Annotated in this window: 57 protein-coding genes (2 of these 57 only partly in view); 26 read left to right on the top strand and 31 right to left on the bottom strand. The window is 44.3% G+C overall.

Translation table 11 applies throughout. From position 1 onward, the window contains the following. Both G6047_RS11060 and leuS read right to left on the bottom strand, forming a co-directional pair. On the bottom strand, positions 1-265 hold the 5' portion of the coding sequence (locus tag G6047_RS11060) for a PH domain-containing protein (protein WP_169527682.1). It extends 251 nt beyond the left edge of the window; only the first 265 of its 516 coding nucleotides appear in the window; it begins with the start codon at positions 263-265; its stop codon lies off the left edge, out of view. Continuing rightward, entirely contained in the window at positions 265-3108 is a 2844-nt protein-coding gene (gene leuS / locus G6047_RS11055; RefSeq protein ID WP_169527681.1) for a leucine--tRNA ligase, read from the bottom strand. The genes G6047_RS11060 and leuS overlap by 1 nt, the downstream gene beginning before the upstream one ends. A gap of 499 nt (positions 3109-3607) precedes the next feature. Here leuS and G6047_RS11050 point away from each other — a divergent pair, with 499 nt between their 5' ends. From G6047_RS11050 to G6047_RS11030, 5 genes are all read left to right on the top strand, one after another. After that, positions 3608-4483 carry a cell division protein FtsX gene (locus G6047_RS11050; RefSeq protein ID WP_169527680.1) on the top strand — a complete coding sequence of 292 codons (876 nt, stop codon included), beginning with the start codon at positions 3608-3610 and terminating at the stop codon, positions 4481-4483. A gap of 99 nt (positions 4484-4582) precedes the next feature. Beyond that, the gene (locus G6047_RS11045; RefSeq protein ID WP_169527679.1) at positions 4583-4810 is read left to right on the top strand and encodes a DUF3098 domain-containing protein; all 228 of its coding nucleotides are present in this window, start codon (positions 4583-4585) and stop codon (positions 4808-4810) included. Positions 4811-4958: 148 nt separating this feature from the next. Beyond that, positions 4959-5768, top strand: a complete 810-nt coding sequence (locus tag G6047_RS11040; RefSeq protein WP_169527678.1) for an undecaprenyl-diphosphate phosphatase — start codon at positions 4959-4961, stop codon at positions 5766-5768. After that, entirely contained in the window at positions 5768-6463 is a 696-nt protein-coding gene (truB, locus tag G6047_RS11035; RefSeq protein ID WP_394352503.1) for a tRNA pseudouridine(55) synthase TruB, read from the top strand. The genes G6047_RS11040 and truB overlap by 1 nt, the downstream gene beginning before the upstream one ends. After that, on the top strand, positions 6438-6995 hold the full coding sequence (locus G6047_RS11030; RefSeq protein WP_169527677.1) for a hypothetical protein: 558 nt from the start codon (positions 6438-6440) through the stop codon (positions 6993-6995). The genes truB and G6047_RS11030 overlap by 26 nt, the downstream gene beginning before the upstream one ends. Here G6047_RS11030 and G6047_RS11025 read toward each other — a convergent pair. Then, positions 6985-7608 carry a thioredoxin family protein gene (locus tag G6047_RS11025; protein ID WP_169527676.1) on the bottom strand — a complete coding sequence of 208 codons (624 nt, stop codon included), beginning with the start codon at positions 7606-7608 and terminating at the stop codon, positions 6985-6987. The genes G6047_RS11030 and G6047_RS11025 overlap by 11 nt on opposite strands. Before the next feature lie 142 nt (positions 7609-7750). Between G6047_RS11025 and pyrH the strand changes: the two genes are divergently transcribed. From pyrH to G6047_RS11005, 4 genes are all read left to right on the top strand, one after another. Next, a complete protein-coding gene (pyrH, locus tag G6047_RS11020) occupies positions 7751-8458 on the top strand; it encodes a UMP kinase (RefSeq protein ID WP_169527675.1) in 708 nt (235 codons plus the stop codon). A 139-nt stretch (positions 8459-8597) separates the two neighbouring features. Next, on the top strand, positions 8598-9161 hold the full coding sequence (gene frr / locus G6047_RS11015) for a ribosome recycling factor (RefSeq protein WP_169527674.1): 564 nt from the start codon (positions 8598-8600) through the stop codon (positions 9159-9161). Between the two features lie 3 nt (positions 9162-9164). Next, positions 9165-9359 carry a hypothetical protein gene (locus tag G6047_RS11010; RefSeq protein ID WP_169527673.1) on the top strand — a complete coding sequence of 65 codons (195 nt, stop codon included), beginning with the start codon at positions 9165-9167 and terminating at the stop codon, positions 9357-9359. 66 nt (positions 9360-9425) lie between these two features. Further along, positions 9426-11915, top strand: a complete 2490-nt coding sequence (locus G6047_RS11005) for a DUF5686 family protein (RefSeq protein WP_169527672.1) — start codon at positions 9426-9428, stop codon at positions 11913-11915. A gap of 204 nt (positions 11916-12119) precedes the next feature. On the opposite strand, the gene G6047_RS11000 is transcribed toward G6047_RS11005, so the two are convergent. Further along, a complete protein-coding gene (locus G6047_RS11000) occupies positions 12120-13490 on the bottom strand; it encodes a saccharopine dehydrogenase family protein (protein WP_169527671.1) in 1371 nt (456 codons plus the stop codon). 102 nt (positions 13491-13592) lie between these two features. Between G6047_RS11000 and G6047_RS10995 the strand changes: the two genes are divergently transcribed. Together G6047_RS10995 and pckA are read left to right on the top strand one after the other, a co-directional pair. Then, positions 13593-13976, top strand: a complete 384-nt coding sequence (locus G6047_RS10995) for a DUF423 domain-containing protein (RefSeq protein ID WP_169527670.1) — start codon at positions 13593-13595, stop codon at positions 13974-13976. A gap of 73 nt (positions 13977-14049) precedes the next feature. After that, complete coding sequence (gene pckA / locus G6047_RS10990) at positions 14050-15678, top strand: phosphoenolpyruvate carboxykinase (ATP) (protein WP_169527669.1); 1629 nt, start codon at positions 14050-14052, stop codon at positions 15676-15678. 120 nt (positions 15679-15798) lie between these two features. Here the strand turns inward: pckA and G6047_RS10985 are convergent, their stop codons facing one another. From G6047_RS10985 to G6047_RS10970, 4 genes are all read right to left on the bottom strand, one after another. Beyond that, positions 15799-16371, bottom strand: a complete 573-nt coding sequence (locus G6047_RS10985; protein WP_169527668.1) for a Crp/Fnr family transcriptional regulator — start codon at positions 16369-16371, stop codon at positions 15799-15801. 30 nt (positions 16372-16401) lie between these two features. Further along, positions 16402-16782, bottom strand: coding sequence for a nuclear transport factor 2 family protein (locus tag G6047_RS10980; RefSeq protein WP_169527667.1), 381 nt, complete (start codon positions 16780-16782; stop codon positions 16402-16404). Between the two features lie 288 nt (positions 16783-17070). Continuing rightward, positions 17071-17826, bottom strand: a complete 756-nt coding sequence (locus G6047_RS10975; protein ID WP_169527666.1) for a uroporphyrinogen-III synthase — start codon at positions 17824-17826, stop codon at positions 17071-17073. A 3-nt stretch (positions 17827-17829) separates the two neighbouring features. Further along, a complete protein-coding gene (locus G6047_RS10970) occupies positions 17830-18495 on the bottom strand; it encodes a DUF4271 domain-containing protein (protein ID WP_169527665.1) in 666 nt (221 codons plus the stop codon). Positions 18496-18594: 99 nt separating this feature from the next. Here G6047_RS10970 and G6047_RS10965 point away from each other — a divergent pair, with 99 nt between their 5' ends. From G6047_RS10965 to G6047_RS10955, 3 genes are read left to right on the top strand one after another with little or no spacing between them, the layout of a single operon-like run. Further along, positions 18595-19320, top strand: coding sequence for a polyprenol monophosphomannose synthase (locus G6047_RS10965; protein WP_169527664.1), 726 nt, complete (start codon positions 18595-18597; stop codon positions 19318-19320). 1 nt (position 19321) lies between these two features. After that, entirely contained in the window at positions 19322-20662 is a 1341-nt protein-coding gene (locus tag G6047_RS10960; protein ID WP_169527663.1) for a dihydroorotase, read from the top strand. Next, positions 20659-21039, top strand: a complete 381-nt coding sequence (locus G6047_RS10955) for a DUF4296 domain-containing protein (RefSeq protein ID WP_169527662.1) — start codon at positions 20659-20661, stop codon at positions 21037-21039. The genes G6047_RS10960 and G6047_RS10955 overlap by 4 nt, the downstream gene beginning before the upstream one ends. Here G6047_RS10955 and G6047_RS10950 read toward each other — a convergent pair. Then, positions 21029-22051 (bottom strand): NAD-dependent epimerase/dehydratase family protein, encoded by a 1023-nt coding sequence (locus tag G6047_RS10950; RefSeq protein WP_169527661.1) that lies wholly within the window; start codon positions 22049-22051, stop codon positions 21029-21031. The two genes, G6047_RS10955 and G6047_RS10950, sit on opposite strands and share 11 nt — an antisense overlap. A gap of 323 nt (positions 22052-22374) precedes the next feature. Here G6047_RS10950 and tyrS point away from each other — a divergent pair, with 323 nt between their 5' ends. Beyond that, positions 22375-23673 carry a tyrosine--tRNA ligase gene (gene tyrS / locus G6047_RS10945; protein ID WP_169527660.1) on the top strand — a complete coding sequence of 433 codons (1299 nt, stop codon included), beginning with the start codon at positions 22375-22377 and terminating at the stop codon, positions 23671-23673. A 77-nt stretch (positions 23674-23750) separates the two neighbouring features. On the opposite strand, the gene G6047_RS10940 is transcribed toward tyrS, so the two are convergent. The 6 genes from G6047_RS10940 to G6047_RS10915 all read right to left on the bottom strand — a co-directional run bounded on the left by G6047_RS10940 (position 23751) and on the right by G6047_RS10915 (position 31093). After that, positions 23751-24428: a hypothetical protein gene (locus tag G6047_RS10940; protein ID WP_169527659.1), complete on the bottom strand. Its 678-nt coding sequence runs from the start codon at positions 24426-24428 to the stop codon at positions 23751-23753. Between the two features lie 53 nt (positions 24429-24481). Continuing rightward, entirely contained in the window at positions 24482-25462 is a 981-nt protein-coding gene (locus G6047_RS10935; RefSeq protein ID WP_169527658.1) for a LuxE/PaaK family acyltransferase, read from the bottom strand. Positions 25463-25528: 66 nt separating this feature from the next. Further along, positions 25529-26329, bottom strand: a complete 801-nt coding sequence (locus G6047_RS16775) for a T9SS type A sorting domain-containing protein (protein ID WP_235946534.1) — start codon at positions 26327-26329, stop codon at positions 25529-25531. Positions 26330-26430: 101 nt separating this feature from the next. Further along, positions 26431-26727 (bottom strand): T9SS type A sorting domain-containing protein, encoded by a 297-nt coding sequence (locus G6047_RS10925; RefSeq protein WP_169527657.1) that lies wholly within the window; start codon positions 26725-26727, stop codon positions 26431-26433. A 197-nt stretch (positions 26728-26924) separates the two neighbouring features. After that, the gene (locus G6047_RS10920) at positions 26925-28265 is read right to left on the bottom strand and encodes a hypothetical protein (protein WP_169527656.1); all 1341 of its coding nucleotides are present in this window, start codon (positions 28263-28265) and stop codon (positions 26925-26927) included. Between the two features lie 47 nt (positions 28266-28312). After that, positions 28313-31093, bottom strand: coding sequence for a TonB-dependent receptor (locus tag G6047_RS10915; protein WP_169527655.1), 2781 nt, complete (start codon positions 31091-31093; stop codon positions 28313-28315). A 187-nt stretch (positions 31094-31280) separates the two neighbouring features. Here G6047_RS10915 and G6047_RS10910 point away from each other — a divergent pair, with 187 nt between their 5' ends. Both G6047_RS10910 and G6047_RS10905 read left to right on the top strand, forming a co-directional pair. Continuing rightward, positions 31281-31964, top strand: a complete 684-nt coding sequence (locus G6047_RS10910; protein WP_169527654.1) for a response regulator transcription factor — start codon at positions 31281-31283, stop codon at positions 31962-31964. After that, positions 31965-33008, top strand: a complete 1044-nt coding sequence (locus G6047_RS10905; RefSeq protein ID WP_169527653.1) for a sensor histidine kinase — start codon at positions 31965-31967, stop codon at positions 33006-33008. Here the strand turns inward: G6047_RS10905 and G6047_RS10900 are convergent. Further along, the gene (locus G6047_RS10900; protein ID WP_169527652.1) at positions 32982-34052 is read right to left on the bottom strand and encodes a glycosyltransferase; all 1071 of its coding nucleotides are present in this window, start codon (positions 34050-34052) and stop codon (positions 32982-32984) included. The two genes, G6047_RS10905 and G6047_RS10900, sit on opposite strands and share 27 nt — an antisense overlap. Positions 34053-34382: 330 nt before the next feature. Between G6047_RS10900 and trmB the strand changes: the two genes are divergently transcribed. From trmB to G6047_RS10880, 4 genes are read left to right on the top strand one after another with little or no spacing between them, the layout of a single operon-like run. Beyond that, the gene (gene trmB / locus G6047_RS10895; protein WP_169527651.1) at positions 34383-35057 is read left to right on the top strand and encodes a tRNA (guanosine(46)-N7)-methyltransferase TrmB; all 675 of its coding nucleotides are present in this window, start codon (positions 34383-34385) and stop codon (positions 35055-35057) included. A 6-nt stretch (positions 35058-35063) separates the two neighbouring features. Then, on the top strand, positions 35064-35699 hold the full coding sequence (locus G6047_RS10890) for a LysE family transporter (RefSeq protein WP_169527650.1): 636 nt from the start codon (positions 35064-35066) through the stop codon (positions 35697-35699). Continuing rightward, positions 35692-36021, top strand: coding sequence for an MGMT family protein (locus G6047_RS10885; RefSeq protein WP_169527649.1), 330 nt, complete (start codon positions 35692-35694; stop codon positions 36019-36021). The genes G6047_RS10890 and G6047_RS10885 overlap by 8 nt, the downstream gene beginning before the upstream one ends. After that, the gene (locus tag G6047_RS10880) at positions 36018-36926 is read left to right on the top strand and encodes an alpha/beta fold hydrolase (protein WP_169527648.1); all 909 of its coding nucleotides are present in this window, start codon (positions 36018-36020) and stop codon (positions 36924-36926) included. Before G6047_RS10885 ends, G6047_RS10880 begins: the two co-directional genes overlap by 4 nt. 155 nt (positions 36927-37081) lie before the next feature. Here the strand turns inward: G6047_RS10880 and G6047_RS10875 are convergent, their stop codons facing one another. After that, positions 37082-37729, bottom strand: a complete 648-nt coding sequence (locus tag G6047_RS10875; protein ID WP_169527647.1) for a porin family protein — start codon at positions 37727-37729, stop codon at positions 37082-37084. 223 nt (positions 37730-37952) lie between these two features. On the opposite strand from G6047_RS10875, the gene G6047_RS10870 reads away from it, so the two are divergent. The 3 genes from G6047_RS10870 (at position 37953) to G6047_RS10860 (ending at position 40734) form a co-directional block, all read left to right on the top strand. After that, a complete protein-coding gene (locus G6047_RS10870; protein WP_169527646.1) occupies positions 37953-39089 on the top strand; it encodes an Mrp/NBP35 family ATP-binding protein in 1137 nt (378 codons plus the stop codon). Positions 39090-39236: 147 nt separating this feature from the next. Beyond that, positions 39237-39476: a NifU family protein gene (locus G6047_RS10865; RefSeq protein WP_169527645.1), complete on the top strand. Its 240-nt coding sequence runs from the start codon at positions 39237-39239 to the stop codon at positions 39474-39476. 205 nt (positions 39477-39681) lie between these two features. Then, positions 39682-40734, top strand: a complete 1053-nt coding sequence (locus tag G6047_RS10860; protein ID WP_169527644.1) for an NAD(P)/FAD-dependent oxidoreductase — start codon at positions 39682-39684, stop codon at positions 40732-40734. A gap of 125 nt (positions 40735-40859) precedes the next feature. Here G6047_RS10860 and G6047_RS10855 read toward each other — a convergent pair whose 3' ends face one another. The 5 genes from G6047_RS10855 to G6047_RS10835 form a co-directional block, all read right to left on the bottom strand. Then, entirely contained in the window at positions 40860-41756 is an 897-nt protein-coding gene (locus G6047_RS10855; protein ID WP_169527643.1) for a helix-turn-helix domain-containing protein, read from the bottom strand. A 55-nt stretch (positions 41757-41811) separates the two neighbouring features. Continuing rightward, on the bottom strand, positions 41812-42633 hold the full coding sequence (locus G6047_RS10850; protein WP_169527642.1) for an SDR family NAD(P)-dependent oxidoreductase: 822 nt from the start codon (positions 42631-42633) through the stop codon (positions 41812-41814). Positions 42634-42802: 169 nt separating this feature from the next. After that, positions 42803-43450 carry an SCO family protein gene (locus G6047_RS10845; protein ID WP_169527641.1) on the bottom strand — a complete coding sequence of 216 codons (648 nt, stop codon included), beginning with the start codon at positions 43448-43450 and terminating at the stop codon, positions 42803-42805. Next, on the bottom strand, positions 43422-43988 hold the full coding sequence (locus G6047_RS10840) for a toxin-antitoxin system YwqK family antitoxin (RefSeq protein ID WP_169527640.1): 567 nt from the start codon (positions 43986-43988) through the stop codon (positions 43422-43424). The genes G6047_RS10845 and G6047_RS10840 overlap by 29 nt, the downstream gene beginning before the upstream one ends. Continuing rightward, entirely contained in the window at positions 43960-44697 is a 738-nt protein-coding gene (locus G6047_RS10835) for a YHYH protein (RefSeq protein WP_169527639.1), read from the bottom strand. The genes G6047_RS10840 and G6047_RS10835 overlap by 29 nt, the downstream gene beginning before the upstream one ends. Before the next feature lie 107 nt (positions 44698-44804). Between G6047_RS10835 and G6047_RS10830 the strand changes: the two genes are divergently transcribed. Next, on the top strand, positions 44805-45134 hold the full coding sequence (locus G6047_RS10830) for a 2Fe-2S iron-sulfur cluster-binding family protein (protein ID WP_169527638.1): 330 nt from the start codon (positions 44805-44807) through the stop codon (positions 45132-45134). A gap of 88 nt (positions 45135-45222) precedes the next feature. Here the strand turns inward: G6047_RS10830 and G6047_RS10825 are convergent, their stop codons facing one another. The 6 genes from G6047_RS10825 to G6047_RS10800 form a co-directional block, all read right to left on the bottom strand. After that, positions 45223-45939: a dioxygenase family protein gene (locus G6047_RS10825; RefSeq protein WP_169527637.1), complete on the bottom strand. Its 717-nt coding sequence runs from the start codon at positions 45937-45939 to the stop codon at positions 45223-45225. A gap of 96 nt (positions 45940-46035) precedes the next feature. Continuing rightward, the gene (locus tag G6047_RS10820; protein ID WP_169527636.1) at positions 46036-46797 is read right to left on the bottom strand and encodes an SGNH/GDSL hydrolase family protein; all 762 of its coding nucleotides are present in this window, start codon (positions 46795-46797) and stop codon (positions 46036-46038) included. A gap of 68 nt (positions 46798-46865) precedes the next feature. Then, complete coding sequence (locus G6047_RS10815) at positions 46866-47648, bottom strand: DUF3050 domain-containing protein (protein ID WP_169527635.1); 783 nt, start codon at positions 47646-47648, stop codon at positions 46866-46868. Between the two features lie 81 nt (positions 47649-47729). Next, positions 47730-48746, bottom strand: a complete 1017-nt coding sequence (locus G6047_RS10810; RefSeq protein ID WP_169527634.1) for a YncE family protein — start codon at positions 48744-48746, stop codon at positions 47730-47732. A gap of 584 nt (positions 48747-49330) precedes the next feature. Beyond that, the gene (locus G6047_RS10805; protein WP_169527633.1) at positions 49331-50509 is read right to left on the bottom strand and encodes an acyl-CoA dehydrogenase family protein; all 1179 of its coding nucleotides are present in this window, start codon (positions 50507-50509) and stop codon (positions 49331-49333) included. A gap of 181 nt (positions 50510-50690) precedes the next feature. Further along, on the bottom strand, positions 50691-53042 hold the full coding sequence (locus tag G6047_RS10800; RefSeq protein WP_169527632.1) for a T9SS type A sorting domain-containing protein: 2352 nt from the start codon (positions 53040-53042) through the stop codon (positions 50691-50693). 263 nt (positions 53043-53305) lie between these two features. On the opposite strand from G6047_RS10800, the gene G6047_RS10795 reads away from it, so the two are divergent. Continuing rightward, entirely contained in the window at positions 53306-54790 is a 1485-nt protein-coding gene (locus G6047_RS10795; protein ID WP_169527631.1) for a carboxypeptidase-like regulatory domain-containing protein, read from the top strand. A 159-nt stretch (positions 54791-54949) separates the two neighbouring features. On the opposite strand, the gene G6047_RS10790 is transcribed toward G6047_RS10795, so the two are convergent. The 3 genes in view from G6047_RS10790 to G6047_RS10780 are tightly spaced (at most 18 nt apart) and all read right to left on the bottom strand, a layout consistent with a single transcriptional unit that may run on beyond the window. Next, positions 54950-55657, bottom strand: coding sequence for a tRNA1(Val) (adenine(37)-N6)-methyltransferase (locus G6047_RS10790; RefSeq protein WP_169527630.1), 708 nt, complete (start codon positions 55655-55657; stop codon positions 54950-54952). An 18-nt stretch (positions 55658-55675) separates the two neighbouring features. Further along, positions 55676-56200: a ribosome maturation factor RimM gene (rimM, locus tag G6047_RS10785; RefSeq protein ID WP_169527629.1), complete on the bottom strand. Its 525-nt coding sequence runs from the start codon at positions 56198-56200 to the stop codon at positions 55676-55678. A 12-nt stretch (positions 56201-56212) separates the two neighbouring features. Beyond that, positions 56213-56530, bottom strand: the 3' portion of a protein-coding gene (locus G6047_RS10780; protein WP_169527628.1) for a 30S ribosomal protein S16. It continues 276 nt past the right edge of the window; only the last 318 of its 594 coding nucleotides appear in the window; its start codon lies beyond the right edge, outside the window; the stop codon is at positions 56213-56215.

Genomic DNA, 56530 nt, shown 5'->3' with positions numbered 1-56530 from the left:
TGTCAGATAACCTAAACTCCGCATCATTCCAGGCCGGGCGTTTTACCAGAAGTTTGTCTGCCGAAATCACGTAAGCAGACGGCTTCAGGCCATAGGCAATCCCAAATATCACGACCAACATAATCGTCGGATAGAGCCGAACCGCATTTTTAGCTTCATCAGGCGCCAACCAGATGGTTCCCAGAATCGACAAAAACAGAATGCCGATCCCAAAACTGATGATTCGGGACATTTTGTCAAGCGGAGCCACATCGAACCGTTTCATCAGGCCACGATGTTGATGATGCGTCCCGGAACGACGATTACTTTTTTAGGCGCATTTCCACCCAGTTGTGTTTTCGTACGCTCGTCGTCCATAATGATTTTTTCGATTTCCGAGGCAGACAGATCAAGCGGCAGTTCGATGGTGAACTTGGTCTTTCCGTTGAACGACACCGGATATTCCTTGCTGCTTTCGATGAGATAATCCGGATTGAAATCCGGGAACGGCGCGGTTGAAATACTGGTTTGATGACCCAAACGATGCCATAATTCCTCGGCGATATGAGGTGCATAAGGCGAAACCAAAATGGCAAGCGGTTCCAATACGACACGCTCGTGGCAATTCATCGCCGTGAGTTCGTTGACGGCAATCATGAACTGGCTAACAGAAGTATTGAACGAGAAACCTTCGATGTCGTCCTGCACTTTCTTAATCGTTTTATGAAGCGTTTTTAAAGCCTCTTTGCTCGCCGGATTCGCCGTGACAATCAATCCGTTGTCATCGAAATACAAACGCCACAGTTTTTTAAGGAACCCGAAGACTCCTGTAATTCCGGCGGTATTCCACGGTTTGGCCTGTTCAAGCGGACCGAGGAACATTTCGTAAAGACGCAGCGTATCGGCTCCGTATTCGTTGCAGATGTCGTCTGGGTTTACGACGTTGTATTTGGATTTGGACATTTTTTCGACTTCGCGGGAGACAATGAACTTACCGTTGTCTTCGGTGACGAATTCGGCGTTCGCGAAATCGGGGCGCCATTTTTTGAAGCCTTCGATGTCGAGTTCTTCCGATGCATTGACAAGGTAAACATCTGCGTGAATCTGTTGAACCTTTTGATTCCCGATTTTGTTCTTTGAAACGAATGTATTGGTTCCTTCAAGACGGTGCACAAACGCACTCGTCCCCAAAATCATCCCCTGATTGATCAGCTTATTAAAAGGTTCCTCCTTCGAAATAAAACCACGGTCGAACAAAAACTTATTCCAGAAACGGCTGTACAGCAAATGCCCGGTCGCGTGTTCCGAACCGCCTATGTATAAGTCCACATTCTGCCAGTATTGCTCCGCTTCTTTGGAAACGAAAGCATCCTTGTCATGCGGATCCATATACCGCAGCCAATACCATGAACTTCCGGCCCAACCCGGCATGGTGTTGAGCTCGAGCGGGAAAACGGTTTTATTGTCGACGTGGTCGTTTGGAACCACTTCGTTTTTGGAAATATCCCAAGCCCATGTTGTAGCGTTTCCAAGAGGTGGGGAACCGTCTTCTGTCGGCAGGTATTTTTCGACTTCCGGCAAACGGATCGGTAAATGGGCGGCATCGATCATCTGTGGCAATCCGTTCACGTAATAAACGGGAAATGGTTCGCCCCAATAGCGTTGTCGGGAGAACACGGCATCACGCAATCGGTAATTGGTTTTTCCTTTGCCAGATTGGACTTTTTCGAGTTCTTCAATCACTTTTGCCGTCGCCGATTTATAATCGAGGCCGTTCAAAAAGCCTGAATTCTGATAACTCACATTGTTCTTATCGGTAAACGCCTGTTCCGAAATATCGACACCATCGAAAATATTCTCGATTGGAATTTCAAAGTGTTTGGCAAACGCATAATCTCTTTCATCTCCGGCAGGAACGGCCATAACGGCTCCGGTTCCGTAACCTGCAAGCACATAATCGCCGACCCAGATTGGGATAGGGCGGCTCGATAACGGATGCGTGGCATAAGCGCCTGTGAACACACCGGAAATGGTTTTGACATCGGCCATGCGTTCGCGTTCGGAACGTTTTGCGGTAGCTTCGATATAAGATTCGACGGCTTCTTTTTGGTCGTCGGAAACGATTTTGGAAACCAGGTGGTGCTCGGGTGCAAGTGTCAGGAACGTCACCCCGAAAATCGTATCGGGGCGTGTCGTGAATACTTCGATCTGCGGGATTTCGTTTTCAGGAAAAGATTCGGCGGCCGAACCTGTAAGTTTAAATTTGACCGATGCCCCGACCGATTTCCCGATCCAGTTACTCTGTGCGTCTATAAGCGATTGTGTCCAGTCGATGTCGTTCAAACCTTGCAGCAACCGTTCGGCATACGCAGAAATCCGCATGCTCCATTGGGTCATTTTTTTGCGGATGACCGGAAAGCCGCCGCGTTCCGAAACCCCATTGACGATTTCGTCGTTGGCCAGTACAGTTCCAAGCCCCGGACACCAGTTGACTTCGGTTTCGGCGAGATAGGTGAGGCGGTAACCTAAAAGAATCTGTTGTTGTTTTTCGGTTGGCCAGCCGTTCCAATCTGCAGCGGAAAAAGATTCAATGTTGTCATCTGAAACCGCATCGACAGTGGCATTCCCGTTTTTTTCGAATTCGGAAACCAACGTGCAGATGCTTTCGGCTTTGTCTGTGGTTTTATTGTACCACGAATTGAAAAGCTGAATAAAAATCCATTGCGTCCATTTATAATAGGAAGGGTCAGATGTACGGACTTCGCGTTCCCAATCGAACGAAAACCCGATTTTATCAAGCTGTTCGCGGTAACGTGCAATGTTCTCCTTTGTGGTTTTCTCCGGATGCTGGCCGGTCTGTATGGCATATTGTTCAGCCGGAAGACCAAAACTGTCGTAACCCTGCGGATGCAATACGTTGAAACCCTGATGGCGTTTGAAGCGTGCATAGATGTCGCTCGCTATGTAACCCAGTGGATGGCCTACGTGCAAGCCTGCTCCTGACGGATAAGGGAACATGTCAAGCACATAATATTTCGGTTTGTCGGAATGGTTCGAGGCGGCGAAAGTTTGTTCTTCTGCCCAGAATTTTTGCCAGCGGGCTTCTATTTCGTTCGGGTTGTACTTCATAAGTCGAATGTCGAATGCCGAAAGTCAAATGGACTGTGACAATCTGATACAGTAAGGTTATTTCAGGCGTTTGCGTGAGGGATCGAGGCATTTGTCTAAGCTCCTGTCCAGCCGTTCTTAAGGCGGACAGAGCGAGTGCTGAGTGCCCGACCCTTGTGGTCACGCCCAAAACTTTAAATTAAAACTGCTGCAAATTTACGTTTATCCCGCAAACCGTAAAAGATTTAACCGGTTATATCCGATTAGAAAATTATAACCGATTATATCCGGTTAGATTCGGATATAATTTTTATTACCGAAGTTGTTTTGAACTTGCCTAACCCTTTTCTTATCCTGGTGAAAAATCCAGATTTTTTGTTCCTTTAAATTATTTTTAGAGTTGCATAGCAGCGCTAGGGAATGAGAAAAATAATTTAAAGGGGCGAAAAAGATGATTTTTTTAACCGATAAGAAAAGGGTTTGGTAAGTTCTTGTTACTTTTACCCCACATTTCAAGCCTATGATCTCCAAGTTCGACCGGTTCCAGAAGCGCCGTCTGATTTCCTCTTATTTCTCGGTTGTGTTGAGTATTTTCCTGATGCTGTTCCTGTTGGGCGTGCTCGGGCTTTTTGTGATCAACTCGAAGAATTTGTCCGATGATTTCAAGGAAGATATCACGATGACGGTATTCTTCAAGAATGAGGCGACGACCGATTCGCTCCAGCTTTTCGAGGCGCAACTCAAGTCGGCCAAATGGGTCAAGGATTTTAAATATGTGCCCAAAGAGGTCGCGGCGAAGGAACACCAGGCTGTCATTGGTGAGGATTTCATGGAATTTTTGGGGATGAACCCGTTGCAGAATTCGTTCGATATCCATTTGAAGGCGAATTACGTAGTCAACGACAGCATTGAAAAGATTCAGAGCAAGTTGCGCGAAAACCAGATGATTTCCGATGCTTCCTACGACAAGCAATTGGTGACGCTCGTAAACAATAATATCGAGAAGGTTTCGATGTGGATCCTGATTGTCAGCGGCGTGATGGCTTTGATTGCGGTGCTGTTGATCAACAGTGCATTGCGCCTGTCGATTCATTCCAATCGATTTATCATTAAAACGATGCAGATGGTAGGTGCGACAAAATCATTTATCCGTCGTCCTTTCATCTGGAAAGGTATTTTGCTTGGGATTATCGGTGCCGTTTTCGCGGTAGTTGCGCTCATGGGCTTATTGTATTATCTCGATACGACGTTCCCGAGCCTTGGTATTTTGCGTGACCAAATTATGACGGGAGCTGTGCTTTTAGGTGTTTTGGTGACGGGAATAATCGTGACGGCCATCTCGACATTCATCGCCACCACTAGGTTCCTGAATTTAAGAACCGACGATTTATATTAACGAATAAGCGAAGCGCCGCCTTGTGCCTTCAGAAAAAATAATATCGAATTCCTTTGTGTCTTGGTGCCTTAGTGTCTTCGTTTCAAAAAAGATTAAGCAATGGAAAACAAACCAACCTTCCTTTTTGAAAAAGCCAATTACAAACTATTGTTGATCGGCCTTGGTGTAATTGCTCTCGGATTTATCCTGATGACAGGCGGCGGAAGCGATGATCCTAACGTTTTCAACGAATCTGTTTTTGATTTCCGACGCATCCGATTGGCACCGACTGTGGTTTTGATTGGGTTTGGCATTGCGATCTGGTCGATTTTCAAAAAAGCTAAATAATTTGAAAATTGTGTAATTTGAAAATTTGCAAGTGAGTGCTTTTGAGCATTCACATCAAGTTTTAAAAGTATCCAGGACATTTCCAAATTATCATATTTTCACCCGAGGGCAAAGGCCGAACTTAACGAAGTTAAATTTCCAAATTCACATGACCACTTTACAAGCTATCCTGATTGCCATTGTTGAAGGTCTGACCGAATATCTTCCGGTTTCTTCCACGGCCCACATGATTTTTACGAGTTCGTATTTTGGGATTCAGGATCAGGATTTCGTCAAATTATTCCAGGTGGCGATTCAATTCGGGGCTATTCTGGCCGTCGTGGTTTTATACTGGAAGAAATTCTTCGACTTCAAAAAAATCAATTTCTACATCAAACTTGCTGCAGCCGTTATTCCTGCTTTGGTTTTAGGGAAAATCTTCGATGACATGATTGATGAAGTGCTGGGAAAACCGATCCCAATTGCCTGCATGCTCATCGTCGGCGGAATTGTTTTGTTGTTCATTGACAGATATTTCAAAAATCCAATTGTACATTCCGAAGAAGAAATTTCGGTTAAAAAAGCTGTAGTCATTGGTTTCTGGCAATGTCTGGCAATGATGCCGGGAACGTCACGATCTGCCGCTTCCATCATAGGCGGTATGCAGCAAAAACTGACGCGTGAAGCTGCGGCTGAATTTTCGTTCTTTCTTGCCGTTCCGACGATGTTGGCCGTTACGGTATATTCCGTGTTTCTCAAAACCTTCGAACATTCGGGTTTGAAAGGATACGAACTTTTAAAGCAACAACCGGAAAACCTAGGTTTGTTCTTACTGGGGAATGCCATCGCTTTTGTAGTTGCTATCATCGCCATTAAATTCTTTATCGGCGTCATCAAGAAATACGGTTTCAAACCGTGGGGCTATTACCGGATTTTTGCGGGCATCATTTTACTGGTTTACTTCACTTACAATAGTTGATGCTGTCTGAAGAAAACATCCTCGAAGGACAAATCCTTTTAGTAGACAAGCCGCTTACCTGGAGTTCGTTCCAGGCGGTGAACAAGCTCAAATATTTACTCAAGAATGCATTCGGGCTCAAAAAGTTCAAGATAGGGCATGCCGGAACGCTTGATCCGTTGGCGACAGGTTTGCTTATTGTCTGCACCGGAAAATCGACTAAGAAAATCTCTGAAATACAGGCACAGCCAAAAGAATACACCGGAACTTTTTTTATTGGGGCGACAACACCTTCTTATGATTTGGAGACAGAGGTGGATCAGATATTTCCAATCGACCATATTTCAGAAGAACTTATTCGCGAAACTACTGCCAAATTCCTTGGTGAAATCGATCAAAAGCCACCGGTATTTTCTGCAATCAAAAAAGATGGCGTCCGATTATACGAACATGCCCGTGCCGGAGTAGATGTTGAAATCGCATCCCGAAAAACCACGATATACGAATTTGAAATCACCCGGATCGAGTTGCCGGAAATCGACTTTCGCGTCGCCTGCAGTAAAGGGACGTATATCAGGTCGTTGGCTTTCGATTTTGGAAAAGCATTGAAGTCTGGAGCGCATTTAACGGCTTTGAGGCGAACCAAAATAGGTGACTATTCCGTAACTTTAGCTAAAACGCCCGAGGTATTTGAGAACGAGTTGCGACAGGTTTAAGCTTTCACTTTTGGCGATTTTGTTCGCTGTTTCGGCTCGTGCCCAATATTTCCAGGAATATATTCCAAAGGAAAAAAAGAAACCGACCTATTTGTCTTTTGGGTTTTCGCTGCCTTTGCGCACGCATCTCGATCACGACGCACGCATCAACGACAATCGTTGGTTGCCGGACGGGATTTTTACAAAGTTTGGAGCCGGACTCAATGTCAATCGTTGGTTTACCTCAGGTCTTCATACCGGAACCGATTACCGGATTTCTGAAAAACTCGTTACGATACCGGTTTACCTGAACCTTAGATTCGCTCCCAAAATAAACGAAATGACCCGTATTTCCCTTCAATCGGGTTACGGATACGCATTTGCTGTAGGGCATGGTGATTTGATGGGTGATTATAAAAAGCTGAGTCTGGGATTGGAAGATGATCAGTCTGCCTTATCGGTATTTATCGAATATTCCGAATACGGATTTTCAAGGGATAATACCGGGCATATCCGTTCAATCAGTCTTGGGTTCGGGCTTTTTATCTTTTAGTGTAGAATGCATGTTCCACGTCTTCCATCAATTGGATCAGTTCTTCCTGGGCAGTCACGCCCTTGTCGCGTGAATACCACAAATGCAATTCCTTTCGGGCCGTTTCATCTATTACGCCATATTGTGCCTTGTAACTTGAAATGATGTGGGCTGCTGGTTTTGGTCGCGGGCCCCAATTGGCACGGACTTCTAGGGTTTTCTTATCAAGCACGATCAGTTTTGGAATCGATCGTGAGCCGTTGGTCAGGAATAAATTCATCAGCGCTTCATTCTCATCGCGGAACGCAATCTTCAAATCGATATTCGGTGAAAGTATCGCCAGTTTATTGAAGATTGGAATCAACTGAGCCGCATCGCCACACCATCCTTCCGATAAAACAAGCCAGATATACTTTTCTTTGATAGCCAGTAATTTTGTGATGTTTTCCTCTGGAACCACGATTTTTTTATCGAGCCGGTCCATTCGGGCTTCGTTGAGCTGGCTGTAAGCAAGAAGGTCCTCTGACTGTTTTGGGCCGGAGGATTTCCCCTGGGACAACAATACATGCAGGATGTCGCGGTATTTGGTGTACGAATAACTGTTTGCAAGCCCTTCGGCAATGGCCATCTTCATAAGCTGACAGATTTAAAAGAGACATAAATGTACCACTTAAAAAGACTGCTTAAAACACCTTTTTAACCCTGTTAACATTTTTACAATCGGCTTCAAAGTCAATTCGGATAATCTCTATATTTGCACAACTCAACCCAAAAACATGAAATACAAAAGAATCCTCCTCAAGCTAAGCGGTGAAGCGCTCATGGGCGACAGGGCTTACGGAATCGACCCCGCCCGCCTTGCCGAATATGCCGAAGATATCAAACTGATTCATGACCAAGGTGTTGAAATTGCAATCGTAATTGGTGGAGGAAACATATTTCGCGGAGTAGCCGGAGCCAGCAACGGAATGGACAGGGTACAAGGCGATTACATGGGAATGCTCGCCACCGTAATCAATGGAATGGCTTTACAAGGTGCTCTCGAAGACAAGGGAATGCTGACCCGTTTACAAACGGCGTTAAAGATCGAGGCCATCGCGGAACCATACATCAAACGCCGAGCAGTACGTCATTTAGAGAAAAACCGCATCGTGATTTTTGGAGCCGGAACCGGAAACCCGTATTTCACGACAGATACAGCAGCCGTTTTAAGAGGTGTCGAAATACACGCTGACGTCATTTTAAAAGGCACCCGAGTAGATGGAATTTACACCGCCGATCCGGAGAAAGATCCGTCGGCCACCAAATATGAAACCCTGACTTTCTCTGAAGTCATCTCCAAAAACCTGAACGTCATGGATTCCACGGCTTTCACGTTGAGCCAGGAAAACGCTTTGCCAATCGTCGTGTTCGACATGAACAAAAAAGGCAATCTGCTTAAAATCTGCCAGGGAGAAAATATCGGGACTACGGTTCAGGGATAATTTTTGGAGCCGGGAACCTGCTGCCCGTTGCAATCTTTTGCGCTTTAGAACGCTGCAAAAGGATTTCCACTCGCATCAGGGCTAGGCTGCAGAATCTGAAACAACCAATAGCAATATAATACCATTTCGATCTAAAGCCATGACCGAAGAAATTGATTTTATCTTAGAAAGCACCGAGGAATCCATGTCGGGTTCCATCGCACACCTTGAAAAGGAATTCCTGAACATCCGCGCCGGAAAAGCTTCTCCGGCTATGCTTGGAGGCGTGTTCGTAGATTATTACGGATCTCAGACACCACTTTCTCAAGTAGCCAACATCAACGTGCCGGATGCCCGTACCCTAACAATCCAGCCTTGGGAAAAAAGTATGTTGCAACCCATAGAGAAAGCTATCATGGTTGCTAACATCGGTTTCAACCCCATGAACAATGGTGAGAATATCATCATCTCTGTTCCGCCGCTGACAGAAGAACGCCGTCGCGATTTGGTAAAACAAGCCAAGACAGAAGCCGAAGATGCCAAAATTGGTATCCGGAACGCGCGTCAGGAAGCCAACAAAGAAATCAAGAAACTTGAAAAAGACGGAACTTCCGAAGACATCTGCAAAAGCGCCGAAGATGAAGTCCAGACGCTGACCAACAACCACATCCGCAAAATCGACGAGCTGTTGTCTGTCAAAGAAGCGGAAATCATGAAAGTCTGATACATGGAAATCGTCGCCAACGGAAGCCGTAAAAATTACCGCAGACTTCGCGAAAGCCTGGTTGAACGTAAAAAAGCAATCCGTGAGGCTTACGAAAATGAAAAGTTGCTTGAATGGAAGGTCATTTCGTGGTTCAGGATGCAGTATCGATTGGTATTAGTGGGTTTTGAAATCCATGGTAACGATAAAAATTACTAAAGTCCGCAACCGCGGATTTTTTTATGCAACGGCAATGACGTACTTTAATTCGCGTTAGGTCTAAGAATGAAAAAACTCACGTGGCTGCTATTGTTGCTTGTCGTTTCGTTGGGAGCGCAAACACGGCATGGCGTGGTGTTCGAAGCCGAACACGGAAATCCAATCGCTTTTGCATCAGTACGATGTGGTGATCAATTGGTTTTTACCGACATCGACGGCAGTTTCCTCTTACAGGATTCGCGTGGGCCAATACGGGTTTCCGTTACCGGATATAAAGACAAGACGGTCTATGCTTCCCAGTCCGGTTCGACCCAAATCCGGGTGTATTTAAGAGCTTTGGATGTTGGGAAATCTCAAAACAAAGCCAATTTGCTTATTGCCAGAGCTATATCTTCGAGAAAATCCAATGACCCGCAACAGGCGCTTTCATCCTATAAGTTCGATTCCTACAATAAATTGCTTGTGACCGCGAATCCGGATTCTATCAGTGGCAGTATCGATTCAGTTTTCTATTTCAAATACAGGGACAAAAAGATTTTCAGGAAACTCGATTCGTCCGATTATCACTTCAAGAAATATATATCACGCCAGCATTTATTCCTGTCGGAAAAAGTATCCCGATTCGAATTTGACGGAGAAGTACTCAAGGAGAATATAAAAGGCGCACGAATGGGTGGTTTCCAACAGCCGGTTTACGAATTGATGGCGCTCAAATTACAGTCGTTTTCCGTCTACGGTGAACAATTTGAAATGGCCCGTGTCACGTATAACGGACCGTTGGCTTCAGATGCATTTCATGATTACGAGTATCGCCTCCAGGATTCGTTGCGGATTTCGGGTAGGAAAGTATATGCCATTGCTTTTTTTCCGAAAAAGAAACGCGGTATTTCCGGCTTGTTGTACCTCGATGAGAAAACGTCCGGAGTCGCCCAGGCCACGATCCGTTTTCGCGGAGTCATTGATATCACGGCAAACTACCGGTTCGATTATCTGTTTGCCCAAAATGTCTGGTTTCCACAGATTACAGAAATTATTGTGGCTAAAGGCCGATACGACAGACCGATTTCAATCCTCGGTACAACGCTCGATTTTGAACCGGAATCAAACACGGCCAATCAATTTGCCGGGCGTTCGCTTACCAAAAAAAGGCAAAAATTCGCATCCGATTTTATCTATGCCAGGTCGGCGACGTGGTTTTCTGCCCCAGAAGTCGATGTGCCTGTGGAAATACGGCATCCGTGGGTCAGGGCCGAGATAGAAGACCAGGCTGTCAAACGGGATGAAGCCTATTGGAAATCTGTCCCGAAACACGACTCGGATCCACGTGATGAACAGTCTTACAGAAGCCTTGATAGTATTTCGGGGTCGTTCGGGTTGCAATGGAAGCTGCGGTTGGCCCGTCGTTTTTTGTACGGATACATTCCGCTTGGCTCAATTGATTTACGGTTTACAGATATTATCGCCTATAATGAATACGAAGGTTTACGTCTCGGGCTTGGCGGAATAACGAATGAAAAATTCTCAAAAATGGTTCGTATAGACGGATACGGTGCCTATGGTTTTCGCGACACCCGGATCAAATATAGTTTGGGAACCGCGTTGCGTTTGGGGAAGTTTTCAAATAGTTGGATCGGCGTATCGTACACCGATGATATCCGTGAAATCGCGAGTACACAATTCATCACAGATCCAAAAAAAATCCGGATTTATGACGGGCGTCCGTTCAACATCACCACTTTTTATTCCTATAAGAGTTGGCGCGGCTATGTGGAATCACGTCTGATTCCGAAAACCGAAAGTATCTGGCAACTCGAATATTCCCACATCGATCCGTTATTCGACTACACGTTTACAAAAGATGGGCAAGAACTGCAGGAATATGATCTGGCAACAGCCGAAGTCAGCCTGCAATGGAATCCGTTCAGCGAATATATGCAAACACCCATGGGGCGTATTGAAACAGATAGGGGGTTTCCCAAATTTGCTTTCCAATATACGCAGGCCGTTGCCGGAATTTTTGATTCAGATTTGAGTTTTGGTAAACTCGACCTTCGCGTGGAATATGAAAAAGATTTTTTGGGTGGACAGAAAACCACAGCACTTTTGCTCGGGGGTTATGCCTATGGCGATGTTCCGGTGACCCAGTTGTACAACTCGACTCCGAACAATCCGAGAAGTGGAAATGTGTTGGAACGCATTCGTCCCGGAAGTACGAACGGTTTTGAAACCATGTTGTTCAATGAGTTCTTTTCGAGCCGGTATTTTTCGTTACAACTTCGGCAGACCTCTCAGCGTTTCGAGATTTCAAGGTCGGTCAAGCCGTCATTTGGTATTGTAACACGAATGGCTTACGGAGATTTGAGGCATCCGGAACAACATCTTGGGTTCGATTATAAAACCCTTGATAAAGGTTATTTTGAGAGTGGTATCGAAATCAATATGATTTACAGCGGTTTGGGTCTTGGCTGTTATTACAGATACGGCGCGAACAGCCTGCCACAACCATCGGATAACTTTTCGATCAAAGTTAATTTTAAGCTGGATTTGGGGATGTGAGCCAGTCAGGTCAGATGGACAGTTAGCAATGGAAAGGTGCAAATTTGATGCATCTTTAGTATGCCGACTTCAGACCTTCCAGGTTTTTAAAACCTGGAAGGTCTATGGTAAGCAAAAACGAACACATCCGGATACACTTTTTCTGTATATTTTCCCAAAATTACAAGAAGCGAATAGTGCTGTTCAGAAGGTCTATCATAAAAATCAAACCAACAACTTATCCGGATTGTATCCAATGTAAGGCATTTCGGTTTCCCTGAAAATCACTCCAAAAGTTTCGAGTTCCCTCAAAATCGGATCATAGACTTCCTTGCTCAACGGAAGTTGGACACCCGGAGTCGTAATGTCACCATTCAAAATCTTTATGGCCGCAATGGCAACCGGAAGCCCTACTGTTTTAGCCATGGCGGTAAATGTCTGGTCGTCTCCTATGCAGACCATTTTGGAATCGATTTGGTGTTCTTCGCCATTGAGTTCGTAACCGAATTTATGATACATCACGATCATATCCTTATCGTCAGGGGCAAGCGTCCATTTGTCCGATAGGATTTTTTCGAGTATCTGTGCCGGAGTGGCATCTGTCAATCCGACAATTTTATTCGGATTGAACAAATCTAGTTCGAGGAATTTGTCCCAGATGATGTCGTCCTGTTCGATTCCAAGTTGAAGACGCAATTTTATTTCTACCGAATCGGTCGGGTGATACGGCAAAAACAAATTGACGAATTCGCGATAACTGATCGTATCTGAATTATCGATGATGTAACTGTCATCGGTCATTCCCAATTGCACGAACATATTCCACGCACGCGAAAACCCAACGCGGCGAATCGTTCCGCGATACAATGTCAGGATGTCGTCAAGCCCGTAAACACTGCGGTATTTGAGCGAATCACGGTTGGCATAACCTTCGAATTTTCCGTAACCTTCAACCTCCAGAAATTCCGTCCGGCGAAACAATTTATGATACGGGATATACTTGTATTTGCCTTCCTGTATGAATTTCGCGGCACCACCTTGTCCGGCCAACACGACATTTCTCGGTGCCCATGTGAACTTGTAATTCCATAAGTTATCATCGGATTCCGGAGCCACCAATCCGCCGCAGAACGATTCGAAAAGCAGCATTTTTCCGCCTTTCTCCCGAATCTCATCAATGACTTTCATGGCACTCATATGATCTATTCCCGGATCTAGGCCAATTTCATTCATAAAGACCAATCCGTTCTTTTTGGCTTCCTCATCCAAAGCCTGCATCGCGTCGCTGATGTAAGATGCCGTGACCAGATGTTTTTTGAGAACGATACAGTCTTTCGCCACTTCAATATGCATGTGTGCCGGAAGCATGGATATGACCAGATCTGCGTTTTCAATAGCCGACATCCGTTGCTGTTTATCGCGAATGTCCAGTACGATTGGAGTCGCATTCGAATGTCCGCCGGCTTTTTTCTGTGCCAGTTCAAGCGACAGGTCGCCAATGGTCAGGTGGAGGTTTTCAACGTCCGATTTTTCAAGCAGGTAGCGAATAAGCGAAGAAGCGGAACGGCCGGCGCCAATGATCAGGATATGTCTCATGGTATTTTTGATTGCGTCAAAGGTATACGGACCAATGTAAAAAACAAAATAGAGTTTTGCCCTGACCTGTCGCTGGCGTATCTTTGGGCAAACAGATATTTCATGGACAAAAATATAATGGCCGTTGGAGCATTCTTTGGGATGACGGCAATAATTTTAGGTGCTTTTGGCGCACATGCGTTAAAGGAAATTTTGTCGCCTGAACAACTTCAGGTGTTTGAAACGGGTGTAAAATATCAAATGTACCACGCGTTATTTTTGTTATTTATATCGTTGGTTCCGAGTGTTTCAGACAAATCCAAAAAAACAATTTCATGGCTTGTTTCCATAGGCGTTTTGCTTTTCAGCGGATCGATTTACATATTGTCGATGGGAGTGGCAGAAAACGTTAAAAAAGTGATCGGGCCGTTGACTCCAATCGGCGGAAGCCTTATGATTACTGGCTGGATCGTGTTGTTGATAACAATTTTGAAGAAAAAATCTTAAAATTACGAAATCGTTATAGTTGATTCAAATTAATTTATAATTTTGTCCCATCAACTACAAACCAACCCGATTTATGGAAAATGACATCATGACAGCGAAATCGATTTCGTTGACGTCGTATGGAATCCACAAACCAATCCAGATTATCCACAATCCGTCTTTTGAGTCGTTGTATTTCGACGAATTGAATCCATCGCTTTCCGGATTCGAAAAAGGACAGGAAACAAAACTCGGGGCCGTAAATGTAATGACCGGATCTTTCACCGGACGTTCCCCAAAAGACAAATACATAGTCAAAGATTCGCTTACGGAAAATACCATTTGGTGGAACAGCGAAAAAGCCCCGAACGACAATAAACCCATCGGACAGCAAACCTGGGAAGCGCTAAAAAAGAACACCACCGAACAGCTCAGCAATAAAGTACTTTACGTTATCGATGCCTTTTGCGGCGCGAATCCAGATACACGTCTCAAAGTGCGTTTCATCATGGAAGTCGCCTGGCAGGCACATTTCGTAAAGAATATGTTCATCCGTCCGACAGAGGAAGAACTCGACCATTTCGGCGAACCGGATTTTGTCGTAATGAACGCTTCCAAAACCACTTTTCCGGATTATCAGTCGCATAACCTCAATTCGGAAAATTACATCGCCTTTAACCTGACCGAAAAGATGCAGCTCATTGGCGGTACCTGGTACGGAGGCGAAATGAAAAAAGGCCTGTTTGCCATCATGAATTATTATTTGCCGCAACGTGGAATCGCTTCCATGCATTGTTCCGCGAATAAAGGCAAAGACGGCGATGTGGCTATTTTCTTCGGATTGTCCGGAACAGGGAAAACTACACTTTCGACAGATCCAAAACGTGAACTGATCGGGGACGATGAACACGGTTGGGACAAGGACGGCGTCTTTAATTTCGAAGGCGGATGTTATGCGAAGACCATCAACCTGAACAAAGAAGCCGAACCTGAGATTTTCCAGGCGATCCGTCGCGATGCCTTGCTTGAAAATGTAACGGTCGATGCGAATGGGAATATTGATTTTACAGATGATTCGGTCACCCAGAATACCAGGGTTTCGTATCCGATCTATCATATCGACAATATCGTGACTCCGGTTTCAAAAGCCGGACACGCGTCTAAAGTGATTTTCCTTACGGCCGATGCTTTTGGTGTGATGCCGCCTGTTTCGATCCTGACACCGGAACAGATACAATACTATTTCCTCTCCGGATTTACGGCTAAATTAGCTGGTACGGAACTCGGGATTACCGAACCGCAGCCTACGTTTTCAGCTTGTTTCGGGAAAGCATTCCTTACGCTTCATCCGGGACAATACGCCGAGACTCTGATCGATCAGATGAACGCTCACGGAACAACGGCATACATGGTCAACACCGGTTGGAACGGAAGCGGAAAACGTATTTCGATACACGATACCCGGGCAATCATCGACAGGATTCTTGATGGTTCGATCTCAACATCTGAAACAACCCAAATTCCGGTATTCAATTTAACGGTTCCGACAGAACTGGAAAATGTAAATCCTGATATTCTAGACCCAAGGAAAACCTATCGCGAATCGTCGGAATGGACAGAGAAAGCCACCAGGCTCGCTCACTTATTCATAGCTAATTTCAAACAATATACAGATACACCTGAAACCGAAAACCTGGTGAAAGCCGGGCCGCAATTGTCTTAATTTTTTTTTATTTTAGAGGTTACGATTAAGCGCTGTCACACGTTTTGCCAGCGCTTTTTCAATTTTAGTAAGGTCGGGAAATAAATGACCACGCTGATGTTTGATTGGCTTTCAGCTTATTTAAAGCTTTTTCTTTCGGAGCATGCTCAGGAAAACAGGCGTGATTCCCAAATAGGAAGCAATGTGCTTTTGTGCGATACGCGCTTCGAGTGTCGGATATTGTGTTTTGAAAAGCTTGTAACGCGTTTCCGCCGAAGTCGAAAGCAAAAGTGCCAGCCGACGTTGGTATAGTGCAAATGCATTCTGGAACAGGATCCGGAAAAAGCGCTCGAGTTTTGGGATGCGGCCGTACAAATAATCCATATCTGTAGCAGTGAAATAACATACTTCCGTGCTTTCGAGGCAGTCGATTCCAAATGTTGCAGGTTTGCCATCTGAAAAACTCAAAATATCGCAAGCCCACCAATTTTCCGGACAAAACAGAACGTTTATTTCCTGCCCGTCTTCTTGCGGTTGGAATACACGCAAACAGCCGCTTTTTACAAAATACAACTGGTTTGAATGGTTTCCCGGCTCAAGGATAATTTGATTTTTATCAAAAGTAGCCGATAGGATTTTGGACTTCAGCAGCGTTTGTTCGTCTTGCGTCAGGCTGATATGTTTGGTAATATTTTGAAAAAGTAAGTCGTGCACTTTTGATTGTTTGTCTAAAGTTACAATTCCTTATTGCAATTTTTCAATCGGATAATCATCGGGCAATTTGAAAAAGCTCACGAGTTTCGTTATCCTGAAGTTTTCGTCGAATTCGAAGTAATCGTAGCCTGTATTCTGTCCGTCGGGCAACGCTACTTTCCAAGCGTATCTTCCGTAATGGTTGTGGAATTCCGGTTCTTCGAGTATGCTGAAAACACGTTCGGGAACAATCTCACCGGACTTTGAAGCGAAATTTACTATCGCATCGAGGCCGTCGTATGTTCCGTAAGGATCTGCATATTGGCCGTTTTTTGCCCAGCATTTGCTAAACCCGGCGGCATAATTTCCTAACGATTTTTGGTTCCAGGCCAAGATATATTGGTCGATCATTCCTTTTACTGAAGTACTCATGATAATTGTATTTTTTGTTGTCTGATACAAACTTACAGCAGCATTTCAAGGGAAAAATTAAAGTAGTTTAAGAAATAGCCTTTTGTAATTCGCATTTTCAGTCCTTGCCATTGGCTTTTGCAGTTGAGGATTTTTGTGGCATTTCGTATTGTGGATTTTTAAAAGTCCACAAGTTGAATCTCCACACAAATAGAATAGTGTCGGGTTGGTTGTCAACATATTTCCCGACTGATGAAAATAAAAAAGGCCGCCTTTTCAGACAGCCTTTCGATAGTATTTTTTCTCCGGTTACTTCTCTTTATTGACCTTGGAAATGTATTTTTCAATTGCCATTGTCATTGACGGAGCTTCAGGCGTAGGAGCCATGATGTCAACGCGTAGGCCATGTGCTTCGGCTTCTTTCTGGACAGATACGCCAAATACGGCTATGCGTGTCTCATTTTGCTGGAAGTCGGGGAAATTCTTGAACAACGATTTGATTCCCGTCGGGCTGAAAAAAGCCAGTACATCATAATATACATCAGCCAGGTCAGACAAGTCGCTCATTACCGTTTTGTAGAACGTTCCAACGGTCCAGTCTACTTTAAGGTTGTTCAGGGTTTGAGGTGCATCTGCGTTCAATTGGTCTGAAGCCGGCAACAGGAATTTCTCGTCCTTATACTTCTTGATGAGCGGAGACATATCGACAAAATCCTTCTGTCCCACATAAATCTTGCGCTTGCGGTACACCACATATTTTTGCAGATAGAACGCAATGGCTTCACTCTGGCAAAAATACTTCAGGCCTTCAGGAATTTTGTATCGCATTTCTTCGGCAACCCGGAAAAAATGGTCGACAGCATTTTTACTTGTAAGTATGATCGCAGTGTAATTTGCCAGGTCGATTTTCTGCTGACGGATGTCCTTGGCGCTAACCCCTTCCACGTGGATAAAAGGTCGAAAATCGATCTTAACCTTATGCTTTTGCTGCAACTCAAAGTAAGGTGAATTTTCCACCTTTGGTTCCGGCTGTGATACCAGAATAGTTTTCACTTTGTTGGGCATTGTCTAACTTTTTGTGAACCAGTAATACATGAAATAATAGGGCGCGATTTCAAGTGCGCAAAGATATAAAATAAAATAGAACAACCGACCTATCAAAACGTTTTGATAACTTCGGATGGAAAGCACATAGGTCAAGATGTTAACGCCCAGTATTATAGCAATCATGCCCGATAAGATCCATTGTGGAAAATTGTTCGAGTAGAACAGGATAATGTCTATCGGAAGCAGGAATAACCCCAGATACGTCCGGTAACTTACTTTGACAAGATTGAATTGCTCGACGAATTCCTCTCCGTTAAAACAAACCCCTATTATTTTTTCAACCAGGAATTTAGACAGGATAAAGGCTCCGAGAAATGTAAAGACACGTACAAAAAGCACCCAATCTGTTTTTTCACCATAACCGTAATGGCTCAGGATCAATTGGATAAAAAAAGCAAACGATACCAGGTGCATGAGGAATAAAGCTACATTGAACCAGCTCATGAGGTTGCTGTTGTCCCGGTAGACTTTAATGTATTTGTCCGAAATGACCAGGCGTGAGAATTCGGCGAAACGCATTTCAAATGCCGATCGCGTCACGGCAATCAAAGCAAAACACATCAGGAAGACAGCAGTCGCCCAGTCGGTATTCGTAAACGCTCTCAAATGCAGGAAACTCTCGTTCATTGGGGCAAAAATATAAAATTTAGGCCCTTCATTTATTATTATTTTCTTAGGATGTCAATGTGTTAAAAAACGTATTTTTGCGCAGTAGTTAATCCCTGTATGAGCGACCGTCTGGTTATAATCCCTACATATAACGAAATTGAGAATGTCGAAGCGATAATCCGCGCGGTTTTGTCGTTGCATCCGGAATTCGATTTATTGATTGTGGACGATAATTCACCGGATGGAACTTCGTCCCGCGTGCAACTGCTGCAACAGGAATTTCCACAAAGACTGCATCTCGAAATCCGTCAGAAAAAGTCCGGATTGGGAACCGCTTATGTCCACGGATTCAAATGGGCTTTGGCTCGTCCGTATCAGTATATTTTTGAAATGGACGCCGATTTCTCCCATAATCCGAACGACCTTGTCAAGTTATACGAAGCCTGTCATTTAGGTGATGCCGATTTAGCCATTGGGTCGCGATATGTCACCGGAGTCAACGTAGTCAACTGGCCGTTAAGCCGCGTATTGATGTCGTATTATGCCTCCCGATATGTGGAACTTGTAACCGGAATGGGAATCAAAGATGCCACAGCCGGATTCATGTGCTTCAAAAGAACTGTTTTGGAAACCATCAACCCCGACCGGATAAAATTCGTAGGTTATGCGTTCCAGATCGAAATGAAATACAGGACTTTCGCACGCAAATTCAGGCTCGTGGAAGTGCCGATAATCTTCACTGACAGGACCAAAGGCGAATCCAAGATGAGTTCCGCCATTTTCAAGGAAGCCTTTTTAGGTGTATTGCGTCTTCGGTGGAAAAAAATGAGAAATACCTTATAGCATGAACAGAGTTTTGATCAAGAATGCCCGAATCGTCAACGAAGGAAGTATCCGCGAGGGCGATGTATTGATCGAAGGCGAATATATTGTTGAAATTGCCGACAGCATTTCGGCCAAACATCCGGATACACGTGTCATCGACGCCGAAGGAAATTATCTGATTCCGGGTGCGATTGACGACCAGGTGCATTTCCGCGAACCCGGACTGACGCAAAAAGGTGACATCGGTTCCGAATCGGCAGCTGCCGTTGCGGGTGGTGTGACTACATTTATAGATCAGCCGAACACCGTCCCGAATGCATTGACGCAGGAATTGCTCGAGCAGAAATATGAAATCGCGGCCTCAAAATCACATGCGAATTATTCGTTTATGATGGGCGCCTCGAATGACAATCTTGATGAGGTTTTAAAGACGAATCCACGCAATGTAGCCGGCGTCAAGATTTTCCTCGGATCTTCTACCGGAAATATGCTCGTCGATAACGAAGCTGTCCTTGAAAAGATATTTTCATCGACCCCGATGCTTATCGCAGTCCATTGTGAAGACGAAGCGACAATCAAGGCAAATCTAGAGAAAGCCAAAGCGGAATTCGGCGACGACATTCCGGTTAGCCAGCATCCGGTCATCAGAAGTGCCGAAGCGTGTTACCTGTCATCTTCAAAAGCGATTGCGCTTGCAAAGAAAACAGGTGCGCGATTGCATGTGTTCCATCTGTCAACAGCTATCGAAACGGAATTGTTCAAAAACGATGTTCCACTCAAAGACAAAAAAATCACGGCTGAAGTCTGTGTACATCATTTGTGGTTTTCTGATGCCGATTATGCTGCGAAAGGCAATTTCATCAAATGGAACCCGGCCGTAAAATCTGCCGCCGACAGAGATAAATTGTGGGAAGCTTTGCTCGACGGACGCATCGACGTAATTGCGACAGATCATGCACCCCATACGCTTGAAGAAAAAAAGCAACCGTATGTAAAAGCACCTTCGGGCGGGCCGTTGGTCCAGCATTCGGTGGTGGCTATGTTCGAGAAGCATCTGCAGGGGAAAATATCCGTAGAAAAAATCGTGGAGAAAATGGCGCACAATCCGGCTACGTTGTTCCGTATCGAAAAACGCGGATTCATCCGTGAAGGCTATTATGCAGATCTGGCTATCGTAAATCCATCTTCACCTTGGTCGGTCAAAAAAGAAAACCTGCTCTACAAATGTGGTTGGTCACCTTTCGAAGGATACAACTTCAAGTCGCGCATTATGCATACCTTCGTGAACGGCCAATTGGTGTATACCGCTTCTAAAGTAAAGGACATCAAGGCCGGCCAACGCTTATTGTTCGAATCATGAAAAATATCTGGATTGCTTTAGTCGTGTTTTTTGCTTCGTGCGGGAATTCCGTAGTCGAGAAACCGTCGAACCTGATCCCGGAAGACCAGATGGTCGATATTTTGTACGATTTGTCGCTTCTCGATGCCATGAAATCCCAAAGTCCGGAAAAACTCAGGAACGCGACCGATGCCGATACATACATCTATAAAAAATATAAGATCGACAGTTTGCAGTTCGCGGCAAGCAACCGGTATTACGCTTCAGACATGAAGAATTACCGCGGGTTGTACCAAAAAGTCAGCGATCGGATCAATGCGGAACTCTCAAAGTTGGAAGGCCTTGGTCAGAACAAAGGCCGAAAGGAAAAACTTCCGGAAGGGGGAACTATAAAGTAGTGGGTTTCGAATCCATGATCCGGACACATTCCTCAATGTAAGTTGAAATATCCGTGTATTCTGTTTTAAGTGCCGACTGAAGTTTGGCATCGGAAAATCGGCTTTTGGACAACAACGCCGGAATCGAATCACTGAACAATTTTCTCTTTTTACCGAATACCGACAAAAATCTGTCAAACAGCAAAGCCGCCCGAAGCAACTTTGGCCCGGCTTCTATAAACGGGGCTTTGACACGATAAGCCGCAGCGACTTTTTTTGAAATCCAATGCATGTTGTGATGTTCAGCGACGGCTATGAAACGCTCGTTTGAAATACCTGATTCCATCAATTCATTCATCAGGCGGACTACATCTGTCACGGAGATAAAACCATTTGAGGCGTTGGTGTAAAACGGAAATTCTTTCTTGATTTCCTTGAAAATCTGTGCGCTTCCCTGACCTGATTTTTCCAGATCGGGGATTGGGCCTAAAATGACAGCGGGCGCTACTATGAGTACCGAAAGTCCTTCCTGTCGCGCGCGCCATACTTCCATTTCGGCTCCATATTTCGAAATCGCGTAGTCGCTGTGTTCTTTTTCCGGATTCCATTCTGTGGTTTCATCAACGATGGTTTCGGGTGAAATAGGGTCTCCCAAAGCCGCAATCGAACTCAGATGAAGGAATTTTTCAACACCGAACGCAAGTGACAGATTCACCATATTGGCCGTTCCTTCTATATTTGCTTTTCTCATGGCCGGTTCGTCACGCGGATCGAACGAAACCAATGCGGCGCAATGATAGACTTTTAATACGTTTTCAAAAGCGGGCTCAAGTGCAGGAATGTCGCATAAATCTGCTTTGTGCCATTCAATTTTCGGATATAGATGCTCCTTGCCGTAGAGCGAAAACAGTTTGCGGGTGAAATCTTTTTTGCTTTCGTGCCGATACAGTGCCCGCACCGATTGTCCGTTTTCTAGCAGATGAAGTGTAAGGTGTGCGCCGACAAATCCCGTGGCTCCGGTAATTAAGTTCATAGGGTAAATTTAGCGATTAGGTTTCTATAATGACTGACAAATAAGTCGCAGGCAATTCATTTTGTCGGTCGGTCATTTGTGGGTTCTGTTTGCGTAGAAGTTTTTTCGGAACCAATTGCCCTAGCCCGGATGCAAGCGAAAAGCCCGGAATTTTGACCCGCAGATTTTTGCGGCTTTTGACGGCGACCACCGGAAGCCGGAATAAAGCGGTCAAAAATCACGGTTCAAAATGAGGACTTGCAGCGGGCAGCCGGAATTGCTGCTCAAAAATCCTATGCTTTTAAAATGGAACTGCCTATTTTTGCAGCCTTAATAATTATCTCATGCAAAATCTTGTCGAAGAATTCAAATGGCGCGGATTGTACCACGATGCCATGCCCGGAACCGAAGAACAACTTTTATCGGGACCGACGACGGCATATATCGGGTTCGATCCTACTGCTGATTCGCTGCATATAGGGAGCATGGTGCAAATCATGCTGCTGGTCCATTTGAAGCGTTTCGGGCACAAGCCGATTGCGTTGGTTGGCGGTGCTACGGGAATGATTGGCGATCCATCAGGTAAAAGCGACGAAAGGAATTTACTTGACGAAGCGGCTTTGGCCAAGAATGTCGCAGGCATTAAAAGCGTTTTGTCGCGATTCCTCGATTTTTCCGAAACAGGCGAAAATGCGCCGTTGCTGGTCAATAATTATGACTGGATGAAGGAGTTTTCTTTTATCGCCTTTGCACGTGATGTGGGTAAGCGGATTACCGTGAATTATATGATGGCGAAAGATTCGGTGAAAAAGCGTCTTTCGGGTGAAGTGGGCGAGGGCATGTCGTTTACGGAATTCACGTACCAACTGATTCAGGGTTACGATTTCTATCATCTGCACAAAACCTACAATTGTGTGTTGCAGATGGGCGGTTCCGATCAATGGGGAAATATCACGACAGGAACGGAATTGGTGAGACGGATGAATTCTCATGAAGCCAAGGCATTTGCATTGACGACGCCGCTGGTGACCAAATCTGACGGATCGAAATTCGGGAAATCTGAAGGAGGAAATATCTGGCTCGATGCCGATAAGACATCTGTGTATAAATTCTACCAGTTCTGGCTCAATACGAGCGATGACGATGCGGCAAAGTACATCAAGATTTTTACTTTTTTGGATAAACCGACGATTGATGCTTTGGTAGCAGAACACGCTCAGGCGCCACATTTACGCGCGTTGCAACGCAAGCTGGCAGAAGAAGTGACAACGTTCGTACATTCGGCTGAAGAGTTGGAGAAGGCGCAGAAAGCTTCGAATATTTTGTTCGGGAATTCTACGGCGGACGACTTGAAATCTTTGGATGATGCGACGTTCCTTGAAATTTTCGATGGCGTTCCGCAAGCTCAAATTTCCAGGACTGAACTGAATGACGGGATTGATATCGTGGCGGTGATGAACGAGAAATCGGGCTTTATGAAATCGAACGGAGAGGCGAGAAGGGCGTTGGCTGAGAACTCTATTTCTGTCAACCGTGAGAAAGTTGCCGAAGGTTTTTTATTTACCGAAAAAGATTTGATCAACGGAACTTTTGTGTTGCTTCAGCGCGGAAAGAAAAATTATTTTGTGCTGCGGTTTATTTGATTGGATGTTGAAACAAGAGTCTAATAAAATAATTATCCCGGTTTTGGCCGGGATTTTTTTATCTGATAGAATGATGATTAAGGCATTTTACTTTCGGACAAATCAATGCACAATCTATTCGATGTGAACCAGCCTTTAATGAAATCCGGATCTTCAATGGCCTGATTATATGCTTCAGGTTCAAGTCGCGATTCCAATTCTTCGCGCAGTAAATGCATCGAAAGTTCGAGTTCAAAATCGGATCCGGGTTCAAGGTAATATTCCTGTTCGTCCTGCTTTTGGTAGCGTTGTTTGTCCCATCGTAACTGAATGGAAAAGTATTTCTTTTCATTCGGCGCCAGTGATGTTTTACTTTGGACGATATTGTCGCTGAGGGATTTTTTTTGTTGTTCCGGCGTGTAATATTGCCTCAGGGAATCCTGATATTTATAAAATTCCGCATCGGTCTTGAATTCGCGCCTGTAAGTTTCCCCTACATCGAATATTCCGGAAACATCTACGGATTTCCCATCCATATATAATTTGTAATGTGGTGCATGCGATAACGAGCTTGAAACAACAGGAACCATTGAATTGGTATTTAGAAAGAAAACAACCGGTTTGTCTGTTTGATTCGTGATATGATAACAGACTTCGTAATCGCGGTATTTGTCGTCCTTATCAGAAGAATTTACCGAATCCAGAACCAGGTCCACAGGTCGCTGGCCAAACATGGAAGCGGCAAAAAGTAGCAGCAGCATAGAAAATTTCCTCATGATTTTCAATATCCGATTGATAACTCGGATTTCCTGCAATTTATTGTATTTGATTACAATACCATCAGATTGCAGCCACGAATGTCTGAATTGTCAAAACGGCCCAGGACTTCAAAGCTGCCGTTTTGGTATAATCGGCCTAAATCCTGGGTCGCGATAAAAGAGCAGGAATTGATGTTGGCAAGATCGATTACGTTGATTCCGCCGGTTTTTCCGTTTTCGACATATGTCAAGGCATCTTCCGGGTCACGCGTTAAAATTTTCATCCACGAAGGGCATTCGAAAATACCATCGCCGAGGGAATATGCCTGCGACAGCAGTTCAGTCATTCCGTATTCCGAATGGATCGATTTTACACCGAAACCCTTGCTGAGCAGTTCGTGCAGTTCCTCGCGTATCATTTCTTTCCGACGGCCTTTCATTCCACCTGTTTCCATGATGACTGTGTTCGTCAATTGGAATTTCTGGATTTCCATGAGGTCTAAAAGGGCATAGGTTACGCCAATCAGAAGTACATTCTGGCCTGATGCGTCAAGGCCAATCAGTTTTTGAATCAGGTCGGAATAATTGTTCAGGTAGAAGCCGCTGTCCGGATTGTTGCTTGATTGGATCAAATCGTCAACCATATAAATCAATGAAGATCCGTCGCGTTCGAGATAGCTCGGAAGCAATGCCAGAACCGCGTAATCTTCTATGTTTCCGTAGAATTGAGAAAATGCTTTGCGGAAACTCTGTTCGTACCAGGAAACATCGGTTACCATGTGGCGACTGGTTTGTTGGCCCGTCGTGCCCGAACTTGTGAAGGTTTCCTCGGGATTTCCGTTTCCGGTAATTACTTCGTGCGATTTGAAAAATTGGATTGGTAAGAACGGAATATCTTCCAGTTTTTTTACGGATTGCACATCGACGTTGAGATTGTCACAAAACTGCCGGTATACCAAATTCGATTCATATTGGTACCGAAAGACTTTGAGCGTAGTTTTTACGAATTCTTTATGGCCGGAAATTCCAAAAATGTCGTCTTGTGAAAGCATGGGGCAAAGGTAAAAATAAAAAAGCCCCGTCGGGAATGACGAGGCTTTCTATATATTTTGGAAAAATTACTTCACTACCAGTTTACGGGTAGCTGTTTTTCCTTCTTCAGTAACTTTTACAATATAAACTCCTGATTTCAAAGCTGAAACATTTACTGTTTCTCCTTCGATTTTAGTGCTGATTACTTGTTTGCCCAACACGTCAAAAATCACAACATTCTTAGTTGAATTTGCAGTTGTAGAAATGTTTAGGTTATTTCCTGAAACCGGGTTAGGATAGATTTTCAAGCCGGCGATGGCATTCTGCTTGACAGAAAGCTGCCCTTCAACCGAAGCATTATCAACATACACGGTTCCGCCTTGAGCATCGGCTGATTCGCGGAAAACACGGAAATCCACACGAAGAAGTGTTGCAGTTGCCGGAGCTACACCTGTTACGGTAACAAACTGCCAGCCTGTGGTATTTGCATTGTATTCTGAAGGTTGAAATTCAGGTAATTGTTGGTCTGCTGCCAAAGCTCCCGCCGCATCACGGAAAGAACCCCAATGGCGCATTTTTGCATTGTTGTCCTGATCATTATACCAGTAAGATATGGTGTAAGATTGTCCAGGTGTTACCGGAAGATCTGTATATCCAACACGGTTGTTACCTGTTCCTGTCGGAGCAACAAGTTTTACTGAACTTGCACCCTCTTGGAACAAAGTAGTTTCTTGAGTGACAGATCCGCCGTTTGTACCTAAAGTGATTAACCAGCCATCAGGCGTGCCATCAGTCCAGGTTTCAAAACCGCCATTTGTCAGGACGTTCTGTGCATTAGCAGAGAAAGCCAAAGCAACAGTGAAAAGTAAAAAGTAGATTTTTTTCATTTTTAGTATTTTATAGACTGCAAATATAAGCCGATATTTTCTGCCGAAAAAAAATCCAATGTAAAAAAAGTATTAAAAAACCCCGCCGATGCGGGGTTTAACTATTTTATTATCAGTTTTCTCGTGATGCTGGCATCGCCTTCCCGAATCTTGAGGATGTAAACTCCGGGAGATAGTGTCGAAATGTTGAGCTCGCGGCTGACCATTTGTTGAAGCACCTGCTTTCCAAGAACATTGAAAATGGTAACTTCTTTTTCCAGTGAACTCTTAGAGGTCACATAAATTTTTCCTGTACTTACCGGATTCGGATAGAACCCGAGTTCCTTGCCATCCTGGGCTGAAGCCGCAGCAGCAAAGAAGAGGAAAAACATCAGGGTTAAAAAGTAATTTTTTGTCATGGTGCAAATTTGGTTTTGTAAAAGTACAAAAGTGTTTTCAAATATGTTGCCAAATTTTTTTGCATCATTTTATTGTTTTAGAGATCATTATGTGAAAATCCTATAACACGTTTTACCGTAACTATCAAATCAATCAGACACATAAAAAAATCCCGCCTTTAAAGCGGGATTTTCAATTGTTTTTTGTTTTCAAAAAATTACAAACCAGGAGCTTTAGTAGCGAAGTCGTAATTTGTCCATGCAAAAACAGATTTATCAGCACCTGTAGCACCAGTATTGTTGAATACCAATTGTGCAAAATCACCATAGATATAGGCAGGATAAGCGCCTGACAAGTTGTAGTTCGCACCTGGAACCGGACTGTCCGGAGATGTCGTAACACCGGTACCTCCAATAAAGCTTGGGCCTGTGTAGTTAAGACTGATGTGAACATCGGCAGCAAGAGCAGGGCCTGTTGCATCATTGAATTTGAACAGACCGTTTGTAGGCATATTCACGGCATCTCCCCAGATTACTTTTGAATTGGTCAAAGAAATTTTACATCCGGTTCTGAATAAAGCCACAGCGCGAAGCTTGTAAGCGGTACTGTTTGGATCTGCGGAATCAGTACCTGAAGCACCGTAAACACCTATCGAGAAATTAGTAAGTGTAGGATTAGACAAGTTGGCAGTGTTAGCCGGAGTCGAACCAAGGTCAGAAAAGAAACCATCACCTTCCATCATACCTGATCCATTGGTGATATCTGTAAAACCAGCCTCACGGATTTCAACAACGTTTGTTACGTGTCCGTTCCATCCAAGACACCAGTCAAAAGTATCATCTGCAGAGTTTACAACCAATAAGTTTTCAGCGTTTACAGTACCACCGAAAAATTCAATGTTGTCATCTGAACCGTCGTGTAGCCAAAGGTTTTTCAGGATTGTTCCTGTACCTTGTGCATAAAGAGAAAGGTTGTTGCCTTCTTTAGTACCATTGATACGTGCACCTGCATAGGCGATTTCTACATATTCCAAGTGACCTGATGAGTCAGCATCATCAGATCCACCGTAAGAAGCATCTCCAATTTCAGTAGCTTGTGTATAAGAACCATCTCTTCCTCCGTTTGGTGACGTAAGGGTAGCTTTACCACACAAGAATACACCAGCCCAGTCGCCAGGCTCTTCTGTATCAGAAGTGAAAACAATTGGTTGTGAAGCTGTACCTACGGCCATCAATTTTCCACCTTTGTTCACCTGTAAACGTACGTTTGTTCCTCCTTGCGCACCTGATGTATTGGCAATGAATTTTACACCTGGCTCAAGTGTCAGTGTGAAGCCATCCAATACAGTCAACGCACCATCCAATGTGTATTCACCAGCGGGCAAAGTGATATTTCCGGCAATGTAACCTTTCAAAGAGGTTGCGTCGTAATCGATGTCAGTCAAAGAAGTAATTAGCCCGTCCGCAGTTTGTGGATCTGTAGGCGTTCCGTTGTTGTCGTCACTGCTACAAGCAGCTACCATTGCTGCAGCTACAGCAAGCATTAGCATTTTTTTCATTGTGTAAGTGTTTAAAGTAATTAATATTTAGAGTTAGCATTATTTATTTACAATTGCCAGTTGAGGCCGAAGAACACCGTTACGCCTTTGCGATAAGAACTGATCAGTGAGTCTGTAGTATCTCCGCTTACGGTTGATGTTGTTTGCTGCGTCAGCCAATATCTTGGGTTCAGGATATTTCTTGCGCCTGCAGAAAGGGTAAGCTTATAGTCTTTAAGTTCCAGTCGGTTCACAAAGTCAAGCGTTGGAACAGCTTTTTCAACAATGTTTTCGCGGGTGGCAGTACCAACGGTATAAACCTTGTCATAGAAGTAATTGAAAATTACAGTTGACAAAAACCATGTCTTTGCATTGCTGGCGCTGTAGCTCAAATCAGAATTGATCAGCAATGGAGTAGCACCTTGCATTTTACCTCTGTCATATGTGAAATCTGTAGAAACAACACCAGAAGTCTGGTCGTCCTGTGTTTGTTCACTATAGAGGTAAGACGTGTTCAAACCAAGCGAAAAATCGCTGTTTCTTACCTCGCCTTCAACCGCGTACAAAGTCTTACGTACTTCAAGTTCGGCACCCGCCACGAATGCATGATCCGTATTTACATACGAATATTCAAGTGCAGGTGAGTTTATTTGTACCCGGCTGATTGGGTCTTGGATATATTTATAGAATCCGCCGACTGAAATGATTTCTTTTTTCGACAGGTAAAAATCATATTTGGCATCTATGTTATAGTTTGTAGATGGAACCAGATACGGATTTCCATATTCGTTACTGTTTATATCTGAATATAGAAACTGTGCCGTCTCTTTGAATTGCGGCATTGTATAGGTTTGACTTGCCGCAAATCGTATTGCATTTTTCTCGTTAAGGCTGTATTTCAGGTTCAGGCTGGGAAGAATGTAATTTTTGTCGATAAGCGACGGTCGGGTTGTAAGATCGTTTACACTGCTGGTCAAGTTGGTGTCCCAGTTGACCGTTTGCTTTGCTTTTTCATACCTAACGCCAACCTGAACAGTCAGATTTTCGTTAAAAGGATATAACAATTGTCCGTATCCAGAAGCAATGTCGCGATCTGCGAGGTAGTAAAACGGATTAACATTCGTATCGCCCCGACCACTTTCAAGGGTAAAAACACCGTTGTTGAAATTGTCTGCGTTAAGAACGAGATCAGGATTTTCAGGGTCAATAGTGAAAGCGGATAATGCACTTGTCCTGAATCGGTACAATAATTCGGTAAAATTGAATGTCCTTTTAGTAGAGCGATAATTTCCGCCTATGGTAAGTACCACCTTGTTTTCAGAAGCTGGATTAAAGGTGTAATCCAACTCTGCTTTTCCTGCAAAATCATTTTCATCGAGAGTTGAAAAATAACGCATGGTCTGTCCTGGTGCATCCGTTGCAAAAAGATATTTCTGGGATGCGTCGTTGTATGCAAATGTTGTAGTCTTTCGGTCAGGCTCGGTACCGCGCAACTGGCTGTAAGTTGCCCCGACATTAACACTAATCTTATCACTGAATTTATAATCGGCCAGGAGTTGGTTTGAAAATAAATTATTATCGTTATTCTGCTGGCGGTTAATTAGTGATTTTTCGGCTTCGTTTTGCCCTAGGTTGCCGTTTATATCATCGTCGAACCCTTCAAGACGGGCCACGTATTGTGAATTATTGTGAATGAAAAGGGAGTTGAGTGCAACGCTTCCCTTATTGAACTTATATTTAACGTTGGCCATGGCAGACTGCGTTGTTTTGTAGTCTGATCGTTGTACATTAAGTCGTCGTGTATAGTCTCCGGAAAAACTCGCCTGGCCCAGAAAGCCATCCCGGAACAAATACTCGCTGTTATTGGCAGCAACCGCAAAAATTGAAAGTTTGTTGTTCCCGATGTCGATTTTGCCTCCTCCCAGCACTGTAAAGTTTGTATTTACCGTGTTCGAAACATCCTGAGTATTGAAATTTGATTTGAAGGTATAATTGTCGAGGTTTGAGATTGGATTGCTTCTTCCGTTTTGAAGGAAGCCGAAATAGGAGTATGCCCCATCAGATACTTTAAAGTTATTGGAGATGGCATTTGTATTCAATCCTGTACCGGCCGAAATGCTGAAAATCGCATTTTTTTCAAGTTCCCTTGAAGAGATGTCAATGTTCGCACCGGCATTATCTCCGTATAAAGAAGCGTTGAATGTTTTATTGACATTGATGTTCTTGATGATTCCGGTCTGAAAGAACTCAAGCGAAATGTTTTTATAAACCGGATCTTCGGAAGGAAGGGGCAATCCGTTAAGTGTCGTGGAATTGTATCGATCTCCAAGACCCCGTACAAAAACGTTATTCACTCCTTCCGTCTTAGTTACACCAGCCGTTTTCAATACTGCCTGGGAAGCATCGCTTACGCCCTTTTTGACGATTTCCTGAGAGCCGATCGCCTGCTTCATATCAATCGCATTCTTTTGTTCCTGTAGCAAAGCCGTTTCCTTTTCTTTGCTTACGGCGCCCTGGACCACAACATCCTGAAGTGTATAGCTTCCGGAACCGAGCGACTTATTTATAATGACAGTTTTTCCGGCTTCGACCGTTACAGTCTGCTCAACTGTCTCATAGCCTAAAAAACTAAATTGGACTACATATGTACCTGCATCAACACTTAGTGAGTATTTTCCCAGATCGTCGGATGAAGCTCCGTTTGTTGTACCTTTAACCAGAACATTTGCGAAAGGGAGCGGCTCGTTTTTCATATCCTTGTCGGTCAACGTTCCCGTTATTGTTCCTTTCTGTGCAAAAAGCGTAGCTGTGACCAAAAGGAACAGCCAGTTTGCGAGTTGATTTTTCATCAGAGAGTTTTTGTTTTTATTTTGCGGCAAAGTACGCGTCGGGCTTTAACGTCTATGTTAAGCCGGGGTTACATTTTAGTTTCCTGATGTTTACGCCAATGTTAAGAGATTAAATAATAGTTAACCGGATTTTGGCCGATTGTTTTATCTTTACATTTACAGCCGAAAATCAAATTTTTCTAGTTTTATGAAGAAAAAAGAGATCCGCATCCTATTGGTGGACGACGAACCGGATATCCTTGAGATAGTAGGCTATAACCTGTCTCAGGAAGGTTATCAGATATTCACTGCCGAAAACGGTAAGGAAGCAATCGCTAAAGCAAAAAAAGAGCATCCTCATTTGATCATCATGGATGTGATGATGCCGGAAATGGATGGTATGGAAGCCACCGAAGCCATCCGGAAAATACCGGAGCTGAGTAACATTATCATAACGTTCCTCACTGCCCGTTCCGAAGATTATTCACAGGTTGCGGGCTTCGATGCCGGTGCCGATGACTACATCACCAAGCCTATCAAACCGAAACTTCTGGTAAGTAAAGTGAAAGCGCTTTTAAGAAGGCTCAAGGATGACGGCAAGGAATCGGAAACGCTGAATGTAGGTGGAATCGAAATCAACCGGGAAGAGTATAAGATAATCAAAGACGAAAAAGAAATCATCTTGCCGAGAAAGGAATTCGAATTATTTTACCTGTTGGCCTCAAAGCCCGGAAAAGTATTCAAGCGCGAAGAAATCCTCGATAAGGTTTGGGGTAACGAAGTTATCGTCGGCGGACGTACCATAGATGTCCACATAAGAAAACTACGCGAAAAGATCGGCGAAGAATTATTCAAAACGATCAAAGGCGTAGGCTACAAGATCGAAGTGTAAATGAGTTTAAAGTTCAAGAAATCCTATCGGTTTGCCGTGAAATCGTCTTTGTACATTTCGCTTTTTGCAGCCGGCTCGCTGGGTTTTCTGATGTACTTCCTTAATGTCTTTTCATGGATTGCACTGCTGCTGTTTACGGCATCGGTAGCAATCTTTTCTTTTTTTATCCTTCAGTTCCGTGTGGAGCGATTTATTTATCGAAGGGTCAAAAAAATCTACGACGACGTTTCGTTCCTCGACACGAACAACTTCAGCAGCCAGCCTATTACTACAGACATGGCGACGTTGACCCGTGAAGTCAAAAAATTCGCCACCGACAAAAAACTCGAAATCGAAGGTTTGCGTGTGCGTGAAGATTACCGACGCGAATTCCTCGGGAACGTTTCCCACGAATTAAAGACGCCTTTATTTACGGTACAGGGTTATTTGTCGACGCTTCTCGATGGAGCTTTGAACGACAAAAGTGTTCGTAAGAAATATCTCGAAAGGGCAGAGAAAGGCGTCGAAAGATTGATCTACATCGTCAACGACCTCGATATGATCGCCAAACTCGAAATGGGCGACCTGGTTCTTGAAAAACAAAAGTTCGACATTGTAAAACTCGTGCAAAACGTCTTCGACCTGCTTGAGATCGAATCGTCCAAAAAAGACATCTTGCTGCTTTTCGACCAGCGTTATTCCAAGCCGGTCTATGTTTGGGGCGACAGTGAAAAGATCGAACAGGTATTGATCAATCTGGTCATGAATTCGATCAAGTATGGCAAGGACAAAGGTTCGACCGAAGTTTCCATAGAAGAGCTGACCGAAAAGAAAATCATTGTCCGCATCAACGACGATGGAGAAGGAATCGACCAGCAATACATCCCGCGTTTGTTCGAACGATTCTTCCGTGTCGATAAAAGCGGCTCGCGGGATGCCGGCGGTTCAGGCCTTGGACTGTCGATTGTAAAACACCTGATTGAGGCCCATGACGAAAAGATTTTTGTCAAAAGCCGATTGGGTCACGGTTCGGAATTCTCATTCACCCTGGAAAAGGCAGAATAGATTTTTCCAATGAATATCTTCGCGGAATTTCGGTAAGCCCTGATACAAGTCAACTTCAAGCAAGTTTTCGATCCTGAACTCATCCTGTTTGGCAAAAGGCACCAATCCTTCTTTCTTTAATTTTTTGGCCAGGTATTCCTGTTCGTATTGCCCCGGCGTGGGGATAAAGAAGCATTTTTTCTGCAGTTTCGCCAAATCCATCACCGTCGTATAGCCGGAGCGGCTAAGCACCATGCGGCTTTCGTTGAAGGTTTCCTGAAGTTCTTCCGATGTCATGAAATTATAGTAGGTGACATTTCCGGTCTGACAGGTTTTTTGTTCCGCTTCGATTTTCCCTTTTATGAAAACCACTTTTTTACCGAACAACTGCACCTCGTTCTTTAGCCGGTTTTCCAATAACGTACGTTGCGGTTCAGGACCTGAAAGGATGACCATCAAATCATACTTCATTTCTTTTTCCGCTAGCTCCAGACGACTCAACGGCCCCAGATATCTTAAATTGAAATCGGGTTTTTTGAGATGGCCGAGTTTGCCCGTCAGGTTCGGTTTTTCCTCATAATCCGGAACCCAGCACTCACGATATTTGCGGATTACCTGACGGTGCAGTTTTCCGGTCAGCCAACTGGTGTTTCCCGTCAGTACATTGAGCTGATGCGTCATAAACACCGACGGCACTTTTTTGGAAAAAACACCGAGTCGGTTATCTGAAATGATTCCTTTCAATCCCAACTCCCGAACCCATTTCTTGACGAGTTTCTTTTCGTCGGAAATCGCATCGAGCATACGTGGCAATCCCTTTAGCATTTTCCACTTGAAATCCTCGCCGTCTTTTGGGTATTCGATTTTGTACGATGGCAATTCGAGATGCTTCAAATGCGGGAATTCCTTTTTGAGCATTTCAAGTGCGACTCCATCCGAGGCTATGATGGGTGTGTAGCCGGTAAGTTCCAACGCACGGATAATCGGGACGCATCTGGTGGCGTGACCAAGTCCCCAATTGAGTGGGGCAACCAATATATTCTGCTGTTTTTTGCTATCGGGCATGGCAGGTAATTTGGCGGGCAAGTTAAACACATTAACGCGATTTTACATTTCCGAAATTTTGCCAAAAGATTATGTGAGTGTTTTGTAACGAATTGTGAATGTCTCTGAGTGTAAATTCTTGGTTATGCTATGGATAATCCGGGTCATTGTTATCTGCTGACAATTTTGTGCTGACAATTTTTTTTGTCAACGAAAAATTGTCAATGCTTGTTGACAAAATTTATTTTAGGATTAAAATTGTCAAACAATGTTCCGATTGGTTTTTATAAGAGCATTCGGTTTTGATTCCATTTTAATCGTAATTTTGCGGCCTCATAAAACAAATGCCACGTGGGAAGTAAGAACAAACTCAAGAGATTCAGGGAAAACGAGACCTTTGCCAATGTGATCCAGCCCGAACGCGAGGAAATCCTGTCAGGCAGTTTTCCTCTCAAAGGAAAATGGGACCGTGAATTCTTTAAAAACGAAAACCCACTGGTGCTGGAACTCGGATGCGGAAAAGGCGAGTACACGGTTGCCCTGGCGAAGAAATTTCCGGAAAAGAATTTTATCGGGATAGACATCAAAGGCGCACGCTTTTGGAGAGGCGCAAAAACCGCTGTTGAAGAAGGTATTTCCAATGCGGCTTTCCTTCGGACTCAAATCGAACTTATCGAAAATTTGTTTGCAGAAGGAGAAGTCGATGAAATCTGGATTACATTCCCAGATCCGCAAATCAAATACAAACGCACCAAGCACCGCATGACCAATATGGATTTCCTGGCGCGTTACAAAAAAATCCTCAAGCCAAACGGCATCGTGCATTTAAAGACCGACAGCGAATTTATGCACGGTTACACATTGGGTCTTTTGCACGGACAAGGCCATGAAGTGATCTATGCCAACCACAACATTTACCGCAACGAAGGCGCTCCGGAAGAAGTCACCGGAATCCAGACATTTTACGAAGCCCAATATTTGGAAAAAGACAAAGCGATTACGTATATTAGGTTCAGAATAAAATAATTACGCATGCGCTATTTGCTGTCGCTCGTCTTGGGATTCGCTGCCTCGGGAATTGGGGTAATCCCGCCCGGACTTTTGAATATGACGGCATTGCGCATCAGTATTTCAGAAGGGAAAAGCGCGGCTAAAGTATTCGTTGCAGGAGCCATTCTGGTGATTTCCGTAGAATGCTATCTCGCGGTCCTGTTCGCACGTTATTTGGGCAAACATCCCGAAGTTGTCCTTATGCTGCGTGAAGCGGCACTCGTGGTTTTCATGTCGCTGGCCATTTATTTTTTCTTCTGGGCCAAAAAAATGAAGCCCGAAAAAGAAAAGATCAAATTACCCAGTCGTAGCCGTCGGTTCTTTTTAGGGATGCTTTTTTCGGGGCTCAATTTTCTTACCGTTCCGTTTTACGTTGTTGTGAGCCTGGCGTTCAATTCCTACCGGATTTTTGATTTTACCCAGTTGCACATTTTGCTTTTCGTGGTCGGCGTGATTCTGGGAACCGGGTTTGGTTTTTATTGTTTCGTAACATTTTTCCAACGCATGCAAAAGTATACTTCCCGTGTGATACACAATATGAATTACGTCATTGGCAGTGTCTTATTGCTGATTTCAATCCTCACGGCAATCAACATAATTCAATATTATTATGGCTGAAACTTCTTTTTTCGATAAGGTTTACGAAGTCGCCCGCCAAATTCCGTACGGACGCGTGACGAGTTACGGTGCCATCGCGCGTGCACTTGGTTCTACGGGTTCGAGCCGTATGGTAGGTTGGGCCATGAACGCTTCCGGATTAAAGGACGTGCCCGCTCACCGTGTCGTGAATCGCGTCGGATTATTGACAGGAAAACATCATTTTGAAGGGACGAATTTAATGCAGCAACTTCTCGAAAGTGAGGGCATAAAAGTCAAGGACAATAAAATAGTCGATTTCGAAAAATACTTTTGGGATCCGATGAACGAACTGGAACTATGAAAAAGGTAAGCTGTATCTTATTGCTGATGCTGATTGGTTGTTCGCAAAAGCCATCTGCCGAATCACAAACAAATCCTGAAGAAAAAGATTTTGTAAAATCATTCGATGCCGATTTGAAGACGACAACTTTCGGCAAAGACGACAAAGCTGGAAAATTCTATAAGGTACGGGGCATAAAAATGTATGTAGAGACTTACGGAAGTGGCGAGCCGCTTTTGCTCATACATGGAAACGGCGGCAGTATCAACAATTTCATTTACCAGATTGCCGAGTTTTCAAAATACTACAAAGTGATCGCGGTCGACAGCCGTTCACAGGGAAAATCCATCGATAAGAAAGATTCGCTCAGTTATGAAATGATGGCCGACGATTTTGCCGATTTATTGAAGCAGATGAAGGCCGGACCGGCGAATGTAGTAGGATGGAGCGATGGTGGAATCGATGCGCTGTTGCTTGCCGGACGACATCCGGAAACCGTAAAGAAAATAGCGATTACGGGCGCCAACACATTTCCGGATAAAGCTGCTTTTTATGGAAACGAATGGGAAAATATGAACGCAGGATTTTTATCGATTTCAAAAAAGATGAAGTCGGCAGAGCCAAAATCACCGGCCGATTCCCTGTCGTATAAACTCCAGAAACTGATGGCCGAAAACCCACATATTTCTACTCAAGATTTACACAAAATACAAACGCCGGCTTTGGTCATCGGCGGCGATCACGATATGATTTCGGTGGCCCATACCACAGCTATCTTTGAGAATTTACCCAATGCCCAGTTGTGGATCGTACCAAATTCAGGGCACGCGACTTTGGTCACACACGCTACCGAATTCAATAAAAAGGTACTGCACTTTTTCAAATCGGAATTTCCAAAGCGCAAAGACAGCGACCGGTTTTTTTGAGGTATCGGCGTGAAGTCCGCGCGACTGATACGAGCGGCTATCCTTTTGGGCCCGGCACAAAAGATAGAAGCGGGCAGCAGGACGGAAGCTTTACAAAACAAGGCGCGCCGCAAGTTTTGTTAGCTTGCGGCGCGCCATACTGACTTTAGGAAATGTTATAAGAACGAGTAAGCGGCTGAAATCTGGATGACGTTGTTGTGCAATTTATAGCTTCCCGAACCAGGATAATCCGCAATGTTGAGCAAGCCTAAATTTCCGCGTACCGATGCGATTAGGCCGAACGAAAATTCATATTGTGCGCCTGCGCAAATGGCTACATCTATGGATTTGTAATAATCTTTGACGTCTGTATCGTAGTTGTAATAATTTCCGGATTCGGCATCATAACCGGTTCCTTCTTCTTTCGCGCTCATCAGGAAACCTACCTGAGGCCCGATTCCGGCACTTAAACCTTTAACGGCGGCAAAATGATAATTGACCATTATGGGCACGTTGATGTAGTTGAGCTTTATTTTGTCCCAACCTTCCACATCGTCGAAAATATTGCCAAAGTAAGCTTCGTAATCACTATTCGCTCCCTGCATTGAAAATAAGACTTCGGGTTGGATACCGATAGCATCGGTGATCATGAATTCTGCGAATACACCTCCGTGGAAGCCGACACGTACACTGGCATCATCGGCATCGCCTGTGAGTGTTGAAAAATTCGGCCCAAGCTTGACGCCGAATTTCATGCCTTTGTCCTGGGCCTGTGAAGCCAATCCGGCAAACGCCAGAATGACGGTAAGGAAAACTTTTTTCATGTGAGATTTTGTTTTTGATTAGTATATCTAAGATACTACTTTTTAAATCGGGTGCGTTTGTGAAATGATAAATTACCTGAAATCAGGGATAAACGATTGCCGGATATGTGTTGCGTAAATCCAATCAGGCTGTAATTTTTGCATTGGGCCGATAGTTTTTAAATACTTATAATCCCTATCTTTGCAATCTGTAATCAGTCTTAATAAAGGCTGTTTTGATACCATGAAATTAGACAGAAAAGAAATCCTCAAAACCCTGGAAACCATTTCCATTGCCGGCGAGGGACAGAATATGGTCGAAAGCGGTGCCGTTAAAAACGTCCTGACTTTTGGCGACGAAGTAGTGATTGATCTCGTACTGGCGACTCCGGCCATGCACATCCGCAAACGAGCCGAAGACGACATCAAAAGACTGATCCAGGAAAACTTTCCCGAGGCCAAAGTTAAGGTCAACACAAAAGTTGAAGTTCCTGAAAAAGAGGCCGAAAATACCATAAAAGGAAAATCGATTCCGGGAATTTCGAACATCATCGCAGTTGCTTCGGGCAAAGGCGGCGTTGGGAAATCTACGGTCACGGCGAACCTGGCGGTAACGTTGGCCGGTATGGGCTTTCGCGTCGGGATTCTCGATGCCGATATCTACGGGCCGTCCATGCCAATCATGTTCGATGTGGAAATGGAAAAGCCCATTTCGATTACCGTCGACGGAAAATCCAAAATGAAACCGATAGAATCTTACGGGATCAAAATGCTTTCCATCGGATTCTTCACGGCTCCAAGCCAAGCCGTTATCTGGCGTGGACCTATGGCTGCAAAAGCGTTGAACCAGATGATTTTCGACGCCGATTGGGGCGAGCTCGATTTCCTGTTGCTCGATTTGCCGCCGGGAACGGGCGATATTCACTTGTCAATTGTCCAGGCTTTGCCAATCACCGGAGCAGTCGTGGTCAGTACGCCTCAGGCCGTAGCACTCGCCGATGCCAAAAAAGGAGTCGGTATGTTCCAGAGCGATGCGATCAAAGTACCGGTTTTGGGAATTATCGAAAACATGGCCTATTTCACCCCGGAAGAGCTTCCGGATAACAAATATTATATCTTCGGACAGGCCGGAGCACAACATTTAGCTGAAGATTTGGGTGTGCCTTTCCTTGGAGAAGTTCCGTTGGTACAATCAATCCGTGAAGCTGGAGATTACGGTCGTCCTGCTGCGCTTCAGACAGCATCTGCCATAGAATCTGTATTCGAGGAAATCACAAGAAACGTGGTCCAGGAAACCGTCAACAGAAATGAAAACCTGCCTCCGACCGAAGCTGTCAAAATCACGACAATGGCCGGATGTTCAGCGGTAAAAAAGAATTAGATAATTTGATAATTTGGAAATTGGAAAATGATCAGATTTGCCGAAATTTCAAGTAGTGAATAATAGTTAGTTTCAACAAGTGAGGATTGTTACTTTGAGGCAGAAGCATTATCAAATTTACAAATTCCCACATTTTCAAATTGAAATATGAACAATTCAGAATTAAACCAGAATATCGAAAAGGCGCTCGAAGAAATCCGCCCGTTCCTCAATAGTGACGGTGGCGATATTTCGCTCGTTTCGGTAGAAGACGGCAAACACGTAAAAGTGCGCCTTCAGGGAGCTTGCACCGCATGCAGCGTCAACCAGATGACACTAAAAGCAGGTGTGGAAACCACCATAAAAAAATACGCGCCTCAAATAGAGACTGTCGTCAATGTCGATTAAATAAAATTTTGGGCGTGCCGCCGGCCGGGAACTTTTCGATTGACATGAAGTTTCAGTATGGCCGTCGTCGGGCTGGCCCGCTACTATCTTTTACGGCCTCCGCTTTGCTACAGCCGCAAAAGGATAGCCGCTCGCATCTGCTTCGCCAGTTCGGCTAAAGCCTCGTGTCTCACGCAACCCCATTTTCATAATTCACCCGAATCCAATGATTGAAACAGATATCCTCATAATCGGCGCCGGCCCAACCGGATTATTCGCCGTTTTTGAAGCAGGTTTGCTAAAACTCAAATGCCACATTATTGATGCCTTGCCGCAAATTGGCGGTCAGCTCACGGAATTGTATCCGAAGAAACCAATCTTCGACATTCCCGGTTTTCCGGAAGTGCTTGCCGGCGATTTGATCAAAAACCATATGGAACAAATCAAACAGTTCCAGCCCGGTTTTACGTTGGGCGAACGTGCCGAAACCATCGAAACCCTCGAGGACGGAACGTTTGTTGTCACCACAGATAAAGGCACGCAACACCACGCTCATGCCATTGCCATTGCCGGTGGTCTGGGAAGTTTCGAACCACGCAAACCAGTCATAGAAGATATTGAATTCTATGAAGACAAGGGCGTGAATTACTTCATAAAAGACCCTGAACTCTACCGTGGTAAAAAAGTTGTGATTGCCGGCGGTGGGGATTCTGCTTTGGACTGGAGCATCTTTTTATCTGATGTAGCATCAGAAGTTACCTTGATCCATCGCCGGAACGAATTCCGCGGTGCCTTGGATTCTGTAGAAAAAGCCCAGGAATTAAAGCATCAGGGCAAAATAAAACTTATTACTCCGGCAGAAGTCGTCGGATTGCAGGGAGCCGAAAAGCTCGAAGCCATTGATATTGAAGAAAACGGAGCGCATCGCCGTATCGAAACAGATTACCTGATTCCTTTGTTTGGGCTCACGCCTAAACTCGGCCCAATCGCTAATTGGGGTCTGGAAATCGAGAAGAACGCCATCAAAGTCAACAATGCCCTTGATTACCAAACCAATATTCCGGGCATTTATGCTATTGGCGATGTAAACACCTATCCGGGCAAATTGAAATTGATCCTTTGCGGCTATCACGAAGCGACTTTGATGTGCCAATCGGTCTATCAGCGTATGAATCCGGGGAAAAAATATGTACTGAAATACACTACGGTTTCCGGTGTAGATGGATTTGACGGAAGTAGGAAAGAGGCCGAAAAAGCGGTCGTGAAATCTATTGATTGATTTTCAAAGGCCCGTGTTGATAATTATTTTGCCTTCGTATTAAAATAATCGTTACCATAGACCTTCCAGGTTTATAAACCTTCCGGGTTTTATAATCCTGGGAGGTTTTTTCACAGAATTTATAATCAATTCAAAAACTGCTTCCTAAATTCAACCGGACTCATCCCCGTCTCCTTTCGGAACAACCTCGAAAAATAAGGCGGGTTTTCAAAACCTAAAGAATATGCCGTTTCCGCCACAGAATACTCACGGTTCTGCAACATGTTCTTCGCTTCTCCAACAAGAAAAATATGTATCAGTTCGATAGCTGTTTTTCCGGTTTCCTGCCGTAATAAATCGCTGAGGTATCTTGTGGATGTATTGAGCTTTTCTGCTAAAGATTTTACGGTCGGCAGCCCATTTTCTTTGAGGAATCCGTTTTCGAAATAATGGGACAACAAGGTGTTGAAACGCGAAACCGTAGTTCCTGAAATTTCCGTCCGGTTCAAAAACTGCCTTTTGTAATACCGCTGCGAATATTTCAATATCGAATCGATATGCGTCAATATGATTTCACGGCTGTATTCATCCTGATTGTTTAAATACTCTTGCTCAATCTTAAAATATAATTCCCACATCAGTTTTTCTTCTGCAGGCGACAGATGCAATGCTTCGTTGGTTTCGTAGTCAAAGAATCCGTATTTTTTTATATCGTTGTGTAATGCATGTCCGTTGAGGAAATCCTCATGGATGAAAATCAGGAAACCTTTTTCTTCGAGTTCGATATCTTCAATGGTAATGATTTGTCTTGGCTTTGCAAACAGCATCGAGCCGTTTTCATGATCGTATTCGGTCCGGCCATATCTAATGATTCCGGACTTGAGCTTTTTGAACATGATCAGATAAAAATCTCCGGTAAATGAACCTTCGACCACGTTGCAAGCCTCAAGACGTTCACATAATACAAGGCTGATCAGCGGATTTTCGGGTGGCGGAAATCCGGTGGCACGGTGTAATTCGCTTATGCTTTTGAAATGTTCCATACACAAAATTAAAAAACGCAGCCGACACATGCCGGCTGCGTAAAATTACTGATAATTAAGCTCCGTGGGCTGCAACCGAAACCTCATTCCATTGCTTCCAGGTATCGAGCCTTTCCTCATACACCTGAGTCGCCCATGGCAGCGTGTGTTTGCCAAGGAAAAGGCGTAACGGCGGATTTTCCGCATCGATGAGTTTGAGTACGGCTTCAGATGTTGCGTTCGGATCCCCAAACACACCTTCCTGTGCATTGGCTTCGTTAAAAGCACTACGGACGGCATCGTATTCAGGCATGTGTTGTGTGTGGTTCGAACTCGGGCCCGCCCAATCGGTACTGAACCCGTTCGGTTCGATCATTGAAACTTTTATCCCGAATTGACTGACTTCCTGTTGTAAGGTTTCGCTGATACCTTCGACTGCAAACTTCGATGCATTGTAAATTCCAAGCAAGGGCAAAGTTACGATTCCCAAAATACTTGAAACCTGTACGATGTGGCCGTGGCCTTGTTTGCGGAAGACCGGAAGTATCGCCTGTGTCACCCATAAAAGGCCGAAGACATTTGTTTCGAATTGTGCCCTGGCTTCTGCTTCAGTCGTTTCTTCGATCGTTCCGAACAAACCGAAACCGGCATTGTTTATCACGACATCAATAGTACCGAAATACGCTGCAGCTTTTTGGATGGCTGCGAAACTGTCGGCTCTATTGTTTACATCAAGTTGGATTGGGAGAATGTTCGGACCATACGTTTTGACCAAATCGTCAAGGTCAGACAAATTACGTGCGGTTGCTGCTACTTTATCGCCCCGTTTTAAAAAGGCTTCGGCCCATAGTTTTCCAAAACCTCTTGATGCTCCTGTTATAAAAATTGTTTTTGACATGATTTATCTTGTTTAAGATTACAGGACAAAATTAGAGTTAGGAACTGTCCTGAACCTGATACAAAATCACGTAATGCCGATACAAAAATGCGTAAGAATTACGCGTGCGGATTTTAACAGCCGAGGCACGGCAGAGCTGTATGGGACAGAGCGCAATAAAATATTAAATCTATTTCACCTCCTTTTTCAATTCCTGGATGTCGTCAATTAGCTGTTTGGCTTCAAGCGCGAGCGTTCCGTTGTAAATCCCACGGATTCTTCCTTTCGCATCAACCAGGATAAAATGCTCCGTATGCAGGAATTCGGAACTGTTTTTACTGAAACCTAATTTTTCCTCGGCAAAATAACCGCGCCTTGCCAAGTCGTAAATTTCAGCTTTGTTTCCGGTCACAAAATGCCAGTCCGGTTTTGTGATTCCTTTTGTGTGTTTGTAATTACGTAGTATTTCTGGTGTATCGATCCAAGGTGTCACGCTGTAGGAAACTATTGCCACGGAAGTATCTTTTTCAAATGCTGTCCCAACTAATTTCATCTGGTCTGTCATTTTTGGACAGATACTTCCGCACGATGTAAAGATGAAATCGGCTACATAGATTTTTCCGGAAATGCTTGAATTGGTGAACGGTTTTCCATTTTCGTCCGTTAAGGAAAAGGATGAAATTTTGTGTCTGATGGAATTATCGGCCTGGCTTTGCGTAAGAAACAAAGGTGTAAAATCAGCTGAATCATAAAACGGAATAGGTTGCGTTTTTTGCTGCTGACATGAAATCAGCAACAACAGAAACACGCTACTTCTTAAAAATACTGTCGCTCGCATTGACGCAATTTTTAGTTCCTAAAAGTCCGTAACGACGTCCATCGATCACTACATAGTTCGCACGGATGCTCCCATTGTCGTAAAATAATTTCTGGGAGCCTTTTTCGTAGCCGTTTTTGTAGTGCATCTGCCGTATAAGTTTTCCATTCGAATTCCACTCGCTGTAGGATCCGTCATATTCTCCTTTTTCAAAATGGCATTGCTGCTTTTTGGTTCCGTTTTCCCAATAGACGGTATAATCACCAGTCTTTGATCCGTTTGAAAACCATCGCATTTCGTGAAGCTTGCCGTTTTCAAACCAGTTTTTCCAGAGTCCGTCGGGCAGGCCTTTTTTGTATTGGCTCCGGAAGATGGTATCGCCATTTTTTGTCAGTTGGAATACGACACCATTCAATCCTTTTCCTTTGGCATACAGGATTCCGTGTTCTTCGCTAATGGTAGTTGAATCTATATTGTAGAATTGCGGCTTTCCCTCATCGGAACAACTGCAAAAAAACAACAGCACCAGGCTAATTGCTGACAGTGCCCGGAAAGCCATAGAAACCGCTGCCGTTGATGTACGGATCGACAGATGTGATGTGATAATGATAGATGCCTGATGGATAATCAGCAGTGATACTGGTATGGCCGTGGAATTCATCCAGAGCATCCTCAGTAACATCAACACCATTTTCCTGTGGGCCGTATACTGGAAAACCATCAAGGAGGAAACCGAGTAATGCCGATTTTGTGGCGAGGACACTCGTAAGGTAAAGCGGCTCTACATGATAATGATAATCACCTCCGGGTGCCGGATGACCCCAGTATTGGTCAAAGCTGACGACTTCGTTCGTGAGCGGTTGGTTCGGGCCGGCGTATTGGTTGAAAAACGGAACACCGTTGAGTGAAATCCCGATTGGGCCCAGAGGTGTTGCCGGATGTGCCGAATTGACTTCAGGTGTGATCGGAAGTTTGAAAGTGTAATTGCGCGTTGTAATGGTATTTGGGTTTTTGTTGAAGGTATTTCCGTGGAAAGTGGTTCCGCTGAAATCTTCATAAAGCGGGTTCGAGGTAGGATAATAGACACTTTTGTGATCTGGCGTTCCGGTAGATTTGATGTAGACATATGTACCGTCGCTCGTGATTGAAGTGGCACCGTATATTTTTTGGTAAATGGCAGGGACTTCTGCCGATGCCGACGGATTGTCTTCGGAATCATTGCATCCGAAAAAAAGAACGGCTGCGATAGGGATTAAAAATCGTTTCATTGGTTTGGTTATTTTGGTTTATCTGATAAAAATCAATTCATAGAACTCCTTTAAATTGAGGTTGCAGTTGTTTTGGTTATGATGTAATTTTGCGCCAACTTCAGCTTATGTCAGATATTGCCATTACCATCATAGACCGCGACGGGAATTCCCACACCGTAGACGCACCGACAGATATGAACATGAACATCATGGAACTTGTCCGTGCTTATGAACTTGCCCCCGAAGGCACCATTGGAATCTGCGGCGGCATGGCCATGTGTGCCTCGTGCCAATGTTATGTGCTCAATGACACCGAACTTCCAGAAATGAGCGACGATGAAGATGCCATGTTATCAGAAGCGTTCAACGTCAAACCTAACAGTCGCCTCGGTTGCCAAATCCACATCACGCCTGAAATCGAAGGTCTCATTGTGGAACTCGCACCCGAATCGTAATCTAAAATAAAGAGATGCCGAATTTTCATCCAGCATCCCTTTTCAGAAAAGCCCTCCGACTTTTCAATAACACAACAACAACATTATTTTAAGCCGGAACATACAACGTACTTTCCAGCGTGAATCCATTTGTAACATCCCCGGTTACGCTTGCTATTTCGCAGGTATAGGAGTCTGAGAAAACATTATCCTGTGCATTGTACGTGTAACCGTTCATCCCTTTTGTATAGCCATTTTCGGTGGATGCATTGACGAGTTCGACGGCACTTCCCGTTGCTTCCGGAAACGCGATTTGCGTCACTAAAAGCGAGTTGCCCGATGCGTCGTAAACGTGAACATGAATATGGGTCGATCTTCCGGAATACCATCCCGGGAATATAGACGTGAAATATACTTCGCCACCGCTGTTGCTGGTCTGGCGTCCGCGAAGGAAATGATTTGAGGTATAATCTACAGATTGCATCTGCGTGCCGCCGTATTCCGAATAATTGCCGTCTTTGTCACAATGCCAGATGTCAATCAGTGCCCCGTCTAAAGCCGCATCTGAAGCATTTGCATTTAACAACGTAATGGCAATGTTGAGCAGGATTCCGGTGCGGTCACCACGAATATCGGTCTGGACCAGAGAAGAAGGGGAATGTGTCGGGAAAGGGCCTGTAGTTTCAGATGGGGAAACACTACAGTCACCCGTTTGATCTACGTTTGATTGCTGTGAATCATCTGAAGAACAATTCACCACGAGTGGCGTGACAGCCATGCCAAGGCCGAATAATCCGAGTCCTTTTAAAAAATCCTTTCGTTCCATACCGTTAGCATTTGCCAAATTAACAGTAAGGTTGCGTTTAAAATTGCCTTTAAAACAGGTTTTGAGGCGAACGAAGGAATTCTATCGGTAAATGGATTATGGAAGTGTCTGCAAAGCTACGGGAAGAATTCGTTCCACAAACAAGGCATAAGCCACTTCTGATGGATGCAACCCGTCCGAAGCGACGAGGTAAGGATTGTTGAGCCCGTTCTGGGTAATATCTGTAATATTTACAAATACGATTCCGTGTGTCTGGCAATAGTTGCTGGCAAAAGCATTGTATTGTGCGATTTGTGTGGTAATCGTCATCATGGTTCCGGGCAATGACGAACCGTAAGGCGTGTAGGCATAATCCGGAATCGAGACGACGATCACATTATTCATATCGTTTCCGGCGAGTTGTATGGCTTTGTTTACCAATTGAGGAAACTCGGTTTCATAAAGGCTGAACGGCTTGCTTTGGTATTGATTGTTGACCCCGATCAGCAGCGTCACCAGGTTGTAATCCTGTGCCGGATTTGCTGCGTTGATAGCATCGATAAGATTCGTTGTAGTCCAACCCGTCGTGGCAATCATGTCCGTTTGTACGCCTCCGGTTATATGGGCTTCTATGGCTACTTCGAGTTGGGCGGGAAAACTGCATGCCGAACACACATTTTGGCCAACGGTATAACTGTCTCCCAATGCCATGTATTTTATGGCTCCTGTTTCTATGGGTTCTTCAGGGATTGGGTTTTCCGTGGTGTCGTCGGTGGGATCAGTAACTACTGGATTCTGTGACGTCGGCCTAGGTTCATCAGAAGAACTGCAGGCTGCAAAAATCGTCACGAATAATAGTAAGGCCGTAAGTCGTTTCATGATTTGTGTTTGGATGATATACGGCATTCCTGTCTGTTGGGTTTTCTGCCTTCAGAAGTGTCGATAGGTCAGACCAGTTCGGACTTCATCGAAATCTGTTCTTCGATGGCGTTCCACAGTTCGATGCGTTTTTCAAGTGCCTCGATAGAAACTTCTTCGACTTCTTTCCACTTTTGTTCATTGTCTCCGCAAAGCGATTCAATCATCTGCATTGCCATTGGGCCGTGTTCATCTGCGTCGAGTTCAATATGTCTTTCAAAATAATAGACGAGTTCCGATAAATCTGTTTCCGGAAATTGAAGTTGGAAATTCCTCAGTATCTCAGTGAACATGGACGGAATCAAATCTTCGCGCCCAAAGGTAAACGCTGCGGCAATACAATGCGGTTTCCCGATTTCTATGGTCGTAAAGGTGAATTCGAGGAATGATTTGACTTTCGGATGCAATTTGCTCTGGCGAATTACTACAAGAATATTATGCAGATCGAACACATTCCGGATGAACGATTCCACTTCCGACGTGTCAGCACCACATGCTTTCATGGCTTCCAGATACATTTCGAAATGGCTTTTGCGGCTTCCGTCAAGTGCCAGGTCAGACTCTTCAGCAAGCACGATTTCATTGATCAGGTAGCGTGTTTCCGCATCTTTCGTAGCGAACCATGGTGTTGTGGTACACGTCAGTTTTTGCTGTAATGCCTTTAGCAACGACATGAAATCCCAAACGGCATACACATGGTTTTCGAGAAAAACATTTAAATCTTCTGGGGTCGTGATTTTTGCGTACAGCGGATGCTGCAACAATTGTTCGCGCTGAGGCTGAAGCGAAGCATTGATTTGGGAAACGGTCATTAGGGAAGTTTTAGCTGTTCCAAAAATACGAAAAGGAATAAGCGACAGTTTCGCCCCATACGTTAAAATCGATGATTTGCTTTATTTTACGATTACCGATGTGATTCCGTCCGGTCGAGCCACGTCAACTTTTCGGATAACTTCACGGGTTTTTAGGTCAATTACGACAACTGAGTTATCAGGCGTACACGAAACGAACATTCTATTGTCGCTATCTATGTAGATTCCGGCTCCGCGGCCAATGTTCATTTGTTTTTCCAGTTTATGCGATACAAATCCGTAGAAAAGTAGGTCACCCGTTTTGACACTGACAATACAAACCGATTTTCCATCCGGTGTTATTTTAAGCCGGTGTAACCCTAGGACTTTGGTGTCGATTTCAAATTTGACTTCCTTTTTTTCAAGATCGACAACGACGATTTTTCCATCCGGACGCGAAGTCCAGAGTTCTTTTCCGTCGGCCGATACATCGAAGCCTTCCGCTCCGACACCAACACTGACGAGTGTTTGGCGCCATTCGTTGCGCAGTTTCGCGTTTGCCGGTAAAATTCCGGTGGGCGGCATATATGGCGGGATTTCCTTCTTTTCAAAAATACTCACAGTTCCGGATTCGACATTGGTCGTGTAAAATGTATTTCCGTCCTTCGTGACATAAATCAGATGTGTGAAATCCTGTCCGGTTCCTAAAACTCCTTCGATTTTATTTTCTGACAGATTGTAAAGTGCCACACTTTTTGAGCCCTGGGCGGTGAACCACAATTTGTTTTTTTGATACGCCAAACCGTGGGGAATATAGAAAGGCCGCGTATCGATTTGGCTTTCAGGACTTAAATCCTTGAGGTTGATGATGTCGATTTCATGTCCGTTATTGTTCATCTCCGGATTCGAAACATAGGCAAATGAACCATCGTCTGAAGTCACGACCTCATGCGAATCATTGCCGACAGGAATTGAAGCGACCGTTTCCAATGTGTTATAATCGAGAACCTGCACTTTTCTGTCGCCTTTGGAAAGGATCAGGGTGTAGTGTTTGTTTTGTGAAAATGAAATTGTGGTTACAAAAATCAGCACAAGGGAAAATCTGGAAAATAGGTTCATAAAGATGTTTTCGGGACGAATAAGTTATATTTTTCTGGAGTCTAGTCCTGATGCGAGCAAAAGCCTTTTGACGCAAACGGCTTGGTTTTATTTGTGCGGCAAAGCGACCAACGGAAGCTCTTGCCACACATTATAAAACCGGCGTTTGCTAAAAAGGCTTGGAGCGGGTCAGCAGGGAATTACTTCAAGCATAATTGATTGCATAAACGTAAGTTTTAACAAAATGTACATATTTTATGTAATCAGATTATCTCAGGATTTTGTAGGGATACATTTTCCCCTTCCCTGAAGGTAAGATCGGGATTTATCCGATATGTCAGTTACAGATTTTATGTATCAAAAGTTAAAATTCAGTCTGCAAAAATAGATTTGGAAATGCAGACCAACACTTTAACATTTGATACATTTTTTATGTAACCAAATCATTCAGGAATTTTGTAGGGACACATTTTCCCCTTCCCTGAAAGTAAGATCGGGAATTTCAAAATACCCCAATTGCAGTTTTTCTACCTCATTTGTTAAATGTGCAAAAAAAAATCGGGGAACCACAACCGCAGTTCCCCGATCCAATTCTTTAAAAGTTTTTATTTGAACGCCGCCAAACCAGTAACATCCATTCCCGTAATCAGCAAATGGATGTCGTGCGTACCTTCATAGGTAATGACAGATTCGAGGTTCATCATATGACGCATGATAGGATATTCACCTGTAATTCCCATCCCACCAAGCATTTGTCTTGCCTCTCGAGCTATTTCGATGGCCATATTCACATTGTTGCGTTTCGCCATCGAGATTTGTGCCGATGTTGCACGACCTTCGTTCCTCAGGACTCCGAGTCGCCATGTAAGCAATTGCGCTTTTGTGATCTCAGTAATCATTTCGGCCAGTTTCTTCTGTTGAAGCTGGGTTTGTCCGATTGGTTTGTCAAACTGGATACGCTCTTTTGAATATCGTAAAGCTGTATCGTAACAATCCATCGCGGCACCAATCGCGCCCCATGCAATTCCGTAACGGGCAGAATCTAGGCAACCAAGCGGTGCACCAAGCCCTGATTTATTCGGTAACAGATTCTCTTTCGGAACCTTTACATTGTCAAATATCAATTCTCCGGTAGCTGAAGCGCGCAACGACCATTTGTTATGTGTTTCCGGAGTCGTGAAGCCTTCCATGCCGCGTTCCACGACAAGTCCGTGGATTCTGCCTTCTTCATCTTTTGCCCAAACAACAGCGATATCTGCAAACGGAGCGTTCGAGATCCACATTTTCGCACCGTTCAAAAGGTAATGGTCGCCTTTGTCTTTGAAGTTCGTGATCATTCCGCCTGGGTTCGAGCCGAAATCCGGTTCAGTCAAACCAAAACATCCAATGAATTCGCCCGATGCCAGTTTCGGCAACCACTTCATTCGCTGTTCTTCATTCCCATATTTCCAGATAGGATACATGACTAAAGAAGATTGTACCGATGCTGTCGAACGCACACCGGAATCACCTCTTTCGATTTCCTGCATGATCAATCCGTACGAAATCTGGTCGAGGCCTGCGCCGCCGTATTGTTCCGGAATATATGGTCCGAAAGCACCGATTTCCGCAAGGCCATTTATGATTTGCTTCGGGAATTCCGCCTTCTGCGCATATTCTTCTATGATGGGCGACACTTCGCGTTTGACCCATTCCCGGGCAGAATCGCGGACGAGCTTTTGCTCATCGGTCAATAAATCGTCAAGTAAATAATAATCTGGTGCTTGGAACAAATCGGGCTTCATGTAGCTTGAATTTTAGACGCGGCAAAAGTAGGGGAAAATTTGGGATGGACAATGTCGCTACATCGATTTCGTTAGGAAGTTCAAAAGTTGATGGTTCAAAAGTTCGGAAGACATTATCGAAAGCTGTGTCTGCTACTCCCGATCTCCCGATCTTTTGAACTTCAAACTTCATAGTAAGCACTTATTCCTTGACAAGCTTAGCGGTTTTTAATTTCCCGTCTGATTCCGTTTTTACAACATACAATCCGTTTTCAAGTGAAGAGACGTTGATTTTTCCATTTATGGTTTTCGCATTCAGGACCGCTTTTCCGCTAAGATCGTAGACCATTACCGAAGCATCTGTTCCTAATGAAACCATGTCGCGGGCCGGATTCGGACAAAGCACTAACTGGTTTGGATTTGTAAACGTTTCCAGTGAGAGTTGCGTCACATCAAGCCGCTTTACGAAACCATTATAAATTCCGGCGTAGGATACATAAAGATTGTTTCCGTCAAAAACCATTTCCGGAAAACTGCTCCCGGCAGAAACAGGCTGGCCCACGTAATTCCAGTCGGTTCCGTCAAATCGCATCACGACCGAGCGTTTCATCTGGCTGGCATCGGTAAATGCTATATAGGGCATATTGTCAGGGCCAATCAAAATACTTTCATTGCTGATTCCCGATTCGGTGAAATCGGCATCGCCCAACAAATTCCACGTCGTGCCGTCGAATTTCTTGACAATGGCTTTGGATGCGTTGGCATTATCTGAAAAAATCACATAGATATTTCCCAAAGCATCACAGGCGACATGCGGATTCGCCACACCAAGGTTCGAAATTCCGGTTGTTCCGGCCGTTTGCCAGGTTGTTCCGTCAAAATATTGTACACTTGCTTTGTATGAGGCGGTTGCATCGGCATAAATTACCACGGGTTGCCCGTTTTGATTGAGCGTCATGTCCATGTTCTCGGCAATTCCCGGAGAAAAATCGGCACTTCCGACTGTAATCCAATTGGTTCCGTCGAATTTCCGAATGTTGGTTTTTCCAGATACCATATCGATATAACTCACGAATGCGATGCCTGAACCTGAAACCATGATTTTTGACTTCTTGACATTATTCGTTGTGAAGCCTGCATTTCCGACATAAGTCCAGCCACTTCCGCTGTTTTTTTCTACCGAGAGCTTATTGTCGCCATGTCTCGGATACGAAACATAAACGGTTCCGTTATGAGCAGCAACGCTGAGGTAAGCCGTGTCCGGATATAAATAAGAAACCGTTCCGTTGAGCGTTCCCATCGATTGCCAGTTAGAACCATCAAATTTCATGATTGTCCCCACGAAGCCAAAGTTGGAATAATCTGTATAGACGGCGTAAATGGTTCCCGTCGATGCATCTGTCGCCATGCGGACACCGGTGTAGCTGTGAAAGCCTTCGTCCGCATAGGATGAAGTGGCGGTCCATGTATTTGATATGAGTTTTTTTGCGGTCTGGCGTCGGCCGTTCCTCGAATTGGAATAGACGATAATTGGAGTTTCAGAAGCATCAAATGTTGTAATGATAACGGTGGATTGATCTTCGAGTATGTTTCCCGCAGAATTCCAGTTTGTCCCGTCAAATGTGCGTACTTCCGTCTGGTAAAATCCGTTCATATAACTCAGATACGCAACGCCCGAAGGACTGAAGCTCAGATTGGCGGAATTCGAATACGAAATACTTGCCGGGCCATCAAAAACCCAGGCAGATCCGTTAAAGTGTCGCACATCCAAGATGCCGCCAGAGTTGGAATTGTGCGCCTGTGCGAGATACGGGATGTCGTTGTGCAAGGCAAGGCTCAAGGTGTAAACGGTACCTTCTGTGAAACCCGCCGATCCAAGGATTTCCCATGTTGAGCCATTGAACCGCTGGACTGTCGCCTTTCCCTGAAATGAGCCGTCCTTGAAAGCGACAATGGGTCTGTTCTGGCTATCGACATCCAAATTCACGTTAGATCCCAAACCAGAGGAAATGCCAAGTCCGCCAACGGCTTCCCAAGTTGTTCCGTTGAATTTTTTCACAGAGATTTTATTCGCCGTTGCATTATCCTGATAGGCTACATAAGGTGTTCCGTTTGGAGCGATGGCGATGTCCGGGTTAAAAGCATAACTTTCCGAGAAGCTGGCGCCGCCTATGATTTCCCAGGTTGTCCCGTTGAATTTTTGGGCTTTTCCGGTTCCGGTTGCAGCATCATAGTAACAAACGTAGAGGGAATTGTCTGTTGCGATTGCCAGTTGCAGATAGGCCACAGGCCCGTTTGAAAGATTTGGGCTTCCGACGGTTTGCCACGAAGTTCCGTCGTATTTTTTCACAGTGATGCCGGAATCAAAATAATTGTCCCGAAAGGCGGTGTAGATATTTCCGTTGCTGTCGCGTACGGCATCAGACGAATCGCTTGTTCCATAAGAAAGTCCGGAAAAAGTGATGGCATCGTTCTCTGCTGTTCCTACAGGTTGCCAGGTTTGTGCAAAGGTCAGCATCGGAACAAAAACCAGCAGGCGTAAAATTGATTTCATAATGAGATTTTAGGATTCGGGGCAAATCTCGTTTTACGATTACCTTTTTACAATACGTCAAATGCCTTATATGGAACGGAGTAGAAGTAAGATGCTTGTTTTTTTTAATCACGGGCAACGTTTTGATTTAAAATTTCGTCTTGGAAACAGACAGCCACATGAACGTTTCGATTTTTATTTGCAAATTGCTGTTACAAATCAAATAACCAATCGTTACGCGAATAACAAACACTGTTGGTAACCACTCAAACAAACCTGCACTCATGACAAAATTTTTCTTTGCGCTCACGCTGTTTCTGTTCACACTTTTCGGATTCGCACAAAACACGGTCAAAGTTATTGACGCAAGTACCAAGCAAAGCATTTCGTATGCGAACATCAGCGTCAACAATTCCGAATTCCTGATTTCCAATGAAGAAGGTTATTTTACCGTATCTGAAGCCAACAGCGGTGATGATGCCGTAGTCATTGTAAGTTATATTGGTTATGCGCCCCAGCAACTAACGATGGGTCAGCTCAAAAACAAGAATCTGGTCGTAACGCTCGATCCGGCGGTTTATGAGCTCAATGAGGTCAATACCTCTAAAGTAAAACCAGACCCGAACGCCATCATGCAAGAGGTCAAGAAAAATCTCGCCACCAATTACAAAAGCAACGGCAAGGCTACAAAGAATACCGTTTTCCTCAGAAAGACCGACGCGTTCAAACCATCGACCGTAGATGTCGAAATAGATAAATCTACAGGTTTCAACAAAACGGCGCTCAAAGAAACGAACGCTGAAATCCAGTCTTTCACTTCAAATCTGGTGAAAAATCCTCCACTTGCATTTACGGATATGCTCTGCAACTATTACTCAGGCCCAAAAACGAAACTTGATGTAGTAAAAGCAACGGTTCTTCAGGACGAAAAGCGGTCGGCCTCCCTAGATGGTATGGAAGACAAGGCGGCGAAGTTATTCCTCAAGCATATTGATACCACAAAATATTATAGGTTCAAAAGCGGTTGGTTCGGAACACGTGACACCATTAGTTTTAGAAAAGACTTCAATAAGAAAAAAGCTAAAAAAGAGCCGAGCAAACTTGAAAATTCCAAGACGAGCCTTGCCAATTTCATGAAGCAGCAGAATTTCCTCGAAGGTTCTAAAATGGAATTCGTAACCAATCCGGAAATCTACGAATACAGTTATGACGGCGCCATGTATGCCACAAACAACGAGTTTTTATACGTATTGAAATTCAAGCCGAGAAAAAGCCGCGCGAATTATACAGGCAAGCTCTACATTTCAGAAACCGATTATGCGGTTGTACGTGCCGATTACGAACTTGCCAAAGGAAAAACACTCGAAGGCCTCAACGTTAAATTATTGCTCGGAATCAAATTTTCCCAAAACGTGAGCAAAGGAACGGTGATCTACAAACAAAACCGTGATGGAAACGGTTACTATTTGCAATATGCCACAAACCAGACCGGAACCTATTTGTACGTACACCGTCCGCTCAAGTTCATCGAGCTTGCCAAAGAAGACAAAGACGTGGTCGCGTTTGATCTCAAAGCCGAAGGAAACATGGTGAACAAAACCGAATTCCTCACTATTTCCCACGATGAGGTTTCTGCTGCCGATGTCGAGAAAGTTGAAGAAAAGGAATTCGCATACGTCACATTGAAAAAATACGATCCGTCAATCTGGAAAAATTACAGTGCCATTGAGCCTTTGGAGGAGATGAAGCAGTTTGAGGTAGCGGAATAAATTAATAATTAACAATTGTTGTTGGAACCTGTGAGTCTTTGGATTTGCAGGTTTTTTTTGTAGGATATATTGTGAGCAACGTTGGACAAAATGATTTCTTGAAATTCTTGTCAAAGGAAGTTTCAACAGAAAGATTTCCATCGGGACAATACGGGGATTTTATTTTTTAAGAAAAAATGCGTCCGTAAGTTTTCTATAATCTTCGGTATACATATGCCGCGAAATCTCAACCACAAGTTCATCAATTTTCACTTCAGATCGAAATCTCGAAAATGCAATAAGGCTGCGTTTGATTTCACTTTCAACCGTTCCTTTGACGCGTGTGATTTTATTTGGAAATAGGTTTTCTTCTGCTGCCAGCCGTATAAAATTTTCTTCTTCTTTAAACGGAATGATGACGCACAGAACGCCTTCTTTCGATAATAAAACAGCCGATGCGCCAATCAAATCTTCAAATGGCATCGATTGCAATTGACGTGCGTTGTCCCGAGAGGTGTTTCCGGATGAAACCGTCTCGCTGTAAAACGGCGGATTGCAGACAATCAGGTCATACTCCTGGTCTTCCAATTCTTCCATGAAATCGTCAAGCGACGCATGAAAGCAAAACAACCGGTCATTCCAGGGAGAATTTTCAAAGTTGGAAACGGCTTCTTCGTAAGACGCATCATCGATTTCCAAAGCTTCAATTTCCTCGGCATCTGTTCTTTGGGCCAGCATCAATGCGATCAATCCGGTTCCTGTGCCAATGTCTAAAATCGAAAACGGATCGTTGTCAACCGGAGCCCATGCGCCTAACAAAACGCCGTCAGTCCCTACTTTGTGAGCAGAATCGGTTTGGGAAACGGAAAAATTTTTGAACCGGAACATGGATGGGTTACTCAAAACCTACAGATACATTTCCACCAAACCTTCGGGTAAATCCATCTTTACCTTTTTATTGGCACGATCGATTTCCACAAGGAATTGGTCGATCATAGGAATGAGCAGTTCCACGCCTCCCTTTTTGACTTCGAATAAAGGTTGTGCAGAGGAATCGTTGATGGATTCGATGGTGCCGATGATTCCCAATCGTTTGTCCTCGATCTCGAATCCAATGACTTCGTGGTAGTAGAATTTATTGCCTTCGAGTTTAGGCAACAGGTCGAGCGGAAGGTATAGTGCTTTTCCTAATAAGGCATCGGCATCGGCCTCGTTGTCGACATCTTCGAATTTGACGCGAAGGAAATCATTTTTGTGAAGTGTGGCACTATCAATAAAAAATGGAACCAGATTTTTGCCGATTTCGACAAATACTGATTCCATGTTTTCATAAATTTCGGTATCATCGCTGTCCAGATAGATCAGCAATTCTCCCTTAAAGCTATATTTTTTGGCGATTTTACCTAAGTAGAAACAATCTTCCTTACGCATGCCGCCTTAAAATTATGCTTCTTCGCCTTCGGCAGCAGGAGTTTCTTCAGTCGCTTCGGCAACCGGAGCTTCAGCCTCATCTTCGTTGATGATAGCTTCAACTACTTCTTCCGTTTCTGCGTTTTCAGCTTCTGCGGCAGCGATCAAATCAGCTTCGGCCTGTTTTGCAGCGGCAATACGGGCATCGTTGACTTTCTTCTCGGCAGCAAGGGCATCAGCTTTCGCTTTGTCTTTTGCAGATGACAACGTGTCTTTCTTGGCAGTTACTTTTCCTGATTTCTCGTCAAGCCATTTTTCCAATTTCGCATCGGCAGCTTCCTGGGTCAACGC

This window comes from Flavobacterium silvaticum (assembly GCF_012911565.1).
GTDB classification, from domain to species: Bacteria; Bacteroidota; Bacteroidia; order Flavobacteriales; family Flavobacteriaceae; genus Flavobacterium; species Flavobacterium silvaticum.
The sequence above is the reverse complement of the archived record's forward strand: the minus strand, read 5'-3'. Positions and strand labels throughout refer to the sequence as shown.

Excerpts from the sequence above, each read along its gene's own strand:
- leuS (WP_169527681.1), bottom strand. The coding sequence starts at position 3,108 with ATGAAGTACAACCCGAACGAAATAGAAGCCCGCTGGCAAAAATTCTGG.
- G6047_RS11050 (WP_169527680.1), top strand. The coding sequence starts at position 3,608 with ATGATCTCCAAGTTCGACCGGTTCCAGAAGCGCCGTCTGATTTCCTCT.
- G6047_RS11045 (WP_169527679.1), top strand. The coding sequence starts at position 4,583 with ATGGAAAACAAACCAACCTTCCTTTTTGAAAAAGCCAATTACAAACTA.
- G6047_RS11040 (WP_169527678.1), top strand. The coding sequence starts at position 4,959 with ATGACCACTTTACAAGCTATCCTGATTGCCATTGTTGAAGGTCTGACC.
- truB (WP_394352503.1), top strand. The coding sequence starts at position 5,768 with ATGCTGTCTGAAGAAAACATCCTCGAAGGACAAATCCTTTTAGTAGAC.
- G6047_RS11025 (WP_169527676.1), bottom strand. The coding sequence starts at position 7,608 with ATGAAGATGGCCATTGCCGAAGGGCTTGCAAACAGTTATTCGTACACC.
- pyrH (WP_169527675.1), top strand. The coding sequence starts at position 7,751 with ATGAAATACAAAAGAATCCTCCTCAAGCTAAGCGGTGAAGCGCTCATG.
- frr (WP_169527674.1), top strand. The coding sequence starts at position 8,598 with ATGACCGAAGAAATTGATTTTATCTTAGAAAGCACCGAGGAATCCATG.
- G6047_RS11010 (WP_169527673.1), top strand. The coding sequence starts at position 9,165 with ATGGAAATCGTCGCCAACGGAAGCCGTAAAAATTACCGCAGACTTCGC.
- G6047_RS11005 (WP_169527672.1), top strand. The coding sequence starts at position 9,426 with ATGAAAAAACTCACGTGGCTGCTATTGTTGCTTGTCGTTTCGTTGGGA.
- G6047_RS11000 (WP_169527671.1), bottom strand. The coding sequence starts at position 13,490 with ATGAGACATATCCTGATCATTGGCGCCGGCCGTTCCGCTTCTTCGCTT.
- G6047_RS10995 (WP_169527670.1), top strand. The coding sequence starts at position 13,593 with ATGGACAAAAATATAATGGCCGTTGGAGCATTCTTTGGGATGACGGCA.
- pckA (WP_169527669.1), top strand. The coding sequence starts at position 14,050 with ATGGAAAATGACATCATGACAGCGAAATCGATTTCGTTGACGTCGTAT.
- G6047_RS10980 (WP_169527667.1), bottom strand. The coding sequence starts at position 16,782 with ATGAGTACTTCAGTAAAAGGAATGATCGACCAATATATCTTGGCCTGG.
- G6047_RS10975 (WP_169527666.1), bottom strand. The coding sequence starts at position 17,826 with ATGCCCAACAAAGTGAAAACTATTCTGGTATCACAGCCGGAACCAAAG.
- G6047_RS10970 (WP_169527665.1), bottom strand. The coding sequence starts at position 18,495 with ATGAACGAGAGTTTCCTGCATTTGAGAGCGTTTACGAATACCGACTGG.
- G6047_RS10965 (WP_169527664.1), top strand. The coding sequence starts at position 18,595 with ATGAGCGACCGTCTGGTTATAATCCCTACATATAACGAAATTGAGAAT.
- G6047_RS10960 (WP_169527663.1), top strand. The coding sequence starts at position 19,322 with ATGAACAGAGTTTTGATCAAGAATGCCCGAATCGTCAACGAAGGAAGT.
- G6047_RS10955 (WP_169527662.1), top strand. The coding sequence starts at position 20,659 with ATGAAAAATATCTGGATTGCTTTAGTCGTGTTTTTTGCTTCGTGCGGG.
- G6047_RS10950 (WP_169527661.1), bottom strand. The coding sequence starts at position 22,051 with ATGAACTTAATTACCGGAGCCACGGGATTTGTCGGCGCACACCTTACA.
- tyrS (WP_169527660.1), top strand. The coding sequence starts at position 22,375 with ATGCAAAATCTTGTCGAAGAATTCAAATGGCGCGGATTGTACCACGAT.
- G6047_RS10940 (WP_169527659.1), bottom strand. The coding sequence starts at position 24,428 with ATGAGGAAATTTTCTATGCTGCTGCTACTTTTTGCCGCTTCCATGTTT.
- G6047_RS10935 (WP_169527658.1), bottom strand. The coding sequence starts at position 25,462 with ATGCTTTCACAAGACGACATTTTTGGAATTTCCGGCCATAAAGAATTC.
- G6047_RS16775 (WP_235946534.1), bottom strand. The coding sequence starts at position 26,329 with ATGAAAAAAATCTACTTTTTACTTTTCACTGTTGCTTTGGCTTTCTCT.
- G6047_RS10925 (WP_169527657.1), bottom strand. The coding sequence starts at position 26,727 with ATGACAAAAAATTACTTTTTAACCCTGATGTTTTTCCTCTTCTTTGCT.
- G6047_RS10920 (WP_169527656.1), bottom strand. The coding sequence starts at position 28,265 with ATGAAAAAAATGCTAATGCTTGCTGTAGCTGCAGCAATGGTAGCTGCT.
- G6047_RS10915 (WP_169527655.1), bottom strand. The coding sequence starts at position 31,093 with ATGAAAAATCAACTCGCAAACTGGCTGTTCCTTTTGGTCACAGCTACG.
- G6047_RS10910 (WP_169527654.1), top strand. The coding sequence starts at position 31,281 with ATGAAGAAAAAAGAGATCCGCATCCTATTGGTGGACGACGAACCGGAT.
- G6047_RS10905 (WP_169527653.1), top strand. The coding sequence starts at position 31,965 with ATGAGTTTAAAGTTCAAGAAATCCTATCGGTTTGCCGTGAAATCGTCT.
- G6047_RS10900 (WP_169527652.1), bottom strand. The coding sequence starts at position 34,052 with ATGCCCGATAGCAAAAAACAGCAGAATATATTGGTTGCCCCACTCAAT.
- G6047_RS10890 (WP_169527650.1), top strand. The coding sequence starts at position 35,064 with ATGCGCTATTTGCTGTCGCTCGTCTTGGGATTCGCTGCCTCGGGAATT.
- G6047_RS10885 (WP_169527649.1), top strand. The coding sequence starts at position 35,692 with ATGGCTGAAACTTCTTTTTTCGATAAGGTTTACGAAGTCGCCCGCCAA.
- G6047_RS10880 (WP_169527648.1), top strand. The coding sequence starts at position 36,018 with ATGAAAAAGGTAAGCTGTATCTTATTGCTGATGCTGATTGGTTGTTCG.
- G6047_RS10875 (WP_169527647.1), bottom strand. The coding sequence starts at position 37,729 with ATGAAAAAAGTTTTCCTTACCGTCATTCTGGCGTTTGCCGGATTGGCT.
- G6047_RS10870 (WP_169527646.1), top strand. The coding sequence starts at position 37,953 with ATGAAATTAGACAGAAAAGAAATCCTCAAAACCCTGGAAACCATTTCC.
- G6047_RS10865 (WP_169527645.1), top strand. The coding sequence starts at position 39,237 with ATGAACAATTCAGAATTAAACCAGAATATCGAAAAGGCGCTCGAAGAA.
- G6047_RS10860 (WP_169527644.1), top strand. The coding sequence starts at position 39,682 with ATGATTGAAACAGATATCCTCATAATCGGCGCCGGCCCAACCGGATTA.
- G6047_RS10855 (WP_169527643.1), bottom strand. The coding sequence starts at position 41,756 with ATGGAACATTTCAAAAGCATAAGCGAATTACACCGTGCCACCGGATTT.
- G6047_RS10850 (WP_169527642.1), bottom strand. The coding sequence starts at position 42,633 with ATGTCAAAAACAATTTTTATAACAGGAGCATCAAGAGGTTTTGGAAAA.
- G6047_RS10845 (WP_169527641.1), bottom strand. The coding sequence starts at position 43,450 with ATGCGAGCGACAGTATTTTTAAGAAGTAGCGTGTTTCTGTTGTTGCTG.
- G6047_RS10840 (WP_169527640.1), bottom strand. The coding sequence starts at position 43,988 with ATGGCTTTCCGGGCACTGTCAGCAATTAGCCTGGTGCTGTTGTTTTTT.
- G6047_RS10835 (WP_169527639.1), bottom strand. The coding sequence starts at position 44,697 with ATGAAACGATTTTTAATCCCTATCGCAGCCGTTCTTTTTTTCGGATGC.
- G6047_RS10830 (WP_169527638.1), top strand. The coding sequence starts at position 44,805 with ATGTCAGATATTGCCATTACCATCATAGACCGCGACGGGAATTCCCAC.
- G6047_RS10825 (WP_169527637.1), bottom strand. The coding sequence starts at position 45,939 with ATGGAACGAAAGGATTTTTTAAAAGGACTCGGATTATTCGGCCTTGGC.
- G6047_RS10820 (WP_169527636.1), bottom strand. The coding sequence starts at position 46,797 with ATGAAACGACTTACGGCCTTACTATTATTCGTGACGATTTTTGCAGCC.
- G6047_RS10815 (WP_169527635.1), bottom strand. The coding sequence starts at position 47,648 with ATGACCGTTTCCCAAATCAATGCTTCGCTTCAGCCTCAGCGCGAACAA.
- G6047_RS10810 (WP_169527634.1), bottom strand. The coding sequence starts at position 48,746 with ATGAACCTATTTTCCAGATTTTCCCTTGTGCTGATTTTTGTAACCACA.
- G6047_RS10805 (WP_169527633.1), bottom strand. The coding sequence starts at position 50,509 with ATGAAGCCCGATTTGTTCCAAGCACCAGATTATTATTTACTTGACGAT.
- G6047_RS10800 (WP_169527632.1), bottom strand. The coding sequence starts at position 53,042 with ATGAAATCAATTTTACGCCTGCTGGTTTTTGTTCCGATGCTGACCTTT.
- G6047_RS10795 (WP_169527631.1), top strand. The coding sequence starts at position 53,306 with ATGACAAAATTTTTCTTTGCGCTCACGCTGTTTCTGTTCACACTTTTC.
- G6047_RS10790 (WP_169527630.1), bottom strand. The coding sequence starts at position 55,657 with ATGTTCCGGTTCAAAAATTTTTCCGTTTCCCAAACCGATTCTGCTCAC.
- rimM (WP_169527629.1), bottom strand. The coding sequence starts at position 56,200 with ATGCGTAAGGAAGATTGTTTCTACTTAGGTAAAATCGCCAAAAAATAT.